Origin of the sequence: Ochrobactrum sp. Marseille-Q0166 (assembly GCF_014397025.1) — a bacterium.
Taxonomy (GTDB): domain Bacteria; phylum Pseudomonadota; class Alphaproteobacteria; order Rhizobiales; family Rhizobiaceae; genus Brucella.
On the sequence record NZ_JACJUO010000003.1, the window covers coordinates 57,672 to 115,342 of the forward strand.

Here is a 57,671-nt window from a genome sequence, read left to right on the forward strand (position 1 = left end):
GAACGCGCTCATAAACTGTGCGTGCGTCTTCGGTCTTAAACGTTACATTGTTCTTCTTACAGGTGCGTTCAATCGCATTATGCACGACTTCATTATAAGGCTTCCAGTCGCCGAGGATTTCATCAAGACGATAGGCAGCAAAATTCTTGATGAATTGGTGCATCTGTTCTTTATTAAGCTGTTCGCCATAAAGATCGCGTGCGGCTTCCGCCATCTGGAAATTGGTCAGTGTGCCGTAGCAATCGAAGGTGATGTATTTTGGTCTAAACTGGGCCATGATTTGATCCTTCCAAGCCTTGCGGGCACTGCTGTGCCGTTCTCATACATCATAATGAGCGGTGAATGGACTAATCACTGCTTTCATATCCGTGCAAAGCAGATTGTTTCGTATCTCGATCACGCTTTGGCAGAGAGTTTCGTCTGGGCGACGTTGATGTGGGCGAGAGTGATTGGTTTTAGCCGTTATTTGATATGGGGCACGGCATAAGATGCGGCGGCGCTATCAAAGGACAGTGAAAACCATCAGGATATCGATGCTGGTCAGGATGAACTGCTGCAAACCTCATTCTAATCTGAGTCTATGAAGAACCATGCTCGGAAACCGTCATGACCGCATCGCCAATCACTCTTGAAACAATGACACAGGATCATCTTGATGGCGCAGTTGTTTTGTCTCAACAGGCAGGCTGGCCGCATCGCCGCGAAGACTGGGCCTTCGTGCTAGCACTCAGCAATGGTGTTGTTGCACTTGAAGACGGAACCGTCGTTGGTACCGCAATGTCGACGCCGTTGGGCGCTGATGTTGCAACCGTCAATATGGTTATTGTCGATGAAGCGATGCGCGGACGTGGGCTTGGTCGCAAGCTGATGCAAGCGGCACTGGATGCTGCAAGCGGGCGCACTTGTTTGCTGGTCGCAACGCAGGATGGCTTGCCGCTTTATGAAAAGCTCGGTTTTGTGGCGATTGGCGAAATTATTCAGCATCAGGGTCTGGCTGCAAAGGTCGATGCGCCAGACAATGTTTTCTGGACTAAAAGCGATGACTTTGCGCGTCTGATCGAGATGGATCGTGTCGCAACCGGCCATAATCGCTCGAACATCATGCAATTGTTGAATGAAAGCGCGCAGTTCGCTGTCATCCGCAAGGGTGATGAGGTTGAGGCATTTGCTGGGATTCGCCCCTTTGGTCGAGGTCGTGTTATCGGCCCGGTTGTTGCGAAGAACGGCGACGATGCGCGTGCGTTGATCGATTTTCTACTTTCAAAACATATGGGTGAATTCGTCCGCGTGGATACGAATATTGCGACGGGCCTCGCCGATTGGCTGACTGAACGCGGGCTGGTTCATGTTGGCGGCGGAATACCGATGCGCCGCGCCGTTGGGCCAGTCGAAGAACAAAGCGGTACTGAATACCGCACATATGCGCTTGTAAATCAGGCACTAGGTTGATTTGGAGAATATTATGCTGAGCAATTCGCTGATCGAACTTGATCGCGCCCATCTGGTGCATCCGGTATCATCATTCCGCAGTCACGAAGCCGCTGGCGTCCGTGTTCTGAAGTCGGGCAAGGGTGCTACTGTGACCGATGCATCGGGCCATAAGCTGCTTGATGGTTTTGCCGGTCTTTGGTGCGTGAATCTTGGCTATGGTCAGGATAGCATCGTTGAAGCGGCGACAAAGCAGTTGCAAGAGCTTCCCTATGCAACTGGCTATTTCAGTCTTGGTTCAGAGCCTGCCATTCGTTTGGCTGCTGAACTGGCAGACCGCGCGCCGGGTGATCTCAACCACGTCTATTTTACGCTTGGCGGGTCGGACGCGATTGACAGCACAATCCGCTTTATTCGCTATTATTACCATGCGAAGGGTACGCCGCAGAAAGACCAATTCATTTCGGTTGAATATGGCTATCATGGCTCCTCAACGGCTGGTTCTGGCCTGACCGCACTTCCGGCATTTCATGCGGGCTTTGGTGTGCCATATGACTGGCAGCACAAAATTCCATCGCATTACGCTTATCGCAATCCGGTTGGCGCTGATCCGCAGGCAATCATCGACGCATCGGTTGGAGCGTTTCGTGCAAAAATTGAAGAGCTTGGTGCAGAGCGTGTTGCAGCATTTTATGTTGAGCCTATTCAGGGTTCGGGCGGTGTGCTGGTACCACCGACTGGCTGGCTCAAGGCAATGCATGCGCTTTGCAAGGAATATGATGTTCTGTTCATCGCCGATGAAGTGATCACCGGCTTTGGCCGTACGGGTCCGCTGTTTGCGTGTTCTGAAGATGATGTTGTGCCGGATTTCATCACCACGGCCAAGGGACTGACCTCGGGCTATGTGCCGATGGGGGCCGTGTTCATGTCCGAGCATGTTTACAATACGATAGCTGATGGTGCAGGCAAATCGGCAGTCGGTCACGGCTATACCTATTCGGCACACCCAGTCAGTGCGGCAGTCGGCCTAGAATGTCTGCGCCTTTATGAAGCTGGGTTGCTAGAAAATGGCCGTAAGGCTGGTGAGCGCCTCATGGCTGGTTTGCATGGTTTGGCAGATCATCCGCTGGTTGGTGATGTTCGTGGTCGCGGTATGCTGGCAGCAATCGAGCTTGTTACGGACAAGGAAAAAAAGACGCCACTTCCGGCTGCGGCTGATCCGGCACGCCGTATTTTTGATCGTGCATGGGATAATGGCCTCGTCATCCGTGCTTTTGCGAATGGTGTTCTTGGCTATGCGCCGCCGCTTTGTTGCACTGACGAAGATATCGACGCAATCATCGAACGCACGCGCATAACGCTTGATCAGACACTTGCTGATGAAGACGTGCGTGCAGCAATGAAGGGATGAGTTTGACGAGCAGCAGCTTAGTTGCGAGCAAGAATTTCGTAAGTCTATGAGATTCGCAATATTATGCTGTTGCTCTTCACCAATTCAGCGCAATTTACGCGCATCTCTGTAACACACTGTCAGAGCTGCCAAAGGTGAGGATAAAAGGCGAAGCCTTGGATTATACCGGCCAAATGCCGGGTCAACCCGATCCAAAAAGCCTCTCGAACTCACATTGCAACGAGGTGTAGTTAACGACCGTATTTCTGAAACCGCAATGAGCCCAAGGTGAAGCCGGTGACTATAAACCGGAGCACCGGATGCAACTTTAACAAGGGGAACTGCCATGAGCGAGAAGATAACCAACTGGACTTCTTCCGACGACCGGATGATTGAAAATGCAATTCGTCGCGGGGCAACCCGGCGTGAATTGTTGCAGATGATGCTTATGGGTGGCGTAGCAGTTGCAGCTGGGTCGACGATCCTTGGTCGTGCAACATCTGCATATGCTGCGACCCCGGTTAAGGGTGGCTTCATCAAGGCTGCTGGTTTTAGCGCCTCCACCGCCGATACGCTTGATCCCGCCAAGGCTTCCAATGCGACCGATTATGTTCGCTGCTGCGCGTTCTATAACCGCCTGACATTCCTCAATGGTCAGGGCGAAACTGAGATGGAACTGGCCGAAAGCGTTGAAAGTTCGGATGCGAAGGTCTGGACCGTCAAGCTGCGCAAGGGTGTTACGTTCCATGACGGCAAGTCACTGACTGCGGATGATGTCGTTTTCTCGATTACTCGCCACCTTGATCCCGCCGTGGGCTCCAAGGTCAATGCGATTGCCAAGCAGATCACGGGTGTAAAGAAGGTTGATGACACAACCGTTGAGATCACGCTTCAAGATGCGAATGCCGATTTGCCAACAATTCTGGCACTGCATCATTTCATGATCGTTGCTGACGGTACGACTGATTTCTCTAAGGGCAATGGCACCGGTCCATTTGTTTGTAAGGAATTCCAACCGGGCGTGCGCTCAATGGCTGCGCGTAATGAGAACTATTGGAAGAACAACGGTCCACATCTCGACTCGTTTGAGTTCTTTGCAATCTCCGACGAAAGCGCACGTATGAACGCCGTGCTTTCTGGCGATATTCACCTTGGCGCGAACCTCAATCCACGCTCGCTACGCGTGCTTGAAAATAACCCAGCTGCCAAGCTCTTTATCTCGAAGCTCGGCACTTATACCAACCTGAATGTCCGTCTTGATTTGACGCCGGGCGATAAGGCTGGCGTTGCTGAAGCACTGAAATATCTGACTAATCGCGAAGTTATTCAGAAATCCGTACTGCGCGGCCTTGCTGAAATCGCGAATGATCATCCGGTTCCCGCGACCAGTAAATATTACAATGCAGAGCTTAAGCAGCGCGAGTTTGATCCAGAACGCGCAAAGTCGCTCCTTGAAAAAGCTGGCATGCTTAATCAGGAAATGCGGATCTCTGCTGCGGAAGCTGCATCGTCATCGCTCGATTATGCAATGGTTCTCCAGCAGGCAGCTTCGACAATCGGTCAGAAGATCACCATTGATCGTGTGCCGTCGGATGGCTACTGGTCAAACCATTGGCTGAAAGATCCGGTACATTACGGCAATATCAATGCTCGTCCGACACCGGATATTCTGTTCTCACTGCTCTATAAGACCGATGCGCCATGGAATGAGAGCCAGTACAAGTCCGAGAAATTTGACTCCATGCTGCTTGAAGCCCGCGGCTCGCTTGATGAAGCGAAGCGCAAGGCAATCTATGGCGATATGCAGGCCATGGTCTCCAACGAAGCTGGAACGGTCATCCCGGTATTCATGTCCAATGTTGATGCGATTTCGCCGAAGTTGAATGGCCTTGAGCCAAATCCGCTTGGCGGCATGATGGGTTATACATTTGCCGAACATGCATGGCTGGAAGCCTGACATTTCGTTAGGTATCCTTGCTTCGGGTTCGGGCAAAACGCCGTCTTTGCCCGAACTGATCGTTTTCCCCAACTATTGGGCTGCGCATGACCATGAAGTCGCCTCTGCTGAATCTCATCGCCAAACGTCTTGTCGTTGCTTTTGTTACGCTTCTGATTGTTGCGTTTACGATTTTCTTTGCAACAGCGATGCTTCCTGGTGATGTGGCTGAAATTCTTCTGGGGCAGGCGGCGACACCTGAAGCCGTTGCCGGACTTCGTCATGCGATGAACCTCGATCAGCCCGCTTTCCTGCGCTTTCTTTATTGGCTGGTTAATTTGCTGCGCGGTGACCTTGGTGTTTCTTACGTCAACAATGTACCGATTTCTGACCTCATCGGCAACCGGCTAGTCAATTCGCTGAAGCTTGCCGGTGTGACGGCTGCAATCTCAGTACCAATTGCATTGTTTCTTGGCATTACCGCCGCAATTATGCGTGGCACGATCTATGACCGTGTTGTTTCGATCATCACGATTTCGGTTATCTCCGTGCCAGAATTCATGGTTGCTACCATCGCAGTGATTGTGTTTGCGGTTTATCTTGGCTGGTTGCCAGCGCTTTCGATGGCCAATGAAGTTACATCGTTCTGGGGGCTTCTCAAGGTTTTTGCGATGCCAGTCATTACGCTGAGCTTTGTGATATCAGCACAGATGATCCGCATGACACGTGCAGCAGTCCTTGAGACGCTCAACACGCCCTATGTGGAAATGGCATTGTTCAAAGGTGCTTCACGCAGCCGAATGGTAGTTGTTCATGCGCTCCCCAATGCGCTCGGCCCTATCGTTAACGCTGTTGCACTTTCACTGTCTTATCTGCTGGGTGGCGTCATCATCGTGGAAACTATCTTCAATTATCCCGGCATAGCCAAGCTGATGCTTGATGCGGTTGCAACGCGAGATCTGCCTCTGATTCAGACCTGCGCGATGATCTTCTGCTTTGGCTATCTTCTGCTCATCACGATAGCCGATTTGATTGCTATCGTTTCCAACCCGAGGCTGCGATAATCATGACTGCTTCCGTCTCAAATCAGCGAAAAGCAAAGTCCCCGCGTTTCGGCTATCGAGTTAATCTGGTCGGCGCAGTTTCCTTTCTGATTATCTTTGGCTGGGCAGTGGTAGCAATCTTCGCTCCTTGGATTGCGCCCCATCCAATTGGCGAGATTGTTGATTTCGACTTTTTCGGCCCGATGAGCGCGCAATTCCCCCTGGGGACAGATTATCTTGGCCGCGATATGCTTTCGCGCATTATCTATGGCGCGCGGTTCACTGTCGGTATCTCGCTTGCTGCCGTGTTTTTAGCCTGCTTTTTTGGCGTTACACTTGGCATGACTGCAGCCGTGATTGGCGGTTGGTTCGATTCAACACTCAGCCGTTTTCTTGATGCCTTAACATCCATCCCAAGCAAAATTCTGGCACTTGTGATCGTCGCAGGTGTTGGAACATCCATCGCGATCCTGATTATTACAATGGCCGTGATCTATACGCCGGGCAGCTATCGCTTTGCGCGCGCATTGGCGATTAACATCAATACGATGGATTATGTGACGGTAGCGCGTGCACGCGGTGAGAAGATTGGCTATCTCATTCGCTCGGAAATTCTGCCCGGTATTATCGGGCCGGTACTGGCTGATTTTGGTCTGCGCTTTGTGTTCATCGTTCTGCTGTTATCGAGTATGTCGTTTCTTGGTCTGGGCGTACAACCGCCCTATGCTGACTGGGGTGCACTGGTTAAGGAAAACATTGGCGGGCTGTCTTTTGCAGCGCCTGCGGTCGTATTCCCCTCGATTGCCATTGCGAGCCTCACCATCAGCGTTAACCTGCTGATCGATAATCTCCCGCAGAAGATCCGTGACAGGAGCGAATGAATGAGCAATCTTGTTGAGATCAAAAATCTTCGTGTCGATGCAAAGACCGATTCAGGTCGCAAAGTAGAGATTATTCGCGATGTCAGTTTCGAGATTGCTGAAGGCGAAATCGTAGCGCTCATTGGCGAAAGCGGTTCAGGCAAGACCACAATCGCATTGACATTGATGGGCTATACGCGTCCGGGCTGCCGTATTGTGGGGGGCAGTATCGCTGTTGCTAGGCAGGATATTGTCACACTCTCGGAGCGTAAACGATCAAAAAAACGCGGCACTGAAGTTTCCTATGTACCGCAAAGTGCGGCAGCGTCCTTTAATCCCGTGCATCGCATTATGGATCAGGTTATTGAAGTAACCAAAATCCATAAGCTGATGTCGAAGGAGGAAGCACGTAAAAAGTCCAAAGAATTGTTTAAGGCGCTGGCTTTGCCAAACCCTGAAACAATCGGTGACCGCTATCCGCATCAGGTTTCTGGCGGGCAGTTGCAGCGATTGTCAGCGGCTATGGCTCTCATTGGCGATCCAAAGCTTATGATCTTTGATGAGCCGACGACCGCACTTGATGTGACGACACAGATTGAAGTGCTGCGTGCATTCAAATCGGTGATGAAAAAGAAGCACATCGCTGGTGTTTATGTGTCGCATGATCTGGCCGTCGTGGCACAGATTGCAGATCGCATTGTTGTGCTTAAAGGCGGCGAGGTGCAGGAGGTGGGGCTTACGCAGGATATTCTGCATAACCCTCAGCATCCTTACACGCAGGAATTGCTTGCCGCCTTTGAACCAGCTTTGCATGCAAAGCCTGAAAAGGCCGCAGTTGAAAAAACTGCACCACTTCTTGTGGTTGATAATGTCCTTGCTGGTTATGGCATGGTTGGCAAATCCGCCGAACCAGCGATGATCGCAGTCAACAATGTCAGCCTTGAGCTGTCGCGTGGACAGAACCTTGGCATTATCGGGGAGTCAGGCTGCGGTAAGTCTACGCTTGCGCGCGTTATTGCGGGTATCTTGCCTGCGGCGCGCGGTAAAATATTGTTCGAAGGCAAGGAAATGCCAAGTGATCTGCGTTATCGCAGTCGCGAACAGCTGCGCGAATTGCAGATTGTTTTCCAGTTTGCGGATACAGCGCTCAATCCGGCCAAGTCGATTGCAGACATTCTGGCGCGTCCGTTAAGTTTTTATCATGGAATGAGCGGCAAAAGCCGGGAAGCCCGCATTGACGAGCTACTCGATATGGTACGGATACCGAGCAATCTGCGCTATCGCAGGCCGGGTGAATTATCGGGCGGGCAGAAGCAGCGTATCAATCTCGCGCGCGCTCTTGCCGCCGATCCGAAGATGATCATCTGCGATGAAATCACATCGGCGCTTGATACAGTGGTTGCTGCAGCCATTATTGATTTGCTCAAAGAACTGCAACACGAATTGTCATTGTCTTATCTCTTCATCAGCCATGATCTTTCTACGGTTCGTGCGATCTGTGATGAAGTCGTTGTGATGTATGCGGGTAAAAAGGTTGAGCAGCTAAGCCCCGATATGATGGGCGATGCGGCCAGCCATCCTTACTCGCGGCTTTTGTTCTCGTCAGTGCCGAAACTCGATACTGGCTGGCTCGATAGCCTGAAACAAGACCCACAACTCGTTCGTGAGTTTACGAAGAGCTAAGCTTTTTAGCTCTGTTCGGTGAACATCACATCAAGTGGAAGGTGTGCTTTTACAATCGGTGATTTAAGCACAACGAAGCTGAAATATTTGTCGATGCCGACATCCATATCGATCAAGCGTTCCATGATCGTCTGATATTCGACGATTCCGGCGGTAACGAATTTCACCAGATAGTCGTAACCGCCGGATACGAGATGGCATTCGATAACGGAATCGATTTTCTCAACCGTTGCCAAGAACCGTGCAAAGTCGATTTGCCGATGATTTTTAAGGGTGACTTCAGTGAATACCGTTAGTGTTTGCCCGAGCTTTGACACATTGATCTGTGCGGAATATCCTGTGATGTAACCTTCCGATTGAAGTTTCTTCACCCGCATCAGACAAGGGCTGGGTGACAGATTGACGAGTTCAGCAAGTTCGACATTGGTTATCCGCCCGTTTTTTTGCATTTCGGATAAAATTCTGATGTCAATTTTGTCGAGCTTCATAGTCAAAACCACTTATTCGGTACTCTGATTTTAGATTATTATCATTTTCGTACCAAGCTGCAATCGGACAGCTTGCGGTTTTCCAAATTCAGTCATCATGCGAAGCAGCTACGTTTTGCACGCAATAATCACCTGTCTAAACTATAGTAAACCATATGAAATTCTGTGTAAACGCGAACTGCGATGTACCTCGCGACGTTGGCTGGATTAGAATATGCGAAACACCGGAGTTCTGCACATGTCTGCACCGCTATTGCACATTGAAACCAGCCCAAACTTGCCTAAAGAAGCTGACGTTGTTGTTATCGGTGGTGGCGTCGTCGGTGTATTTACCGCCTATTATCTGGCACGCAGCGGTATGAAAGTTACACTCGTCGAAAAAGGTCGGATAGCCGCAGAACAGTCAAGCCGTAACTGGGGCTGGTGTCGCCAGCAGAACCGTGATGCCCGTGAACTCCCCATGGCAACCAAAAGCCTTGATCTGTGGGATAAAATTGCTGAAGAAACCGGAGAGTATCCTGGCTTCAGGCGTTGCGGATTGCTCTATCTCTCACAGGATGAAGCAGAAATTGCAGGCTGGGCCCGCTGGCGAGATTTCGCGAAGACGGTCGGTGTTACCACACATATGTTGAGCGCGGCTGAGGCGGCGGAGCGTGGTAAGGCGACTGGACGCGCATGGAAGGGTGGCGTTTTTTCGCCGACTGACGGTATAGCCGATCCTTCACGCGCAGTTCCGATTGTGGCACGTGGTATTATAGCTGCTGGCGGGACGGTGCATCAGAACTGTGCGGCGCGCGGCATTGAGTTAAGCGGCGGGCGCGTCAGTGGCGTTGTCACAGAAGCTGGAACAATACAGACGAAAACCGTGGTGATGGCGGGTGGAGCGTGGGCATCGTCCTTCTGCAATCAGCTTGGTATTCGCTTTCCACAGGCCGCGGTCCGTGCATCGATTTTGTCTGTTGCGCCGGGTGCTATTGGACTGCCGGACGCGTTGCATACATCGCAGGTATCGCTCACGCGGCGCATTGATGGCGGTTATACACTCGCAATCAGTGGCAAAGCACGGGTGGATGTGACGCCTCAGCAATTGCGCTTCAGCCGCGAATTCATACCTATGTTCACGCGTCGCTGGCGTAGTCTTGCGCCGGGTGGCATTCAGGGCTGGTGCTCAGGCCATGAAACGCTGAGCAAGTGGTCACTGGATAAGGTCACACCAATGGAAAGAAATCGTATTCTGAATCCAAAGCCGGATGAAGGTCAGATCACTCTTACCTATAATAGGGCACGTGATCTGTTGTCAGAGCTTGCTAGTATTCCGATTGCCAATCGCTGGGCAGGCTATATTGATAGTACGCCGGATGGTGTACCGGCGATCGGCGAGATTGAAACAGTTCCGGGCTTTATTCTGGCAGCAGGTTTTAGCGGTCATGGCTTCGGCATTGGTCCCGGCGCAGGCCATATGATTGCTGACGTTATATTGGGTCGAGTGCCCATCATTGACCCGACCCCTTACAAGCCAGAGCGTCTGAACCTCAGCGTATGGGGCAAAGTCGCTGAATTTTAGGTTTTGCAGTTATATGGAGAAGTATTTCTCAAATGCATCATGCCGTTGATGAGGACATCTGATTATGCAGCTTCCTGCAAAATGTAAGCAAAGACCTCAGCGGGTATCTTAAATCCACGACACTTGCGCGGCGTTGCATTGAGATTCTGGGTGAGGGCGGTTAACTGCGTTTGGCTAACCTGTGTCTGGTCCGTGTTGCTGGATAAATACGGTCGAATGCACGGTTTTGTTGCAAACTTTTCGTTCACGGATGGACTGATAGTATCTTGGCTTTTAATCAACTGAGTATTTTAGATGTTTAAAGGTCGCCATTTTGATAAATCTGTCATCCTGCTGTGTGTTCGATGGTACCCGGCTTAAAACTTGAGCCTGCGCAATCTGAAGGAAATGATGTCGGGGCGTGGGATTGATCTGGACCATTCAACCAAGCATTGCCAGCTCATCTGCTTCAGCCCAAAACTGCTTGAACGATTTTATTGGAAGAAGCGTCAGGTCAGACGCAAATAGAACCTCGATGAGACTTACTCAAGGTCAAAGGGACGAACGTACCCCGACCCGATGTCTGATTGTGCATGTGAAAATCGACCTTCCACTCGCGGGCAAAGGTGGCAACGCGACTGTATGATTCCTTATAGCCAAGAGCGACAAGGTCAGCGTGCATCTGCTTGACCATGCACTTTTGTTTGCGGGGTTTGCGATCTTCCGACTTTAACCACGTTGTCAGTCGGTCAGAAAATGGGTCGAGTTTGCTTGGTCTATCCGGAACCTGATACTTTGGCTCAACGCCATTGAGACGCAGATACTTGCGGATGGTGTTCCGCGATAGGCCTGTTAGTCGGGCAATCTCGCGGATCGATAGTTCGTCCCGGTAATGTCACCGTCGGATAACGCTCAATAATGCCATGTCGATCACTCAATAGCCCTCGCTGAAAAACAAATGAGGGAAGGTTCAAACATGGGTCAATTATAAATGGAAATATCACCCCCACGGGGTCAGTTCTCAGCAGCAATCAACAATGTTGCAGAGCTCACCGGAAAACGAGGTCTTTTATTCCAAGCTTTTGCACCTGGAAGATGGAGCGCCGATCCAGATCGAAGAGCGATACGTGAATAGCGCTGAGGCTCCCGATTATCTTCAGCAGGACTTCACCCTTATTACCCTAAGTTTCTGGTTTTTGCGCAACACGATTGTCACGACAGTGGATAATACGATCCGTGCTATACGCGCGGATGAAGACATTCGCAAAATCTTGCAGATTGAAGCCAACCAAGCCTGCCTACTTGTTGACAAGCAAACATGGCGTGACGGAATACCAGTTACACGCAGCCGGTTCACATATCCGGTAGATCACTACCGTTTGCGTTCTTCTCATGAGGCACGGGCTAAACGGGTGAATCCTGTAAGCGCGAGCCGATGGCCGCATGCTAGTTCCGTGCGGCCAGCTTCAAACAATTTGGCGATACCTTTCGCACAGCTGTATTAAATTGCAGAGTGAGTGAACTATATTTGATAGTTGTTGGTTTCGCCTTATTTTGAGTCAACCTTCTTCGAGTTAACCCAAACGAAGACGGAATTACATTGAGACTTAAAGCGTACATGTGCTGGGTCTGTTCGGCGTCAAACACAAAAATGGGTTAAATTCAGGCCGAGTTTAACAAAGGTATAATACGGCAGCCTGGCGCGCACACGAATTTTTTATAGATGGTGTGATTACTATGCATTAAAATAGATCTTTCAGTTGAAGATACATATGGCGCTCAAGCGCACTCGTTCAAACTCGAATCGATGTGGAAGTTCGAGATCGTGCCTAGTCGGTGCTTGAAAGTATGGTGCTTACTGTATCGGATGACAAACGAGGGGGTATTACCGTTCGAATTTATATAAGCAGCAAAACGCATGATCTTGGTTTCACAGCAAGGCCTTTGAAGTGCTGTGCGACATGCGGCCGGATGTTACGGATGATTAAGTCTCTCCTCACTTCAAAAAATGACAAGCGGCAATGGGTTCTGTTGCATCTGCAATTAGCCCACGTTTCACATCGTCATGAATATGAACAACATGATGCCGATCTGAAGATCGACACCCTTCATCTGAAGGGGTTGGATTTCCTCAAACTTCGAGAACAAGCTACGGACTGGAGCCGCACCCGCGTAAAGCTGTCGGGTTGAAGCGCAGCTGTTCTTGCCTCTTACTCTAGATTCTCAAAGCGCCAACAAATTTGCCCCGGTTACGACAGCTTTCGGAATATCCCGATTATCACTTGTTTAGACGCATAAATGGTTGGCCAGTGCGGAGATCGGTTTCAATGAGCATGACGGCTGATAAGGGTGCGCCAGATGTTGGAACGGTGGCTACGGGTCGACGCGCCCGTCTGAAATGTCCGGTCTGATCGAACTCATGCAGTGCCGACCACTGGTTTGTACCTGCATAATCGCTACAAAGCTCGAGATTATGTCCCGTGCCGCTATTCGCCTCATTGAAGAGATTAATCTGCTCGAAATGACTGAAAGGGGCCTTTAACTTCGCCATCTGGTGATGCTGCGAGGGCGCCGAATTCAAGGGCTCTGTCGTATTTTTTCGCTTCTTTTGCATTATTTTGCTTTAGGTGCCGATAATGAAGAGAAGATAACGGTGTGGTAGTCCATTCAAAGTCTCGCATTCTTCTAAAAGCGTGATCCTCTATGCTGGTTTCTTCTACGTCCGTTATTCGGTTTCCTATCGTGATCTCCGAGAAATCATGGATGAGCGGGGCGTACAGGTTGACCGTGCAACATTAAACCGTTGGGCTGTACGATACTCTCCCCAGATTACGGCTCGGGCACTAAGACGTAAACAGCCAACACTAGGCTCATGGCTTTTACGAGACCTATATAAAAGTCAAAGGGAAATGGACCTATCTTTATCGGGCCGTGGATCGTGATGCTCAAACTCTGAACTTTATGCTCTCTGAACGCCGAAATCTCAGCGCTGCACCGCGCATATTTAAAAAAAAATCGCAGGCAACGGCGTTCCAAAGAAAGTTGTCATCGAAAAAAGTGGCGCCAATCTGGCTGGGGCTTACGCTGTAAACAGTATCTTGAAAATCACGGGCAAAGGCGAGGTGATCGAAATTCTTCAGATCAAATATCTCGACAACATCCTCAGCAGGACCATCACTTTATCAAGCAGATCACGAAACCGATGATGCGCTTCAAAACGTTTCATTCAGCATTAGCGACAATTGGGTATTGAAGTCGCATATATGATTCGCAAGAAGCAATTCGTAAACGATAACTGCTCGCCATTAGAGGTCTTTGCGGTGCTGGCAGCGTAATTGCGCGCGGAGATAAGGTTGTTTTTAACCCGCTGGGAATTTACGGCTGAGCCTTTCCAATGGCTATTTAAAGCATTCGTAAAAGAAAGTCATAGAACCGCATGTCTTGGGCTCGCGATACGTTGATGCGTATGCCTCTTGCCAGGGGATTTTGTTTATCGATACAAAATACGCTGCCGGGGGCGATGAAGATGCTCTCTTGGGCACCGGCGCGGGCCAATTCGAGATCATTGACACCTGCTGGTAAAAGTAAATACTTGTAGTATCCCCCGACATCATTTGAAAAACATTGCCAACCGGCTTGATCGATTCTGTGTTGGAATTCGTCTGACGCTGTTTCAATTCTCTGCCAAAGGCGTTTCAAATGCCGGTCGTAATGGCCTTCCGCTATTAATCGGTGAAGCAACCGTTCGATATGACCGGAGCTGTTGACTGTTGTTAGCATCTTCAATTCAGCTAGCGCAGCGATGATATCTTCTCGTGCGACTATGAAACCTGAACGCAAGCTTGCTGATAACGTTTTTGAAAATGTCCCCACCGAGATCACACGATTGACCTGATCCAGCGTAGCTAAACGGTGCGCCGATGGCAGAGGAAGGTCGCAAAATGGATCATCTTCGACAATTATTATATCGTGAGTGCTCGCTGCCGCAAGTATGGCGTGGGCGACGGGTAGAGTAATCGAACTACCCATTGGATTATGCCCCAGCGATTGGGTGAAGAACATCTTTGGCCGCTCGGATTTTAGCTTCTCGCTAAAATCACTGATGTCCGGTCCTTCGGGTGTACGGCGTACGCCAACCATGCGTATCTGCGCCAAGGCAAGTTTAGCAAACAAGGGGTAGTAACCCGGATCATCAACAAGGACTGTATCGCCGGCTGAAAGCAAGCCGCGAATAATGAGATCCAACGCGTGGTTGGCGCCAAAACTCAATAAGATATTCGCTTCTTCCGCGTGAATATGCTGGCTCCTCAAGCGATGCGCAATCTTTTCCCTTAACAGGGGAAACCCCAGCGCCGACCCATAAGCATCGGAATCGGTTGTCAGCGACCGGTCGTGAATCATGAGATGACGTTTGATTTCCGACTGCTCGGTCCATGCAGGCGGCGGACGTCCGTCTCCCACCCGGATCTGGAAACTCTGATCGAGCTGTGCGCTGAGGAGAGAAGCAATATCCACCGCTTCTGCGACATGTTTCGGCCGCTGGTTCGTTGTTGTGTCGGGTTCGAAAACAACGGTAAACCCAGACCCCTTGCGGGCTGCAATGAACCCGCCTGCCACCAAACGGTCATAGGCTTCGACGACGGTATTTTTCGATACATTGAATTCACTTGCTGCCTTGCGAACGGAGAGCAGCCGGTTTCCATAAAGCAAGGCACCCGAAACGATCTGTTCCTTCAAGTGCGCAGTGATTGTTTCCACAAGCGTAACCGCAGTAGTGGTCAATCTATGGGTGGGCGCCATGTCGTCTCCGTACTGGTACAGTTGGGGACAATATTTAAAAACTGTACCTTTTCATGAGGGTAACAAATTGCCCATAAAACTTTCAAGAGGAACTTCTTCTGGGAGGCGGTATTGGCTGATTTGAACGTGAAAGCATCGCGACAGGACGTTAATTCTCGTTTGGAGAATATGCGGAATCTTTCACCCGCTGAACGGTTGGCCAAAGTCGCCGATGCGGTATCGCTTTCGCCTGAAGAGGTGGATGTCTTATCTCATGCCGGCTTGCCGATAGATCTCGCCAATGGAATGATTGAGAATGTCATCGGCCTATTCGAACTGCCGATAGGTATCGCTACAAATTTTACCGTAAATGGGCGGGATTATCTTATCCCGATGGCAGTGGAAGAACCATCGGTTGTCGCGGCCGCGTCCTATATGGCGCGGATAGCGCGTAAATGCGGTGGGTTTCAGACCTCGAGCACTGGCCCACTCATGCGGGCCCAGGTGCAGGTACTGAAGCTCGGCGATCCGCATGGTGCGCGAATTCGGGTGCTGCAGGAGCGTGAGGCGATCATTATGGCGGCCAACGCTAAGGATAAAGTGTTGATTTCGTTGGGTGGTGGCTGCAAAGATATTGAAGTCCATATCTTTGAAGATACGCAGGTTGGCCCTATGATTGCCGTTCATCTGATTGTGGATGTTCGGGACGCAATGGGTGCGAATACGGTCAATACGATGGCCGAAACAGTCGCGCCACTGATCGAGAAAATCACCGGTGGCGTCGTGCGTCTGCGTATTCTTTCCAATTATGCGGATTTGCGCCTTGCACGTGCAATGGTCTCGCTGACGCCGGAAGCATTGAAAACCGACGAGTACGATGGGGAGAGAATCGCGAACGGTATTGTCGAGGCTTGCGCCTTTGCAATTGTCGATCCCTACCGCGCTGCCACCCATAATAAGGGAATTATGAACGGTATCGATCCGATCGTTATCGCCACTGGCAACGACTGGCGCGCGATTGAAGCAGGTGCCCACGTATGGGCTTCGCGCTCGGGCCGGTACACTTCGCTTACGCGCTGGGAAATCGATGTCAAGGGGAACCTGATAGGTACACTGGAAATGCCAATGGCATTGGGCTTGGTAGGGGGTGCCACGAAAACACATCCCGCCGCGCGCGCGGCGTTGAAGGTATTGGGTGTGCAGACAGCACAGGAATTAGCCGAAGTTACGGTAGCAGTCGGGTTGGCACAGAACATGGCTGCGCTTCGTGCCCTGGCGACGGAAGGCATCCAGAAGGGACATATGGCATTGCATGCCCGCAACATTGCCATTGTCGCCGGAGCGACCGGCGAGGAAGTTGACAAGGTTGCGGCCGCTCTGACCGCTAACCACGATGTCCGCGTGGACCGGGCAAAAGAATTGCTGGAAGGCATGCGCAACGCTTGATGGTACGCGTACGCGAATCCCTGCAATTATTGCGCAATGCAATGAGCCAGGGACCGGATTGACAGTCCTGGCAGATATGGAGGCCCCAATGAGTACTGAACGAGAAATGCGCCCTGTCCTTTCAAGGAGATCTGGTCCGTTGTCAGGGGTAATCGTTCTCGACGTGACGCGGGTCGTCGCGGGGCCGTTTTGCGCAATGCTTCTGGCTGATATGGGCGCGACTGTTATCAAGGTCGAACATCCGAGAGAGCCGGATTATGCAAGGACGTTTCCACCATTTGTACCCTCAGGAGAAATACAGCTCAGCGCATTTTTCTCCCAGTTCAATCGCAACAAGCTGGGTTTATCGATCAATTTGAAGTCCGAAGACGGAAAACTCCTGCTTAAACAATTGGTCAAGCAGGCGGATATTCTGATCGAGAACTTCCGTCCGGGAACGATGGACAGGCTGGGTTTGGGTTACGATACTCTCAGCGCCATTAATCCAAAGCTTGTTTATACCGCCATAAGCGGATTTGGTCGATCAGGTCCCAATTCATCGAAGCCCGCATATGACAATACAGGACAGGCGGCAGGCGGCCTATGGTCAATGAATGGTTATCCAGACCGGCCGCCGGTGAGAGTTGGAACGATCATAGGCGATCTGGCTGCGTCGCTTTACGCAGCTATCGGGACTCTTGCGGCTCTGCGGGAGGCTGAAAAAACTGGCAAGGGTCAGGTCGTGGATGTATCTCAACAAGATTCGATCCTCACTCTCACTGAAAATGCTGTGGTGCGTTACACCACTCAAAAAGAAGTGGCTGAGCCTTTAGGGAACGATCATCCATTCGTCAGTCCTTATGGTCAGTATCCCTGCAAGGACGGTTACGTGTTCTTCGGAGGTTATACGGATAAATTCTGGTCCATCACGTGCAAGCTGTTCGGCCAGCCCGAAAAAGCCAAGGACCCGCAAATCGACACGATGGAGAAGCGTTTCGATCCAAAGATTTCGGAGACAGTTGTCAAGCCTCTCCTGAATGAATGGTTTAGTAAGTATACAAAAGCCGAACTTGAAGAAATGGCGGGAGACCAAGTTCCCTTAAGTGCAATCAAGACCATAGCAGAGGTTGTCGAAGATCCTCACATTGCAGCGCGCGAGATGATTGTCGATGTCCCTATGGGAGACCAGCTGGTCAAAATGTTCGGGCTGCCAATCAAGCTCTCCGGCATGGAGAGTATCCGGTATGAGAAGGCTCCGTCTCCCGGAGAGCACAGCGCCCGTATTCTGACAGAACTTCTGGGCGTTTCACCCGAAGAGGTGGCCCGATTGAAAGATCAAGGTGCAATTTGATGGGGACGATCGACTTCACGAAGGACGATCACGTTGCGATCATCCGGATTAACCGGCCCGAAAAACTCAACTCATTGACGCTGTCGATGTATGACGATCTAGGCGCCGCTTTTCAGAGCGCCAATACTGATTCAGAAATTCATTCGGTGGTTCTGTGTGGCGAGGGAACGCGCGCCTTTTGTGCGGGCGCGGATCTCAAGGAATCGATTCCCGCTCTTGCATCTGATCGGTTCGATATTTCGGCCTGGGACCCGGCACATATCAAATATGCCGGGTTTAATAAGCCGATAGTAAGCGCGGTCCAAGGTGTCTGCATGGGGGCTGGTTTCGAACTCATGCTGGCTACGGACATAAGGATTGCTTCGCAGGACGCTGTGTTTCAGCTTCCTGAGGTAGGGCACGGCTTTGTTCCGGCAGGCGGTACGTTGGTGCGCTTGGTACGCCAGATAGGATATGCCCATGCCATGGAGATAATGCTCACTGCCGAACGCTTCTCTGCATCGGATATGCTTGAACGGGGCATCGTCAATCGTATTGAACCTTCAGATAAGGTTGAGGCAACCGCTATAGATATGGCTCGTCGACTGGCCGGTTTCAGTCCAACGGCGGTACAGGCCATAAAGGAAGCGGCATTAACATTGCCGGACCTTCCTCTTGTCGATGCTTTCCGCGAGGAAGCCAGAATTGGCCAGCGTACCTTTACCAGTGACGAAGCCAAGAAGAGTCTGGCGGCTTTTGCAGCGCGGGGAAAGGATCGATGATGGCTGGCGTCACGATAGTTGAGGTCGGCCCCCGTGATGGTCTACAGAATGAAAAACGCGTCGTGGCGACTGAGGAAAAACTTGAGCTTATTTCCCTTCTGCGTGCGGCTAGGTTGACGCGACTGGAAGTTACGGCTTTCGTTTCCCCGAAATGGGTACCTCAGATGGCGGATCATCAAGCTGTATTGCGTGGGACCCCGCAAGCAGAAGGATTGATCCGCTCGGTGTTGGTGCCAAATGAGCGTGGTGCCCGTGCTGCGCTCGAAATAGGTGTCGAGGAGCTGGCGGTATTTACGAGCGCATCGGAAAGCTTTGCCAGAACGAACATTAACTGCTCGATAGATGAGAGTATCAATAGGTTTCAACCAATTGCTGACCTAGCGCGCAACAGTGGCGTGCGTTTGCGTGGATATGTGTCCTGCGCCGTTGAATGCCCATTTGAAGGCGCTGTTGAGCCGCACGTGGTCGCGGAAATTGTGGGCAAGCTTGCGGATTTGGGCTGCACCGAAATTTCCCTGGCGGATACGATTGGGCGAGCTTCGCCAGATAGCGTTCATAAGTTGCTATGTGTTGTCGGCCAGAAACTTCAGTCGCAGCAACTCGCTTGTCACTTTCACGATACTTATGGTCGGGCGCTTGAGAACATCAATGTAGGACTTGAACACGGTATCCGTGTTTTCGACAGCGCTATCGGGGGGCTTGGGGGATGTCCATACGCACCAGGAGCAGCTGGAAATCTAAGCACATTGCGGCTGGTCAACCATCTGGAGAATAAGGGCTATTCCACGGGCGTTGACATTGCCGCGTTGAAACGAGCTCAGGAGTTTGCAGCGAGAATTCGGACCAATTCGATGTGTGTTTCCGATTAATAAATAGAATAATATGGGAGGAACTGTATGCGCGTTGATAGACTTAAGCAGTTGGCAAGTGTCGCGGTTTTCCTGACGGGAATACTCGCGACGTCAAACGTCTTCGCTAAAGATGGAATCAGTGATCAGGTTGTCCGTATCGGGCTTATTGAGGACATGAGCGGCGTCTACGCCGATATCACCGGTATGGGTGCTGTCACGGCTGCAAAAATGGCAGTCGAAGAGTTTGGTGGGACCGTTCTGGGGATGCCAATCGAGATCGTCTCTGCAGATCACCAGAACAAGGCTGATATCGGCGGTGCAATCGCACGAAAGTGGTTCGACGAAGATGGTGTTGATGCAATTCTCGATGTAGCGTCATCGTCGCCAGCACTAGCGGCTTTGGAAGTCGCAAAGCAGAAGGAAAAGCTTATCGTCCTGAGTTCTCCCGGTTCGTTGCGTATCACGAATGACGCATGTGGCCCTTTTGTCGTTCATTGGGCATACGATACTTATGCAGTTGCGCATACTACGGGTCAGGCACTCGTCGATCAGGGGCTGAAGAGCTGGTATTTCATTACTGCGGATTATGCTTTTGGTCACGGTCTGGAAAAGGAGACCGGCGACCTCATCAAGGCGAGGGGTGGTGACGTTGTGGGCAGTATCCGCTTGCCTATCGGGACCGCCGACTTTGCATCGGCACTTCTTACGGCGCAAGGGTCAGGTGCAAGCGTGGTTGCTCTGGCGAATGCTGGTGCTGATACGATCAACTCGGTCAAGCAGGCCGCGCAATTCGGCCTTACTCAAACGGGCCAGAAGCTAGCCACACTTGGCGGTTTCATCAACGATATCCATGGAATGGGTCTTGAAGAAGCGCAAGGATTGACGATTGTCGAGGCCAGTTACTGGAACCTGAATGAACAAACACGCGCATGGTCACAACGTTTTTTCGATGAAAGAAAGGCAATGCCGAACATGTTGCAGACCGGAGTTTATTCATCCGTGCTCCACTATCTCAAGGCCGTCGAGGAAGCTGGTACGGATGATACTAAACAGGTGGTCGCCAAAATGAGGGAGCTGCCGGTCAACGACGTTTTCTATCAAAATGGTTCCATTCGCGCGGATGGTCGCATGATGCACGACATGTATCTGTTTGAGGTCAAGAAGCCTGGCGAATCCAAAGAACCGTGGGATTACTACAAGTTGCTGGCAACGGTTTCCGCTGACAAGGCATTCCAGCCCTTGGAGAGGTCGCAATGCCCGTTGGTGACAAAATAACACCTGTTGTGCAGAACATGATCGTTATCTGATTTGGCGCAACATCTCATAGCCGTTCAATAGGAGATATAAAATGACAGGGAACATGAACCGGCGAGAGTTTAATCTGTTTTTGGCTGCAACCATCGCTTGTGTAGCGACGGGTGGAGCGGCCTATGCTCAGGCGGACGGAGAAACGCTTATGTCCATTGTCTATCCTGAGCCACCAATTTTGAATCTGGGATTGAACCAGCAAACCCCCACCGGCTTGGTGGCAGGAAAGCTCTACGAGGGGTTGCTTTCTTATTCAAGGGATTTGACGCCACAGCCTTTGCTGGCAGATTCATGGGACGTTTCGCCGGATGGCTTAACCTACACTTTTCATCTCGTAAAAAATGCGAAATGGCACGATGGTCAGCCATTCACATCTGCGGATGTTGTTTTTTCCTGCAAGACGTTTCTGCCTGAAGTGCACCCGCGTGCGCGAGATGTTTTCAGCCGCTGCGTCAGTATTGAGGCACCTGACGATTACACGGTGATTTTCAAGCTCATGCGGGCGTTTCCGGCGTTCCTTATGGCATTTGAGACGGCATCAGCGCCTATGATGCCACGCCACCAACTCGAGGGAACGGATTATCGCAAAGTGGGGGCGGAGCAACCCCCTATAGGCACCGGCCCTTTCCGTTTCTCGGAATGGGTGCGCGGTTCGCATATCCGTCTGACGGCGACAGATGACTACTACCGTCAAGGCGAGCCGAAACTTCGCGAAATCTATTATCGTGTAATTCCCGATGCCGCTTCACGCGGCGTGTCCTTGGAGCAGGGGGATACGCAGTTAGCGCAATGGCAAGACATTGAACCTTTCGACGTGGCGCGTCTGGCGGCGCTGCCGCATCTTGAGATGACTACTGACGGCTACGAGTATTTTTCTCCGATGCTATGGATCGAGCTGAACTGTCGCCGTCCGCCCATGAACGACAAGCGCTTCAGGCAAGCACTGATGCATTTGATTGATCGCGAGTTCGTACGCGATCGAATCTTGTTCGGGCTAGCAAAAACGGCCACGGGGCCAATCTCATCTTCAATGCGGTTTTATAGCGCCGACGTGCGGACTTATGAACCTTCGGTCGAGAAGGCTACCAAGCTGCTGGATGAAATGGGCCTAAAGCCAGGTGCGGATGGCGTGAGAGCTTCCCTCAAGTTCACAATGGTACCTGCCGGAGAGACGTGGACTCGCATCGCAGAATATGTGCGACAGTCGTTTGTTAAGGCAGGTATCAAGGTCGAATTACAGAGCAACGATTTGGCAGGTTGGGTTGAGAGTGTCAGCAATGGTGACTTCGATATAACCGGCAACCAGCTTTATCAAAATGGTGATCCCGCTCTCGGGGTGGCCCGCACCTATATATCGTCAAATATCCGTAAAGGTGTCATGTTCTCCAATACGTCAGGCTACTCTGACCCCAAAGTCGATGAATTGTTCGAAGCTGCGGCAAGTGAACTGGATGCGGAAAAGCGCCAAGCTTATTACACCGAGGTTCAACAGTTTCTGGTTGAAGAAATGCCCGTCCTCTGGTTGGCAGAACAAAGATACCCAACAATATTTGATAACCGCCTGAAGGAAGTGGCGGCCTCAGCCACTGGCGTCAATTCCAATTTCGGCACAGTCAATTTCGCCCTGAGCTAGCCGTTACATTCGACCTGAGAGTCGAAGAGGAATGGACTGCTCTAGAGGCGGCTCTCGACATGATTCCAGATTGAAGGTGGTTGCTGACAACCACCACATGAAAGGCTGATGCTAATGCTAACTCCTATTGACGATAAAGAAATCGCTTTGCTGCGTGACTGGCGCCATAAGCTGCATCAGTTTCCAGAAGTTTCAGGTGAGGAAGTCGAAACGGCACGAGAGGTGGTATCCTTTCTGTCCGACACGCAACCAGATCACATAATAACTGAATTAGGTGGTCACGGTGTGGCGCTGATTTATGAGGGTGAGCAAAGCGGGCCGACGGTGTTACTGCGTTGCGAGCTTGACGCATTACAGATTCAGGAAATCTCCGATCTTCCCTACAAATCCCGTAACGATGGAAAGGCCCATATGTGCGGCCATGATGGCCATATGAGCATGATGGCAGCTGTCGCCCGGCAACTGCACCGGAAAAGGCCGACGCATGGCCGGGCCATTTTGCTGTTTCAGCCAGCAGAGGAAACCGCACATGGCGCGGAGGCCGTGATTGCTGATCCGAAATTTGCGTCAATCAAGCCGGACTATGCTTTTGCTATCCATAATATGCCGGGCCTGCCGCTGGGGCATATCGCAGTAGCTCCCGGACAGATTACCTGTGCTTCGATGGGGCTATGTATAAAGCTGACGGGCAAGGTTTCTCATGCCTCCGTGCCTGAAGCAGGCATTTCCCCTGCAATGGCGGTGTCGCGTATCATAGCGACTCTTGAACGGCTGCAGGCGGGGGAAATCGTCGAACCAGGTTTCCGGCGCCTTACAGTGACTGGCGTTGAAATGGGGAAGCGCGTTTTCGGTATAACGCCGGGTAATGCAGAGATACGCATCACGCTCCGCACCCCTGAAACCGACGCCATCATGGGTCTTCTCGGAGAAGCGCTGGACATGGCGCGCAAGATTGCCATTGAGGAGCGACTATCACTTGATTACTCCACGCACAATTTCTTTCGGGCCTGTGTCAACGATCAGGACGCTGCGGCGATTTTCGACAATGCGGTCGATCAGATGGCATTGTCCCGGGTGACGGGTTACTTGCCTATCCGGGGCGCAGAAGATTTTGGATTATTCGGCTCCTGCTCGAAATCGGCGCTGTTGTTTATCGGTTCGGGAATGGATCACCCCATGGTCCATAATCCGGATTATGATTTTCCAGATGAATTGATCCCGCTGGGCGCCGGAATATTTCTCGGTGTTCTTGAGCAATTGCTCGGCTCCAAGCCTCCACAACCAACAGAAATTTTAAAGACAAGCTAATGTTCGTTTTTTCCCGATTATTGGCGAAGCTGGCCGGGATTGTGTTTACGATCCTCGTCATCGCCATAATAAACTTCGCTGTCATTCATTCGGCACCGGGAGATCCCGCATCGGTGATCGCCGGCCAATCCGGCGCTGCGGACGCTAAATTCATCGAGCAGATCCGAGCCGATTATGGACTTGATCAGCCCTTTTTTCACCAGCTCGCCACCTATGTCGGTAAGGTTCTACAATTCGATCTGGGCTATTCCTATCGGCAGCGGGCAGCCGTCAGTCAGTTGATTGCCGAGCGTTTGGGACCAACTTTGCTGCTTACACTTTCCGCTTTCTTCCTTTCGTTGATTGGCGGCGTCTTGTTCGGTGCAATCGCCGGAAAGCGGAATGGTTCATGGGGCGATCTTGCGATCTTGCTGGTTTCGCTGCTTCTTTATGCGACGCCGGTCTTTTGGCTCGGGCTGATGCTGGTATTGGTCTTTTCGATTCAACTCGAATGGCTCCCGGCATTTGGCTATGTGGATATTCGCGCTTCGAGTTTCACCACGGGTCAATATATGTTTGACGTGGCGCGCCACGCCATTCTCCCGGTGGTTACATTGGCCGCAATCTATATGGCCGTATACATTCGACTGATGCGCTCTTCGTTGATTGAAGTTTCGCACGAAGATCATGTGCGGACCGCGCGGGCAAAAGGTCTGACTGAGGCTCAAGTCTTATCTCGCCATATGCTGCGTAACGCTGCCCTTCCGGTCGTGACTTTTGCGGGATTGCAAGCGGGCGCGCTCATCGGTGGGTCCGTGGTTGTGGAAACGGTATTCTCTTGGCCAGGTCTTGGGCGCTTGACTTACGATGCGGTGACCGCGCGCGATTATCCCGTTTTGCTCGGCTTGTTTCTTATCATGTCGATGCTGGTTATCGCGACCAATCTACTGACCGATTTTCTGCATCGAATTATCGATCCTCGTGTGAAAGGCCGATAGGAGAAGAGCTATGAGGGATTTCATACGAACATTCGTGAGCAGGCCGGCTGGCGTCGTTGGCCTCATACTTTTAGGTTTCATCTTTTTAGTTGCCGCCGTTGGACCGTGGTTCTATCCCGCTTCGCCATGGGACATGGCTGGTGTGCCTTTCAGCGCACCCGGAGAAAACGGCATGCTCCTCGGCTCCGACACATTGGGGCGGGATGTAGCGGCCGGTATCGTACATGGAGCACGCGTTTCAATTCTGATAGGCTTGGCATCGACACTAACCGCGCTTGGTATAGGAGTGCTACTTGGTTGTGTCGCGGGTTATGCTGGCGGTATACTTGATACTGCTATTGTGCGGTTCACGGAGATATTTCAGACCATACCGAGCTTCGTGCTTGCAATCTTGTTTGTCGCCATTTTAACTCCTTCGATCTCCACAATCATTTTTGCGATTGGCTTGGTGAGTTGGCCACCTTTGGCGCGACTGACGAGAGCGCAGGTGAAAACGATCTCACAACGTGAATTCGTTCAAGCCGCCCGGTGCCAGGGACAGTCCATTCAGTCCATCATCGTACGGCATATTCTTCCAAATGCTGTTTCGCCTATCATAGTCGCTTCGTCGCTAACTGTGGCGGCAGCTATCTTGATTGAGGCCGCATTATCTTTCATGGGGCTCGGTGACCCCAATCTGATGAGCTGGGGCTACATGATCGGTGCCGGACGAACCGTCATTCGACAGGCGTGGTGGATGAGCGTATTTCCCGGGATTGCAATCCTTATAACCGTAGTTGCAATCAATCTCGTCGGTGAAGCGTTGAACGATACACTCAATCCGAGGATATCCCGAGCATGAGCGAGCCGTTGCTTTCTATTCAAAACCTTGTGCTCGGGCTGCCCATGGGTGCCGACCGCAAGCATGCTGTCGATGGCGTCAGTTTTGACGTCAACAAAAACGAAATCGTTTGTCTGGTTGGTGAGAGCGGTTCCGGTAAATCGATGACCGCCCACGCGATCCTGCGGTTGCTTCCGTCCAAGGTTAAACCTCTGCAGGGCGAGATCAGGTTTGACGGCCGCAATTTGCTTGACCTTGCGCCGCGGGAGATTCGGACCTTGCGGGGCAATCGTATCGCCATGGTTTTTCAGGAGCCGCTCACTGCGCTCAATCCTCTACAACGCGTTGGAGCACAAGTCGCAGAAGCTATTCGTATTCATACGGGGATCGCCGACAGTAAAGCAAATACGCGGGTTTTGGAACTTTTTGAGCAGGTCGGCTTACCTGATCCACAGACGCTTCTATCCGCTTACCCATTCCAATTATCCGGTGGGCAGCGTCAACGCGTGATGATCGCGATGGCACTTGCTAATGACCCGGAGCTTTTGATTGCGGATGAGCCGACAACCGCATTGGATGTGACGACGCAGCGACAGATACTGGATTTGATCGTCGACCTGCAAAAAAAACGTGACATGGGAGTGTTATTTATAACGCACGACATTGGCGTGGTTGCGGATATTGCCAATCGTGTCGTGGTGCTCCGTCATGGCAAAGTCGTTGAACAGGGCGCGGCCACGACAATTCTGAACGTGCCCAACGAGCAATATACAAAAGATTTGCTGGATGCTGTCCCCGGTCGAGGATCGGTGCGTTCGGTGGCGGACAACAATCAGCCGCTATTGCAGGTCCGTGGGCTGCAAAAGATTTTCGTGACCAAACGGGATATGTTTGCACCGCCTCGGCGCGTCGTTGCGGCAGATAATCTCAACCTGGTTTTGAACAAAGGCGATACGCTGGCGGTCGTGGGCGAAAGCGGCTCGGGCAAGTCCACGCTCGCAAGAATGGTTTTGCGTTTGATCGAACCAGATGACGGCTCGATTGTCTTTGATGGCGTACCCGTACAAAAAATGCGCGGAGAGGAGCTACGCCAGTTCAGGCGCAAGGTACAAATTGTATTTCAGGACCCATATGCGTCACTGGATCCCAGATTGAAAGTCGGTGAAAGCATTATACGAGGGCCGATGGCATTTGGAGCCTCACGTTCTAAGGCGCTTTCTGTCACAACGCATTGGCTGGAGAAAGTTGGACTGGGAGTGCATGCGCTGGACCGGTATCCTCATGAGTTCTCCGGTGGGCAACGGCAGAGAATTTGTATTGCCCGCGCGCTGGCACTCGATCCTGTCTGTTTGATTGCAGACGAAGCGGTTTCCGCACTCGACGTTTCCGTTCAGGCTCAGGTGCTTAAGCTTCTGTCCGAACTGAAGGCTGAAATGGGGCTGACTATGCTGTTTATCACGCATGATCTGAGGGTTGCAAGGGAGATCGCTGATCGTATCGTAGTGATGAAAAAGGGGAGTGTAGTCGAAGAGGCACGTGCATCTGACCTCTTCGAAAGACCGCGTGCCGACTACACGCGTCGTCTGCTGAAGGCCGTTCCCGGACGAGATTTCTTCGAAAGTCGCAGAGTGGGCGAAGCAGTGCTTTAGCCCGCGCGAGATTGGCAACGGTTTCTCGAGCTGACAGGCTGCCGATTGAAGCCGCATGAAAAGGAGAACAAAAATATGAACGAATTTGAACGCTCCTTTATCGAGAAAGCCACCTTGCTTTTCATCGCCTCACGCAGCGACGAAGGTGCGATGGACGTCTCTCCTCGCGGTGGCCAGCCTTCCGTGGTCAGGATAAGTGCTGATGGCAGCCTTCTACTGCCCGATTATGTCGGAAATAAACGGCTCGATACCATCGGCAACATACTGAGCAATCCCAATGTAACGCTTGTTCTTCTCAACAAGCAAACGGATGCATATCTGCACATCGTCGCCCACGCGACTTTTTCGCAACGCGAGGAAGATATCGCAGCGTTTCCTGCTGACGAGAATCGACCGTTGAGCATCTTGGTTCTGAAGCCGTCTAGAATGGATATCATTCGAAGCGATGTATTTCGTAAGAGTGGTTTCTGGCTTGATCCTGCCGAAAGGAAGCGACCTCTAGATGTTCTGGATATCTATGCACGTGACAGAAAATGGCAGACGGAGAACGGGAACGAACCGGTAATTCGAGACGCGGAGTCCGAGCATCGTCTTGCCGAAGCCGGGTTGCGCGAGTTTTATGGCACGCCGAGCCCAATCGTTCAGACAAAAGCCTATAATGTAGCGGGCCCCGGCTTTATGTCCTTCATCGATCACGCAGGCTTTGTCGTCTTTGCTTACGAGACTGAAACCGGTGAAATTTTGATCGAATTGTTTGGCGGTAAGCCTCTGCGAGTCAACTACACCACCAATCGACAATCCTTCCTGCTCGATATGAATGGATGTCGTACCAATCAAGCAAAAACAATACCCCATTCAGGTAAGTATGCGCTCCTAGCAGCGGAGCCGGGCAGATGTGAGAATATAAGGCTGAATGGAGATTATCGAGGAACGACCAATAATGTCGATGAGCAGCGTGTGCTCAGCTTATCGACTGAGGAAATCTATTTCCATTGTTCCTCTGCCTTTACCAGATCGCGGATATGGACGGATGTACCACCCACTGCTTGGACGGGTAAGCGACGATTCCTGTGTGCTGAACGCAAGCGTGAAAGCCATGATGTGACATCGTTTATCTTGAAACCACGCGATAGCGCTCCAATTGGCGATGTGCTGCCAGGCCAGTATGTAACAGTATCGCTCCTCAAGGATGATCACAGGATCGCTCGGCAGCGTTGTTATTCGATTTCCGGCACACCTGAAACGTACTCGCTGCGTATTACTGTGCGCCGGATCGGTAATAATGGTGTCTCGGACTTACTTCACGATGAGATGCAAATTGGCGACGAATTGTTGCTGGGGCCACCGGCGGGGCATTTCGTTTTGGAGAGTTCGCTTTCGCGCCCGATCGTCTTTATTAGTGCAGGCGTGGGCATAACGCCGCTTATGCCGATGGTCGAAAAACTTTCAAAGGCGCAGCCAGGTCGTGAAGCATGGTTTTTGCATGCGGCCCGGAGCAGGGAACACCATTTATTCAAAGAGGATATAGAGCGTATAGCAGACATCAATCCATCGCTTCGTCTGTTCACAGCTTACTCTAAGCCAAATAAAGGCGACAATTGTGATCATTCAGGTCGTCTCAATGCAGGCATCATCGGGCAATTGCTACCCGTTGCAGAGGCAGATTTTTATATCTGCGGTCCGAATGCTTTCATGTCGGAAATAAGTGAAGGTTTGAAAGCGTTAGGCGCACGACCTGACGGTATCAAAACAGAGGCTTTTGAGCAAAAAAGTGGTTGTCCCACAATGCTAGCATCAAAAACGCTCGTCAATCGGGCCCCTTGTTCAGTGATGTTTGCCCGGTCGGGTCAGAAGCTCACATGGAAACAGGACAGCGGAACTCTGCTCGATCTCGCTCTGGCGCACGAAATCGATGTGCCATTTTCGTGTCGCACGGGGGAATGCCAATCCTGCGTACAACGTATCGTCGAAGGTAAAGTTGATTATCTGATAGGCGAGGAGCCTATCTTGGCACGAGGACGCGTTATGCTCTGTCAAGCGACACCGCTTGGAGATGTCGTTATCGATTGCTGACTGGAACGTCTCATGGCCGTGTCGGGAGACGATCTGGGCGAAACTCCAGACTTTCAAAGGTACAACAATATGGCGGTTGATACCGGGAGTATCCAATGATGTTCATAAATGCGATAGCTGATCATCCTGATTTGGTAGCCGAGTTGTCAGAATGGCGCCATCATCTGCACCGCAATCCAGAACTTATGTACGACCTTCCTTTAACGGCTGGCTTCGTAGAGGAAAAATTACGTAACTTTGGTTTTGATGAGATTGTGAGAGATCTCGCACCCAGCGGGGTTGTCGGTGTTTTGCACGGTTGCAAAGGGCAAGCGACATGCAAGGACAAGTCTATTTTACTTCGCGCAGATATGGATGCTCTTCCTCTTCTGGAGAAGACGAATGCACCGCATTGTTCTCAGTTAAATGGAAAGATGCACGCCTGTGGGCACGATGGCCATACCGTCATGCTTCTGGGAGCTGCAAAATTGCTCGCGGAAAAACGTGATTTTGACGGAACAGTTATATTCTGTTTTCAGCCGGCCGAGGAGGGCGGGGCGGGCGCGAAAGCTATGATCGACGCAGGCTTGTTGGAAAGGTATCCGGTTAAATCAGCATTCGGTTTGCATAACTGGCCTGGAATGCCGATTGGGTCGTTCGGTATCACGCCGCGAGCCATGATGGCGGGGGCTGACGCGCTTTTCATAACAATTGAAGGCAAAGCCGCCCATGCAGCGCAACCCCACCGTGGGCGGGATCCGATTACAGCGGCCGCTTACCTGATAACTTTATTGCAGACCATTGTTTCCCGAAAGCTCGATCCGCTTACACCTGCGGTTATTTCTATCACTTCCATAAATGGCGGCGAGGCGTGGAACATCATTCCTGACACTGTTGAGATGCGCTGCAATATCCGAACGTTTTCTGATGCTGTGGCTGAAGCTATTCATCGTGAAATCAACAGCATTTGTCTTCAAGTCGCCAACAGTTTCGATCTGCGGATTGAAGCGTTGCGTCCAGAGGGGTGTATTCCTTATCCCCCGACGATCAATCATCCAATCGAAACAGCAATCGCCATCAAAGCTGCACAGATGGTGTCGGCGAGAACGCATGTGACAGTCGATCACGAGCCCACAATGGCCGCGGAAGACTTTGGCTTCATATTGCGGGAAGTTCCGGGAGCGTTCATGTTTATTGGAAATGGCGATAGTGCACCGCTCCACAATGCAGAATATGATTTCAACGACGAGTCCATTCCGTTCGGTGTTAGTTATTGGCTTGAGGTAGTAAGGTATTCTCTGGGCTCTCAAATTTCAGTCGTTTGCGACGCGAATTGATTGTCTTTTTGGCCAACTCTCAGAACGTTGTGGGAAGATGGCGGGTAGGCTTGACCCGAGAGCGGATCGGAGTTCCAGCCGACAAACTGTCCAGCTATGATTTCCATGGGAGAGAATAGCCCGTCAGCGTTGCGCCGAGCCTTTACAGTATTCCGGCTTTCGCCGCATGACGCAAGGGGACCGCAGGAGGTGCTTTCTTACTGGATGATCGGCGAATTTTGCCCGTCCGGACAATCCGTCAGCGCCATGTTTGAAGCGGTGTTTCTTTGGTGCCGGGATCGCAATATCTATGGTCCATCTGCCAAGGAGCTTGAACGACTTGTTCGTTCGCAACGACAACAACAGTCTCGACTGCTGGCTTCATGAGGTGAGTGCAGCGCTTCCGCCTGAGACTGTGGTATCGATGGAAATATCCCTCGCTGACCCTGATGGCCCGACGGGCTTCAATGCTAAGAAGGCCGATGCAAGGCGAGTAACGCTCAACAACATTCTGGAGGTGACTGCTCGGCTGGCGTTCATCTGGAAACTGAACCTCGCACGAAATATGTTTTCAGACATCAACCCGGCGTGGATCGAGCATGTTGCCCGCCGGGTTTCAGGCGAAAAGGCATCGGAGATGCGCCGTCACACGCGGACTCGTCAGCTTGCGCTTACGGGGTGTATCTGATCATGCGGGAAACGGCGATGCCTGATGGAGCAGAGCCATGTCCAGATCGACCTTATAAAGTCCGGCGTTGGGATGCCAAAATCGCCAATGCGGACCGTATTGTGGTTGTCGAGAAAGGAAAGACCGCGAAAGAAGGGGCGCACAAAGAAGTGCTGGCCATCATAAATGGAAGATGCAAAATTTGTGGACTGCTCAGAATTATAATCAAGCCTGATGAAGGCAGTTCGTCAACAAAATATGCAAACTGCCCCTCAATGACTGGGATGGATATAACAATCTTGACTGGCAATTTGAATTAGCAGACGCTTGCTTCCCAAGCGATAAAACGCTGCTGTTATTAATCCGAATCTTAATTAAAAGCATAAAAGCTTATAGCCGTCACGCTGATCTTCTCGCCCGTTCTTTTGCTGAGTGTGGACATTGCAGGACGTCTGGTTCTTTCTCCCGGAGAACTTGAAGCAGGCATTGTCACAGCCTTCATAGGCGCGCCCGTGTTTATGCGCTGGCACGCCGTAGAAAGGTCAGCGGATTATGACCGATAAACACGGGTATACAGCCACGCTCCGCCTGTTATGCGATCAGTTCTCGTTGCACCTGCATCGGCGCAGCTTGTTGATTGGTGTGATCCTCAATTCGCTTGATGCCTTGCTTGGTCAGGGCGATGATATGGTACGGATGATTGTTGTCGAATGGCGATTGCAGCGCGTACTTCTCGCCATTCTGTCAGGTGCAGCTCTTGGTATGAGTGGTGCTATCTTCCAGTCGCTGACCCGCAATCCGCTTGGCAGCCCCGACATTATCGGCTTTGCAGCAGGATCCTATACAGGCGTAATGATCATCATGGTGCTTTTGTCAGGCGGCTATTACGAGATTGCCCCTGGCGCGCTGACAGGTGGCATCCTCACAGCTTTGGCAGTTTATGCACTTGCCTGGCGCAATGGCATGCAGGGTTTCAGGCTGATTATCGTGGGTATTGGCATTTCGGCGATGTTATCCACATTCGATGGCTGGATAATCAAGGCGGATCTCAATGTTGCGCTGACCGCCACCCTAACGGCTGCTGCTGGCCCCATCGCATTCATTGCCCTCACAGGCAGCGCCCTGCTCGCTGCAGCAGATTACGCAGCCCAGAACGCATTTGCAACACAGCTTCCCGTCGGCGTTATGACTGTCAGCATCGGTGGTATCTACTTCATATCACTGCTCGCAAAAGAGGTAAGAAGTTAAGGGGGGCTACGAAAAAACTCAAAGGAGTTTAACCTTTGAGGCACAAGCGTCGCGTTCTTGGCGGCAATCTGTAATGTGGCTATTCACCCTGATTGCGCCAGATCGATTTCGGATTTGATTGCATTCGTGAAATAACGACCCAGCCAGGCACGAGGCATTTTGCGCATAATGAAATTACGCATGTGAAATGCAAACGCACTTTGCGGAATGAAGACCGCAGCCATTTTGCGACTGCGTGCCTGTAGCCGCCCGATGATCGGCCGCAGTTTCTGTTCATGCAGAGCCAATGCCTTGTCGATGTTGGTTTCTGCCAACAATGCCTTTCCGAGCATTTCCGTAGAAGCCAGCGCCATTCCCGCACCTTGACCAGAAACCAGTGTCAGACAATGAGCGCTGTCGCCTAACAAAAGCACGCGGCCCTCAGACCATTTCGGAAGATCAATCATGGTGAGGCTGTCGATGAGAAAGTTTGATCCTTCCCGCTTTCCTTGATCAAGTAAGTGCCGCACTTCCGGATGGCTTTCACTACTGACATTTTTTAGAAGGCTATAGCGGTCTTCGCTTTGTTCCAGTCCCCCCCGATCGTCACGCCAGACATGCATTGCCGCTAGCCGTCCATCATGTAGAGAATAGTATTCTGCAAGATGGCCGGGTTCTGCATAGGATAGAAAATCCGTTTCAAAACTACGTGGGGCATCGACATCATAAACTGCAAAATAATAACCAAGCGGTTGCAGACAGCCATTCTTGGTACTGTCGGAGCCAAACAGCTTCTGCCGTATCGAAGACCGAAAGCCGTCCGCGCCAATCAGCAGATCAGCTTGAATAGTCTCACCGCTGGCAAGTCTTGCTTCAACATGATCACCTTTGTCTGTGAAGCCTTCGACCTGGTCGCGAAAACGAATTGATGCCGTGTCAGGAAGTGCATCTGCGAGAGCGCGAACAAGATCGTTACGACGCAGCGCGAGATAGGGAAGATCACGTATGAAATCGCGATATCGAAGTCGCAATAGCTCTTTGCCCTTGCTGTCCTTATAGACGTTTTCATTGATCGTGTAGGAAGCGGAGCGAAGCGTTTCCTGCAATCCCATACGATCAGCTGTCTCATAGCCAAGTCCCGATAGGCCCAGCATGTAGCCATTCTCACGCAGGCTTTCGGCACGTTCGATAATGACGGATTGCCATCCAGCTTTATCCAGCCACCAGGCAGCAGCAAGGCCCGCTACTCCAGCTCCATTTATCACAGCGAGTGGCTTGGTCATGAGCAGGTTCCCTTTATAAGACGGCGTTCCAGAAGAATAAGAAGTGGTGGTGTAATAGTTGCCAGTGCAGCCGACATGATAAAGCTTGCTGCGTAGCCTGCCTGATGAGCGAGAATGCCACCGGCTGTTCCGAACAATGCGGCCGCAACGGCGCTTGCGCTTTGAAACAGCGTGAAGTCCACGCCAGGTTGCGATGGAGACACAAGGCCCATCAGTCGCGAGTAAATGGCAACGAAGCCTGCAGCCATCACCGCACTTTCAAGGATGAATATGCTCACAAGAACGGAGATATCCCGCACTCCAAGCACAACGATTAGCATGACAATAGAAAGTGCGATCACATGTGCAGCGGCGATGTAAATAACGGCTTTGACCGATCCTGTCTTATGCACGATCAGGCCACCAAGTGCCGCGCCGCAAATGCCGGCTGCGACGCCACCCACACCGTTCAGGATTCCCAATAATGAAAGCGGAACGCCAGCATCAACGAGAAACGGGCCTGTCAGAGACTGGGTAAGGCGCCCTCCCATTTCAAACACAACCGCGATTACAAGGCCGGTTCGAATATCGAAGCGCTGGAATGCATGCAGCAGGCTAGGGCTTTTTGCGATTTCGACCGGCGCAACATGAGCCTCTCGCGTCAAAAGCATCGGCACGCTCATAAGGAGGACCAGACAGGCGAGCAGAATACAGGCAGCGAACCACCCATATATAGCCAAAGTTGTTAAAAAAAGACCACCGCCAAAAATGAGACCGAAATATCCACCGCCAACCTGCGCAACATTACCTGCTCCGCGCTCGTTTTGCGCCAGTTGCTCGAAGATAAAAGCATCGCAGGCAATATCAATGGTTGCCGAAGTGACTGCCATCAGCAGTAGAAAGACAATGACCATTGCAAAGTTTACGGCGCTCGTAAAGCCGAGAGCAATGAGCAGGCTTGCAGTTATCACTTCGCCGATGAGTATGATCCTTCGCGATCGGCGTTTGCCATTGGGTAGAATACGCAGGCGTTCGAGCGGTGGAGCCCATAGAAACTTGAACGCCCATACCAGCATGACCAGCGAAATCAGCCCGATCTTGTCAAGAGCGACATTGTGGGCGCGCAAGACCGCCGGAATCCCCATGAACGTGAGACCTCCTACGAGGCTTTGCGCAGTATAGATACCGCCGGCGGCAATCAAAATACGCGGCAGGCTGGAAACCCTGGCATCTTGCATGAGCTTAGAAATCCTTGCGCAAGGTCAGGCCAAAGGTACGGCCTTTGCCCAATGTTCCCAGCTCATATGGACCGTTTACAAAACCCGATGTTTTATAGCTCTTGTTGGCGATATTCTGCACATAAAGCTGTGCCTTGAATCCTGACGCATTGGCGAAATCCAGACTTGTATCAACAGTGGCAAATCCATCCTGACCAGTGCTATTTGATTCATCGAAATAGACTTTCGAGGTATAATTGACCCCGCCATTTACCGTGAGGGTGCCATTGAGGATGTCTTCACTCAGCAAGTAGGCAATATTCGCATGAGCGGTGACGTCGGGTGCATAAGGCACATGATTTCCGTCATAGTTTACGCCGGTGTAGGGGTCGGTAAAGTCGGTGAACTCGGACCGCCCGAAAGCTGCATTGCCGGTCAGTGTCAGACGATTTGTTGCCCGCCATGTTCCCTCCAGCTCTATGCCCGAACTGGTTGCCTCACCTGCATTGCGGATAAACTGCTGGCCAATCATGCCAACATAGATCTGCTTATCGGTTGAGCGGATATAATAGATCGAAGCCGATACATCGACAGCACCACCTAAAAGCGTGGACTTTACACCGGTCTCGAAATTCCATGCGGATTCAGCTTGATAAGGCGCTGCATCGACTATCGAAGAGATGCTGTGATTGAAGCCGCCGGGCTTATAACCACGTGAGATCACACCAAACAAGCGGATATCCGGTACGATCTCATAACCAATGGCGACCTTTGGCTGAAGGCTCGTGAAATGCGCTTTATTCTCGAAATCGAAGCCATAGCCGGTCGTATATTTGTCTTCGCGATAGGCATCAATATTCGAGCGATCATATGTGGCGCGCAGACCACCTGTCAGATCGAACTTGTCTGTCACATGCAATGTGACTTCGCCGAATGCCGCAAGGCTGTCGTTGATGACATTGTTGCTTGAGTCGCCATAATAGCCAAAATAGCCGTTTTTGGTGCCGGTGAAATCGTCGTGGCTGTACCAAAGACCCGCCACACCGCTGTACATATCGCTTTCATAGGCCAATCTTACTTCCTGCGTGAACAGCTTGTCGTTCTGTGGCCAGAAATATCGTGAGCCCGCGCCGGACGAGAAATTACGCATGACGTCGCTTTCCTGATAGGCGGATATGCTGGAAAGCGTGAAGTCACCGAAGCGGTAATTGAACTGACCGGATATATTTGTGACCTTGCGCTTGAGAAGAGGAAGTTCACCATAAAGACCGCTATCATAAATGCGATCATCTACATCCTGCTGGAAAGCATAGCCCTCTTCGTGCGAGCGCAGCCATTCTCGCGAATAGGTAATCGATGCATCGAAATCACCGCCGGTAGGCGCATAACGCAATGTCGCTCGGCCAAATCCATTATCGGATGTATTGATGTTATCATCGCCGGTAGTACGATCATCAATGTCGCCGAAGAAATGCGCAAATGTTCCGGCATAATCGAGATATAGCGTGTCGGTCGTTATGACAGTCGTTCCGCCAATCTGAATTGACGGCTCATGTGTAGAAATGGTCGATTGAACGAAGAAGCGGTTCTGGTTGCTCTTCTTGGTGATGATATTGATCACGCCGCCGTAAGCATTGGCACCATAGAGTGTCCCCTGTGGTCCGCGCAACAGTTCGACGCGATCAATATCAACAAGCATCTGTGAAAATGTTGAAGGCGTCTGCGGTGCGCCATCGACATAAATCTGCACGGTCGGATTGAAATAATCCGGTGATGACAGGCCGCGGATGGTGAAATTGGAGTATATGCGATTGCCCCGATTTGCGATGCTGAGCCCCGGAAACACTTTCTGGAGATCATCTACCGTCCGCACGCCGCGTTCTTCGAGTTGTTCTCCCGTCACGACTGAAACTGAACCGTCGATCGTATTCAAAGCCTGCTCGCGTTTGGATGCCGTGACGGTGATCGTATCGAGAACAATCCCGCTACTTTCCTGTGCGAAAGCTACATTGCCCATAATGCCCGGAAGGCATACCGAACATGCCAAAATAATCTTTCTCACGTCATGCATATTGATCCACCAGAACTGCCAAGTTAAACTTGAGGCCTATATTCCAGTTTGTGGATATTCGAGCTAACGTTTTTTGAACGCTGATTGACGGAAACGGGACTAATTTTCGGAAAGCCGAGCAACAGATGACATTTTCAGATCCTTCAACACTTCCGGTTTTTCCGTCTCATCATGAACAAGCGGAAGACCACTGGCGCGAAGCCGTTGATGGCAAGATAGATCAGCTGGGCTGGCGTGCCTTCACTAAGGTCGAACAACCGGACAGCGATATAACTATTTTCTTGATCGACGTTACACCTTCTGAAGATACTGTTTTCCATCCAGAAGGTCCTGCGACCTTCTCTCTCTCTATATTTGTGGATGGCGGTGGAACATTATCGGTTGATGGTGCTGCGCCATTTGTGTTGAAGCCCGGCGCCGCGGTACTTTTTGCTTGCAACAGGATGACACGCGGCGAAAACTTCGTGCAGGCTAACCAACGATTGCGGGTCGTTGATATTCGCTTTGAGCCGACTTTGCTGGAAAAACTTGGTGGTGTTTCACTTAGGAGGCTGGGCGGCTCAGTCATGACCGAACACAGCTTGCCGGAGCAAGATGTATTTTTGATAGGGTTCAAAGCACCGCCCGAATTGCTCGCGGTTGCAGGCAGCCTTTTCCAGTGTAGGTATGAGCCTGGGCTTGCGCGCCAGCTACATCTCTACAGCAAATCGATTGAAGCGCTGAGCATCGGTCTTGATGCGGTCTCCCGGAGCCCTACAGGCAAGCCCGTTAAGCCACTTACGCCGGAAGAAATGCAGAAACTGCACCGGGCAGTCGACATTATCGAGAAGCAATATAGCACCGACTGGACCATTCCGCGTCTTGCGCGCGAAGTTGGATTGAATGAGCGCCGCTTCAAGGAAGCTTTTCGTCTGGAAATTGGCAAGTCAGTCCATGCTTGTCTTCGTACAACGCGACTGGATGCAGCCGCAACTCTACTGGAAGCAGGTGTTAGCGTCACGGAGGCTGCATATGCGGTTGGATTCGACAATCTCAGTCATTTCAGCAAGGTTTTCCGTGAAGAGAAAGGTGTGCTTCCGAGCCGCTACCTGCCTTTAAGCTGAAGTTATGTTCCTGGCTTTGTCGCGAAATTCTCATTTCTCAATGGATGGACTTGGATCAACTGCATAATTGAGTATTTCGAAGGGACAAGTCGATTGACTTCAAAGGAGTTCATTTTCTTAAAAGTATGATCCTTTATACTGTTTTCTTTTACGTCCGTTATCCGGTTTTCTATCACGACGTTCAGGAAGTGATGGTTCAGCGTGGGTTGATGCTGGAGATAAAAGCGGAGCGAACATAACTGGCGGCCAAGCTGTAAACAATGTTCTAAAGATCACCGGTCATCAAGCATATGACCAAGCCAATGATGAGCTTCAAATCATTTCAAAGCGCATCTTTAACAATCGCTGGCATCGAATTGGCTCATATGATTCGCAACAAGCAGTTTGCAGATGACAACGTTCGCATTCAAAGTCTTTGCGGAGCTCGCAGCATAACGGTGTCTAGAAATAAGACCCTTCTTAAGCCATTGTAAAATTTGCGATATTCATAACTGGCATATTTGCTTCCCCTGTCCGAATGCTGGAACACCCCCGGCTTTGATTGCCGGATTGCAATCGCCGTCCTCAAAGCGCAGATAGCCAGATCATTTTTCATCCTATCCCGAGCTTCCCATCCGATAATACGACGAGAATAAAGATCGACAACCATTGCCAGATATAGCCAGCCTTCTGCGGTCCATATGTTACTGATATCGACACCCCGTTTCTGATCTGCTCTGTCACAAGTGAAGTCCTGATCCACAAGATTGGTCGCGACAGGAAGAACTGGTTACGGATATGCGCCAGCACGATCATGTCCTCGAACTGGCGATGACCGGGAGCCCGCCGCTTCCAGGCATGATAACCGCTGAGGCTGACGCCCGCAAAGATGCACAAACGCGACAGAGACATGTGGGCCTTCTCCGTATCAATGAAGGTGAATCTCATCGATTTGTCCCCCGTGCGAAGAAGGCCGTCGCTTTTCTAGCAGGTCACGTTCCTGTCGCAGAAGTTCATTCTCCTTGTGCAGCCGGGCAAGCTCCTGGATCATACCTCATGCGGACCAGAAAGCAGATCTTTCTCAGCAAAATCGCGCCGCCAACGGTCAAGCGTTGACTTACCAATCCCAAGGTCCGCCACAACCAACGATACCCCCGCGACCACTCGTCGTCAGAATGCGGACCGCCTTCCGTTTGAACTCGCTGTAAATTCGCGCTGCTTCAATTCTAAGTCTCCTGTCTGTTATCTCTAACAGAAGCTCTCCCCTTTCAAAGGGGAAGTCCAATGACAATAAGGGCTCCTCAGGAACAGGATCGGCTGGATCTCATTTCGTACCTGAGGTCACTCCAGTAAGAATGTGCTTTGTGGCATAGGGAAGCTAGTAATCGTCAGCACGTGGCGGTGTGCTGTGACAGGCTTGAACTCTACGGCTGGTGAGTGGCGATCGAAGATCGCGGCGTCGATTATTGCTGACCGGGCGGCGGTGCCCATATTGATTTCGTGCATGAAACATAGTCTTGGTTCGTTTCAGGTAAGTTCAAATGGGGCTGCAGGAGGGTTATAGTGAATGGCAACCAAATCCTCCGGATCGCAGATTTGCAGCAGACACGGCCTGGAGGGCGTCAAAGGTGCTGGATGAGTGATATGATGATGAGCCTGGATCCGTTGGCGACAGCGGAAACCTGGAAGAAGAAAGGCCGCGATGTGGCAATCGCCACCGTTATCGAGACATGGGGTTCTGCGCCGCGGCCACCCGGCAGCCATCTGGTGATCGATAGCGACGCTAATTTCGAAGGCTCTGTATCCGGCGGTTGCGTGGAAGGTGCGGTCATCACCGAAGCGCTGGAGGTTATTGCTACCGGGAGGGCAAAGATGCTGGAGTTCGGCGTTGCCGATGAAACGGCCTGGCGCGTCGGGCTTTCCTGCGGCGGTCGCATTCGCGTCTATGTAGAGAGGCTCGACTGATGGAGCTTGCAACGCTGGAGCGGCTGAATGCCTGCCGAAAAGCGCGGGTTGCGGCCGCGCTGGTATCGAATCTTGACAGTGGCCAGTCGCGCGTCATCGCGGAAGGGGACCAGATCGAAGGTGCGCTCCGCGAGGCGATGGCTGCGGCCTTCCGCTCCGGCCGTTCCAGCGTCTTTGATACCGATGACCGGCGCTATTTCCTGAATGTGTATCTGCCGCCGCCCGATATCGTTATCATCGGCGCCGTCCATATCAGCCAGATCCTTGCCCAAATGGCAGCGCTCGCCGGTTTCGACGTCCGCATCATCGATCCGCGAACGGCTTTTGCCACGCCGGAGCGTTTTGCCGGAAACGACCTGACCACTGACTGGCCCGTGGACGCGCTCAAGGATAGGCCGCTCGACACTTACACGGCGCTGGTCGCGGTGACCCATGATCCGAAAATTGACGATTTCCCGATTGCCGAGGCCCTGCGTCGCAATTGTTTCTATGTCGGAGCACTTGGAAGCCGAAAAACCCATGCGTCGCGTCTGGAACGGCTGAGGAGCGAGGGCTTTGCCGATGAGGTGCTTGCCCGTATCAACGGACCGATCGGGTTGCCTATTGGCGCTTCCAATCCGGCTGAGATTGCTGTCTCCATCCTCGCGCAGATCATCGAGGCGCTGCGAACGCGCGATGTGGCATCGCCGAAAGGCGGCATTTGATGAAATTCGGCGAATTTCCGGTGGCCGGTGCGGAGGGGCTGAGGCTGGCACACGCGGTGAAATTACCGGAGCGGACCTTTCGGAAGGGACATCGCGTTTCGCGTGAGGACATCGAGGCGCTCAAGCAGGCGGGTATCGCCAGTGTCACGGCTGTGCGGATCGAGGACGGGGATATCGACGAAGACGAAGCGGCGCGGCGGCTCGCCGCAGCGATCAGACCGGATCATCTGAGTTTTTCGGAGGCTACGACGGGGCGCGTGAATGTCTACGCGGCCACTGACGGGCTTTTCGTAGCGGATCGTGACGTTGTCGATCGTGTCAATCACATCGATCCTGCGATCACGCTTGCCTGTCTTGCCGATCATGTGCGTGTGCGGGCCGGGGACATGGTGGCGACGTTCAAGATCATTCCTCTTGCCGTTCCAGGCCATAAAATAAAGGCCGCCTGTGACGCGTTGACGACGGCGGCGGCATTCGGGGTCAAACCTTTTGCCGAACATGCTGTTTCGCTTGTCGCTACGGAGCTGCCGTCGCTAAAGCCCGCGGTCATGGACAAGACGACGCGCGTTCTTGAGCGACGGCTGGCGGCATCAGGGAATCGGCTGGCGCGTGAGCTACGCGTTGCTCACAGAAGCGACGCTGTGGCGGCTGCAATTTGTCAGGCGACGATAGCCCTGGATCGTTCTCCGAGACTCGTGATTATTTTCGGGGCATCGGCTGTGATCGATGAGGACGATGTCATCCCTGCGGCGATCCGTCAGGCTGGCGGTGAGATCCTGAGCGTGGGCATGCCCGTTGATCCCGGTAATCTGATGGTCCTTGGGCGGCTGGGCGATACTTATGTCGTCGGAGCGCCGGGTTGCGCGCGCAGCCCGAAGGAAAACGGTTTCGACTGGGTTCTCGATCGCATCCTGGCTGGCGAGAAACCGGATGCGCACGATCTGAGGGGGATGGGTGTCGGAGGCTTGCTGATGGAAATCGAGACACGGCCACAGCCGCGAGACAGCGCCCCGGAAAATGGCCGGCAGGTGACGGTTGCAGCAGTCATCCTCGCTGCCGGCAAATCCAGTCGAATGGGCGAGAGCGGGACGCACAAGCTATTGGCAGAGTTCGACGGCAAGCCGCTGGTTCGCCGGACGGCCGAAACAGCGCTCGCTGCCGATGTTGCATCCGTCACCGTCGTGACTGGTCATCGGCGGGGTGAGATTGAGGCTGCGCTTCTGGGATTGAAAGTCACGACCGTTGAGAACCCGGATTATGCGTCTGGAATGGCAAGCTCGCTGATATCAGGATTTTTGGCCGTACCGGCCCGCGGTGCCGATGGGGTTCTCGTCATGCTTGCCGATATGCCTGGCGTGACGGCTGTCGACCTCGACCTCCTGATCGCGGCCTTTCGCGCGGCATCCGGGCGAGCAGTCGTTCGTGCGGTATCGCGCGGCAAGCGAGGCAATCCGGTAATTCTCCCCCGGTCGCTTGGCGACGCCGTGATGCGACTTGAAGGCGATGTGGGCGCGCGACATATCATCGAAACATCCGGGCTGCCGGTCGTCGATGTCGATATTGGCGATGCGGCGCATCTGGACGTGGATACCCCTGAGGCCGTTACCGCGGCTGGTGGCATCTTGAGAACATAAGATCCGCGCTGGAATGAACCCGGTTGCCTTGCGGCGAGAAACCGCAAGGCTTGGCTCAGGGGCCCGCTGTCGCGCAGCGCTGTCTCAGCTTTGCGCCTTCAGCGCGGTGCGGATGGCCTGCGGCGTGATCGGCAGATGCCGCATGCGCAGACCCACGGCGTTGAAGATTGCGTTGGCGATGGCCGGGGCGACGACGGTCGTGCCCGGTTCGCCAAGGCCGGTCGGCGCTTCCGTGCTATCCACCAGTTCGATTACCGTTTCCGGCGCATCGATCATGCGCATCGGCGTATAGGTGTCGAGATTTGTGTCAACCACCCGGCCCTTGGCGAATTGCGTACCTTCGAGCAAAGCCATTGAAACGCCCCACATCGCACCGCCCTCGATTTGCGCATGCGCACCATTCGGATCAACAACAGTACCGCAATCAACGACGAGCCAGATTTTCTGGACATCGATAAATCCGGTGGTGCGATTGACATGAAGCTGGACGGCGCCGCCCACCCATGTCGGCATGGACCGAGATTGACCATAGGTCGTGGCGATGCCGATCGCGGTATCCGCAGGCAGGCCATCTTTGCCGTAGCCGGATATCTCCGCGACACGCCTCAGCACCGCCGCCTGGCGGCTTGCGCCACCGACAGCGCTTGGTGCGGATCCCGCATTGCGCCCTTGCGTGGTGAGGTGGTCTAGCCGGAACTGCAGCGGGTCGGCGCCGACGTGATGGGCCGCCTCGTCCATGAAGCTTTCGACGGCGAAATTGATCCAGCCGGGCGAAACTGAACGCAGCCAGCCGGGACGGAAGGTCGCCTCGGCGAGTTCATTGGAGATTGCGCGAGCACGTTGGGCTCCCGTCTCGTACCAATGGTCTGCCCCGTCCGATGCAAAGGGATCAAAAGGCTGGCCATTCACGCCCTTGGACATGAAGGCTGGCAACATGACCTTGGTCGGCCAGGCAGAAGCAACGGCGGTATCCATGGCGACGACCTTCTTCTCGGCGTCGAAGGCCATGCGAAGTCGCGACAAGGTGGGCGGTCGCACGGAATCGAACAGCGCATCATCCGCCCGAGACATCACCATCTTTACCGGTCTTCCGCCGAGCGCCTTGGAGGCGAGTGCAGCAGGAACTGTATAGTCGCCATTCAAGCGCCGACCAAAGCCGCCGCCGAGCATGTAGCTGCGCATGACGACCTGATCGTCCGCAACGCCGAGGGCCTTGGTGAGCCATGGCAGGCAGAGCGATTGCCATTGATTGCCGGTGTGGATTTCCCAAACGCCTTCCGGATTGCGGAAGGCCAGTGCATTGAGGGGTTCGAGCTGGAAGTGCAGGACGGTCTGGGTAGAGTAGCTTGCCTCAAACATATCCGCCGCTTTGGCGAATACAGGGTCGACATTCACGTCGCCGGTATCGAGGAGCGCGCCGGTGGAGGGGTCGTCGATCAGACGCTTGTTTTCGGCCTGGATCTCCGCCTCGCCGACGGTATTGGCGTTGCCCGCGACGTCGTACTCTATGCGTATCAAGCCAGCAGCCCGTTCGGCGGCCCAATGGGTATCGGCAATCACCATGGCCCAGCCTGGCACGGTGCCCGACGGATCGTCGAGGGTCAGGACCTGCTGATAGCCTTTCACGGCCTTGGCCGCGCTGTCGTCGATCGACTTGATCTTGCAGTCGTAGCGGGTTGGGGGAAGGATAGGAGTGGCGTGGACCATGCCATCCATCTTCGCGTCAATGCCGTAGATCGTCTGGCCCGTCGTCTTGCCGTAAATATCGAGCGCCGGCTTGTCCATACCGAGGAGCTTGAGTTCGGAATGCGGGCGCAGAGGCAGCGCCTTCAGCTCATCCTCGGTGAAGCTGCGGGTGATGCCGGAAGCCACCAGTTCGCCGAATGTGGCTGAATGCCCTCCACCCGAAACGACGCCGTTGTCGACGGTGATCTGATCTGCCGGGACGCCCCAGAGGCCCGAAGCCTTTTCAGTGAGCGCCAGCCGTCCGGCGGCGCCTGACTGACGATAGATCGGCCAGCTCATCCAGACGGACCAACTGCCACCGGTCACCATCAGGCCCCACTTCTTGTCGGTATCGACATGGGTGATGCGCACGTCATCCCAGTTGGCGCCAAGTTCTGCGGCAAGGATGCGGGCAATCGCCGACCCGACATGCTGGCCCATTTCGGCCCGGATGATGTTGACATTCACCTTGCCGGCGGCATCGATCCAGTACCAGATTGCCGGCTCGTATTTGTCACCTGCGGGTTCGATGGGCATGCCCCGTTGCGCGGCAGGGTCCATGGCCGCCTGCAGGCCGCCCTTGGGAAAGCCGAACACCGCTCCCGCGGCGCACATGGAGACGAGGAAGCCGCGGCGGGTCAGGTCGGGCAATCGCGATTTGGGCGCCGCCATCAGTCTGCGTTCAGCCATTGGTCACCTCCCCGCGCATCGTGGCGGCTGCCTCGCGCACGGCGGCGCGGATACGGTTATAGGTCATGCAGCGACAGACATTGCCGGTCATCACCGCATCGATGTCGTCGTCCGTCGGGTTGGGGATATCCTTGAGCATGGCTGCGGCGGTCATGATCTGGCCTGACTGGCAATAGCCGCATTGCGGCACCTGCAGCTTCTGCCAGGCGACCTGGACAGGATGTTCGCCCTTAGGATCGAGGCCTTCGATCGTCGTGATCTCGCCGCCATCGACATCCCGTATTGCGGTGATGCAGCTACGCGTCGGGCGTCCGCCGACATGCACGGTGCAGGCGCCGCAAAGGCCGATGCCACAGCCAAACTTAGTGCCGGTCAGGCCCACCTCATCTCGGATCGCCCACAGGAGCGGCATATCCGGATCGGCATCCAGGCGAACTTTACGCCCATTGATAGTGAACTCGGTCATGGTTTGATCCTTCAATGGGTTCCGACGTAAGCGCGCAAATCCTTCACCCGGGCTTCGAGGTCCGGCCAGGCAGGCAGGTGAGTGCGGCTTGCCCGAAGATAGGTAGCGATCACGGAAATCTGTTCGTCGTTGAGAGCATTACGGTAGGCGGGCATCACGATACCATGCGCGCCTTCGCGGGTTGGCACGCCATCGAGAATGACACGGATCAGATTTGCCGGATCATCGAGGCGCGTTGCGGAGTTGATCCCGAGGTCCGGACGCTCCGCCTTCAGGTTGCTGGCCGAATTGTTGTAGTGACAGGAGGCACAGGTAGAGGCATAGAGCCGTTCACCAAGGCTTTCGCGATAACTCGGATCTGGCTTGCCGGCGGCGATGCTCACATTGACGGCCTGCAGCGTTGCGGGGTCGACCTCTCCAGCGCCAGCGATGTCACCAAGATAGGTCGCGATCGCTGCGATATCGCTGTCGGGAAGCGCCCGGATACCCTCATGAACGACCGGCGACATGGGACCAGTGGCCACGCCATGGAAGCGGTCCGACCCTTCCTTCAGGTACTGAGCGAAATCAGCTGCAGTCCATGGCACGCCCGCTGGGCTTTCGGCGTTGATGGCCGGAGCGGTCCAGTTGTCGAGATTGGCACCCATGAACTTGGTATTGGACTTCTCTGCGCCGAGCAAGTTGCGCGGCGTATGGCAGGCGCCACAGTGGCTGATGCCGTCGACAAGATAGGCGCCACGGTTCCATTCCTCAGACTTGGCGGAATCAGGCACATAGCGGCCGCGATCAACGAAGAGGAGGCTCCAGCCAGCCTGCAAGAAGCGGATATTCAGCGGGAAGGGTATGTCTGTCGGCTTCGTTACCTCGCTGACGGGTGTTACCTGCGTCATGATGTAGGCATAGATGGCATCCACATCCTGATCCGATATCTTGGTGAAATGATCGTAGGGGAAGGCAGGGAAAAGATACCGTCCATCCGCATCGACGCCATCGTGCAGAGCGCGGCGAAAGGCTGCGGGAGACCATTTGCCGATGCCGGTATCGGGATCCGGCGTGATATTGGATCCGTAGATGGTGCCGAAGGCGGTGACGATCGGGAAATTGCCTGCGAAGGGCTGTCCGCCCTTCGCGGTGTGACATTCGGCACAATAGCCGGCCGCGACGAGTGTACGCCCGTGTTCGATCGTGGCGGCATCGAATGCCGGCCGCTCCGCAGGGGGCATTGGCGGTATCGAACCATGATAGGCATAGACACCAAACCCAGCCGCGACGACGATGATCAGGGCGGCAAATGTTTTGAGTATAGATTTCAGCATTCGGTATCGATTCCTGGCAGTGGGGCAGGATGCATGTTCGTTCTCGCGCACGGATGCAGCCGGGAGCGACTGAATACAATGTACTGCGGCAACAAACCGTTTTTTCCTTCAACAATATGCCTCGTAATCGAGACACTTTATCACAGATTTTCATATCAGTCCCCTTAACCCCTCACATGAGGGCGGTATTCCATATAAATTCCGCCCTGTTGTCTTAATGACCGCAGAAGGTGTAAATTCGACAGATAGTCCGACATACCCTCAGCCTGGGCAAAGGAAGTAAAACTTTGGAGTCCGCTCTTCGATCTCAAAGCTTGCATGATGAGATTATCCGAAACGCTGTCTCATCCTCAGCTGCAGGGCGTTCGACCCTAGCCGCATCCTGGCAACGCTCCCTGAAGCTTTACGCGCTCGATCCACAGAGCCGTCAGCGTCGTCCTCGACTTGATTCCAGCCGACTTTCCGAACGGCGAGAGCAATCGGAGAAGTTGCTGCGAAGCTCCGATGCTGCTGTGTCGCGTCTGGCGACCCTGACCATCGAACCTGGAACTGGGATATTTCTCTCCGACAACACCGGAATGATCGTGAACCGGCGGACACGGCAATCTGACAATACCGAGTTCGACCTATTGGGCCTAGCGGTCGGCGCAGACTGGTCAGAAGAATCTGAAGGAACGAATGCAATCGGCATCTGTCTTTTTGAGGGGCGAGCAAACACGATCTGGCAAGATCAGCACTTCTTTGCTCGTAACCTGCCACTCGTCTGTATTGGGGCACCGATCGAAGCGCCTGATGCTACACTGGCAGGGGTTCTCAATTTATCCGCATGTCGCGGTGATATCACTGAAATCCAGGCCCGCCTTACCGCTTTTGCTGTTCAAGCGGCAGCGCTTCAGATTTCGACAGCGCTCTTTCATGCTGAGTTCGAACGACACAAAATTATTACTTTGGCGAATCAGCATGGCGCTGGGGCTGCACTGGTTGCCGTGGACCAAAACGAACTTGTCGTCGGAGCAAACCGTTTAGCACGGCGAAGCCTTGCACTGTCTGCTTCCAAACTAAGGCGATGCCCTCCGCTATCTGACATTCTTCCCGAAGCGAACCGGGTCGGTGCCAACCTTGCCATTGCACTCCGTTCGGAAGTTATCCGAGCGTTGAAGCACGCGGACGGCAACGTTGCCCAGGCAGCACGTGATCTGGGGATCGGTCGCGCCACACTTTATCGCAAAATGACAGCGCTTGGTTTGGAATGGCGAAAACTGTGATTGTAGTTCGATCGACGAGAGGCAATTGCACTCTACTTACGTCATGACAGTCAACATCTGTACAATTTTAGCCGGTTCTGTCGCAAATTTTTCAATAGGTTAAATGCGGCTTTATTTCTGGATGCAATCAGGCTGGAAGCTCCGCAAAGCCCTCAAATTGCAAACAAGCGTCAATTGCGAACTGGTGCTTAGAGATCATATGTGCAAATTCAATACCCACCATCGTTGCTGAGGCTGAATGAAAAGCGTTGAAGCCCAGCAGGTGTTTGGTGATACGTTTGATAAAACGATGATCTTACTCAAGGGTATTCTTGAGGTGTTTGACCTGTAGAATTTCAATTAACGGACCCGTGCCCGTGATTTTCAGGATATTGGTTACACTGCGCACTGGCTAAACTGGCTGCGCTTTTATCAATGACAATATTGTGTAGAACGCCGTTGCTTGCGGTAGCCCTGTTAAAGAGACGCCGGGCAGCAGTCAGGTTTCGGTGCTTGAGAGCATGAAGCCAGAGTTTGACCATGATAATCAATAGTCCGATACAGATAAGTCCATGTGCCTTTGATCTTTATAAAGATCACGTTAACACGCCATACGCCTCGTTTCGGCTGTTCACGTCTTTGTGCTTGAGCCGTAATCTTTGATGAGCATCGACCAGCCCACCGGTTCAATGTCGCATGGTTAATCTCTATGCCATGTTCGGCCATGATTTCATGAAAGTCGCGATAAGAAACTGAATATCGGACATAGAAGAAAACAGCATACAGAATGACACTTTTTGCGAGATGAGCACCTTTGAAATCGGACGCCATCCCGTTCACCTGTTTCAATTATGCGCACCGAAGAGACAATAGCGAAGGTGAAGTGAAAGCTTCGCCACAGAAGAACTTTGCCCCACCATTGGAAGGGTGCTGCGTTTCTCTGAGGTCGCTCAGGCGTGGCCCACTCCGTAGCCATCTATTCTGAGCAGGATCGAATTTGAGAGACACACGATCCTGGCAATTCTTTCGGTTTCAAATGTGTGGCAATAGAGCCGGCTGCTAGCACACCGTGCTTTCGATAATCTTGCCGCTTGCTCTGAGACCGACCCGTTCAGGACAAACAACTGGGCAATGCTCATGGGCGGCATACATTTTTATTGTATTGTATGGCTAAATAGCATACATATAGAGTGGGGATGACGATGTATTTACGCTGACGGCTGGGTGCCTGCAGTCAAGGACATTCACATGGACTACGATACGACCTTCAAAAAGCTGCTCTCGGATATGAAAGATGATGGCAGGTATAGAACTTTCGCCCAGTTGGAGCGGATAGCGGGTGAATTCCCAACCGCGTTATGGCATCGGCCCGATGGTAAAGAGCAGCGCGTAACAGTTTGGTGCAGCAATGACTATCTTGGTATGGGACAGCATTCAGATGTACTAGCAGCAATGCGCGGTGCCATCGATTCATTTGGAGCTGGCACCGGGGGTACACGGAACATCTCTGGTACAAATCGCCAACATGTCGAGCTCGAAGCAGAAATAGCGGATCTGCACGGTAAACAGGCAGCTCTCCTCTTCACGTCAGGCTGGGTTTCCAATCTAGCCGCACTTGGCACCCTCGGGCGTATGCTTCCAAACTGCGCAATCTTCTCAGACGCCCAGAATCACAATTCTATGATTGAAGGTATTCGCCGATCGGGTGCGGATAAGTTCATATTTCGACACAACGATGTGGGTCACCTTGACGAGCTGCTGAGCAGCGTTGACCCCGAACGTCCCAAGATCATCGCGTTCGAAAGCGTCTATAGTATGGACGGCGATATTGCACCGATCAGGGCCATTTGCGACGTCGCAGACAAGCATGGAGCGCTGACCTATCTGGATGAGGTGCATGCCGTTGGCCTTTATGGCGAACGTGGTGGTGGTATTGCCGAACGAGAGGGGCTTGCGCATCGTATCACGGTAATTGAGGGGACGCTTGCTAAAGCTTTCGGTGTCATGGGCGGCTACGTTGCGGGATCGGCACTGCTGATCGATGTCATCCGCAGCATGGCAGACAGCTTTATCTTCACGACTTCTCTCTCTCCTCATGTTGCTGCGGGAGCCCTTGCGGCTATCCGGCACGTAAAAGCCAGTCCTCAAGACCGGCAGCTCCAGGCCGCCAACGTAGCCCGCTTCAAATCAATGCTCCTTGATGCTGGGATACCTGTTCTCGACACGCCGAGCCATATCCTGCCCGTAATCGTCGGAGATGCACATCTTTGTCGCGTCCTCAGTGAGCGGCTGCTGATGGAACATGCAATCTATGTCCAGCCCATAAATTACCCGACGGTCGCACGCGGACAAGAGCGGCTGCGTCTCACGCCAACACCGTTTCATACCGACGCTCATATGCGTTCATTTATCGAGGCCTTCTTGAAAGTGGCCAATCAACTGGGCTGGTTCGAGGCAAGTCAGGCGGCTTAATTCGTGAAATTTGAGGATAGTTTAATGCGAGAGGTATCTCTTAATATTGTGCCGTAGAGCCTCCAAAAGAGCGAATATCGCTACGAAAGCTTTCCGGTCATGTTCACAGCCCCTAACTAAAATCAGAAGCAATTAAGCCGAACTCTCACGAGACCATTGTCTCCCATTGTGAGAGTGAGGGTCTATTTGCGAATGTTACTAAACGATTATTGCAGCGCTATCCTTACACGCCTTCCAATGGCTTTCGTCTATTGGCTCCCAAAAATCTGGCGTCAGGATACTGCTCAATGAATAAAAGAAAGGAAAGATTAGAATGGAATGGTTCCCTATAATAGCCGGTGGGTTTAAGCTTGTCGTTCTAGGTGTTGCTATGTTTTTTGCGATCAAGTGGCATTATGATAAAGATAAAGAGGAGAAGGAGAGAAGGAGAGCAGAAGTGGAGAAGGACTTTTCAATTAATGAGTAGACGAGCCAACATAAAATTACTTGGGTTTTCTTATTTTGGGATTCCTTCATGAGAGTTCACATCGCCGCTTCTGCAGTCAGGCTCAGGACTCATTTGTTTAATGGAAATGGCACCTGAAATGTCCAGATATGCAAGGAAAGACGCGAATAACGGCCTCCCCATTTAGCGTCTTGACGTAGCAGACAGCCTGCTCACTTCGGTGTCCGAAGCGCGTGGCCGATCAGCCCGGCTGCTTTGGCAAAAAAGTCTCGAAAGTGACCGCATCTCCTTCGCCCTTTTTCCTCGTATCCAAACGGATGGTCTCACACCATTTCCGTCAAAGTAACGGGCCGCGAGCCTAAAGCCACGTAATAGAATCTTTGGTGTGCGAGGGGCCGATATAAAAATGTGCTCCCTCTTTATCAGAGCACTGCGCGCGAACTGTCTCCCACTTCCATAATAAATCCATACATGATATAAATCTGTATGTTTATAAACCATACAATGTGAGGGCGAGAGATGTGGAAACCACGACTAATCGAAAGCGCGAGGATGAAATACCTCGGTATCGTAGAGGCGTTGGAAGCCGATATTCGCTCTGGAAGGGTTGCGGGGGGAGACCGCTTGCCGGCACAACGTGTGATCGCGGAGGCGCTTAACGTCGATCTCACCACAGTCACGCGTGCTTTCAATGAAGCCCGTCGACGAGGGCTTGTCGAGGCACAAGCCGGTCGCGGGACGTTCATCAGTGAAACACTCGATAGCGAGTCTCATGATCAGGCGCCGTCGCTGATCGACCTGAGCATGAACATTCCTTCGCAGCCGTCTGATATCGATTTCAGGAAGGTCTTTCCCAGTGGAATCGCGGACGTTCTAGGGGGCACGCGAGGACTGCTTAACCTTCATTATCACGAAAGCACAGGGTCGGAACCGGACAGGCAAGCTGCAGCAAACTGGCTGCGTTCCCGGATTGAGGGTGTTACGCCTGATCGCATTGTCGTGTCAGGTGGTGCTCAGAGCGCATTGTTCGGTGTGTGTGAGCTGCTGCTTGATCGGGGTGACATATTGGCGACAGGTGCCATGACCTATCCCGGCCTCAAGGCAGTTGCTGCTCAAAAAGGGGTGGTGATCGAACCTCTGGCAATGGACGAGAAGGGGATCATTCCCGATGCCTTCGAAAAGGTGTGCCGCGAGCGTCTGCCAAAAGCGATTTATATCATTCCCAGCATCGACAACCCGACCACTGCGACGTTGCCGGAAGATCGCCGTCGCGCTTTGGCTTCTATAGCCATCAAGAATGGTGTCGCAGTCATCGAGGATGATCCCTATGCACCATTGAAACCGGACCATACAGTTTCGATGGTGGAATTGGCGCCTGAAATCAGCTGGCACATCGCAACGCTTTCCAAATGTGCAAGCCCAGCCCTGCGGATTGCCTATGTCATTGGGCCCAACAGTCCAAAGGTTCTTCGACTTGCGGGTGTGTTGCGCGCGACTAGTTTGATGGCTCCGCCACTTATGTCAGCTTTGGCAAACCGATGGATTTCGGACGGCACTATGAGCCAGATTACTCGGTCTATTCGCCACGAAAACGCAGCGCGTCAAGAATTAGCAAGATCAATCCTCGAAGGATACGATTATGCAGCCGATCCCCACGGTCACCATCTATGGTTGCATCTTCCCCATTATTGGCGCGCGGCTGACTTTGCGGCGTATGCTGATCGAGCCGGTGTCTCAATCGTGCCAGCTTCAGTCTTCGCAACCGATGCACATCCCATCGAAGCCGTGAGGATTTCCCTCGGTGTAGCTCCAGACCGCGGAGATCTGGAAGACGGTCTCAACCAACTTGCCAACCTCATCTCGCAGCCCTCACTCAGCACACGCGCCGTCGTGTAATTTCAGGATTGTTTGCCATGTCTCTCATCAAAGCCGCAGTCGTTCAAGCCGCTTCCGTCCTGTTCAACACATCCAAGACGGTAGCGAAGCTCGCTGAGTTAACTCGCGAAGCCGCAGGCAGAGGTGCCGAGCTCGTTGTCTTCCCGGAGGCTTTTGTCGGAGGCTATCCGAAGGGTTTGGATTTCGGTGCCCGGCTTGGGCTTAGAAGCCCGGAAGGCCGCGAAGAATTTCGCCGTTATTTCGAGAGTGCCATTGATATTCCGGGCCCGGAGGCATCGCGCATCGGTGAGATCGCGCGGGACAATGGCGTGCATTTGGTCGTGGGCATCATCGAGCGGGATGGCGGCACGCTCTACTGCTCGACCCTGACTTACTCTCCTGCAGGCAAGCTTCTCTACAAGCACCGCAAACTGATGCCGACGGCGCTGGAGAGACTGGTCTGGGGCTTTGGCGACGGCTCGACGATCGGTGTGGTCGACACACCAATCGGGCGCATCGGCAGTGTCATATGCTGGGAAAACTACATGCCGCTGCTTCGCGCGGCGATGTATGCGCAAGGTGTGGAACTCTATTGCGCGCCGACAGTTGATGACCGCGATGCCTGGCTTCCGACCATGCGCACGATCGCCCTTGAAGGGCGCTGTTTTGTAATCTCGGCGTGCCAATACCTCACGAGGAGCGATGGCCCTGCCGATTATGCGCCGATTCAGGGTGATGATCCGAGCACTGTCCTGATCCGAGGCGGCTCATGCATCATTGACCCGCTTGGAAATGTGCTGGTGGAACCCGATTTTACCGGTGAGACGATCAAGATTGCCGAAATCGACCGACGCATCATTGCGCGCGGAAAATATGACCTTGACGTTGCCGGGCATTATGCGCGCCCCGACGTCTTTCAACTTTCCGTTGATACACGAAAGAAAACTGCTGTTACGTTTGGGAGCGGACAGTTCTCTCTTTTTGGTGAGGATAACAGCGAAATTCCTCAGTCGCAGGAGGCTGCAAAATGCTCGGACTGACCGCTCTTGAGCTGGCTCGTATCCAGTTTGGCTTCACCATTTCGTTTCACATCGTGTTTCCCGCGATCACGATAGGGCTTGCGAGTTATCTTGCCGTTCTCGAAGGGCTTTGGCTTTGGAAAAAAGATACCGTCTATCGCGATCTTTATCATTTCTGGTCGCAGATTTTCGCGGTCAATTTCGCGATGGGCGTCGTATCCGGGCTCGTCATGGCTTACCAGTTCGGAACCAATTGGAGTTACTTTTCGGCCTTTGCCGGATCGATAACGGGGCCATTGCTCGCTTATGAAGTTTTGACGGCTTTTTTTCTTGAAGCCGGCTTTCTCGGGGTCATGCTGTTCGGCTGGAATAAGGTCGGGCCGGGTCTTCATTTCTTTGCGACAATTATGGTGGCGATCGGCACCTTGATCTCCGCAACATGGATTCTGGCTTCAAATAGCTGGATGCAGACGCCGCAAGGATTTGAGATCGTCAATAACGTTGTCGTGCCGGTAGACTGGTTCAAAGTTATTTTCAATCCGTCCTTCCCTTATCGGCTTGCCCACATGACTGTGGCCGCCTTTCTCGCAACGGCGCTTTTTGTCAGCGCTTCAGGTGCGTGGCATCTGCTACGCGGTCGTAAGGATGCGCGCGTGCGCAAGATGTTCTCCATGGCCATGTGGATGATTTTGGCGGTTACACCCGTACAGATATTCGTCGGCGACTTGCATGGCCTGAACACGCTCGAGCATCAACCCGCGAAGGTCGCAGCCATGGAAGGCCATTGGCGAAATGTGCCAGGGGCTGGCGTGCCGCTCATTCTGTTCGGCTGGCCGGACATGGAAAGCGAGGAAACTCTCTATAAAATTGAGATACCAAGGCTTGGAGGGCTCATTTTGACGCATAGCCTTGACGGGCAATATCCGGGGCTAAGTGAATTCGCCCCCGAAGATCGCCCGAATTCAACGGTGGTGTTCTGGTCCTTCCGCGTCATGGTCGGTCTTGGCATGCTCATGCTCCTGCTTGGCGTCTGGAGCGTCTGGTTACGGTTGCGCAGCGCGCTATATGCACAAAAATGGTTCCTGCGCTTCGCAATCTGGATGGGGCCATCGGGTCTGATCGCAATCCTGGCGGGATGGTATACGACCGAAATCGGTCGTCAACCCTGGCTGGTCTATGGCGTGATGCGCACTGCGGATGGTGTGTCGAACCATTCGGCGCTCGCGCTGTCGACCACCTTGATCATCTTCATGGTCATGTATTTTGCCGTCTTTGGTACTGGTGTCAGCTATATGCTGAAACTTGTCGCCAAGGGGCCTGCCAAGAGTGAAGACGACAATCCACCGCTTGATCCGGGCCAGTCGCAACGGCCATCGCGGCCCTTGTCCGCTGCTCCCGATAATATTGACCCAACGATTGTTTGAAGAGGAGAAAAAACATGGGCATTGATCTTCCTCTTATATGGGCGCTTATCATCGGCTTCGGCCTTATGATGTATGTCATCATGGATGGCTTCGACCTTGGGATCGGCATCCTGTTTCCCTTTGTGCGTAGCCGTGACGACCGCGACGCTATGGTCAATAGTGTTGCACCGGTCTGGGACGGAAACGAGACTTGGCTCGTGCTGGGCGGAGCTGCCTTGCTGGGTGCCTTCCCGTTGGCCTATGCCGTTATCCTTAGCGCCCTATATTTTCCCCTTCTTCTCATGTTGGCGGGTCTGATCTGGCGAGGCGTGGCGTTCGAGTTTCGCTTCAAGGCGGATGAGGGACACAAGGCATTCTGGGATAAAGCCTTCATGTGGGGTTCCTACATTGCAACGTTTTCCCAAGGCCTTGCGCTCGGCGCATTTATCGACGGTTTCGAAGTCCGGGACGGTACGTATGTTGGCGGGATGTTTGACTGGTTGACACCGTTTAGTCTGTTCACGGGTGTCGGCATGTTGCTCGCCTATGCGTTGCTCGGAGCGACTTGGCTGGTGATGAAAACGGAGGGCGATCTTCAGCAGCGTATGCGACAACTTGGCCGCCCAATCACCGTAGCAGTATTGGTGACGATTGTGATCGTCAGCCTCTGGACGCCATATGCCAACCCTGACATTGCTGCCCGATGGTTTGCATTGCCCAACCTGTTGTTCTTTATGCCCGTCCCCATACTGGTTGTCTTAGCCACATGGATGCTTCTGAAGAACTTGGCAGGCAAAAGCCATGCTGCACCATTCCTGCTTTCGCTTTTACTATTATTCTTAGGTTATTCGGGACTGGCAATCAGCTTGTGGCCGAATATCGTCCCACCGGCTATCTCAATATGGGATGCTGCTTCGCCGCCTCAAAGCCTGGGTTTCACACTCGTCGGAGCGTTGTTTATCATTCCGTTCATCCTCGCCTACACTGCATGGTCTTACTATGTGTTCCGAGGGAAGGTTAAGGTTGGGGAAGGATATCACTAATGGCCGACGCTCCTCACCATCAGAAACTATGGCTGAGACGTTTTGGTTGGATGGTTCTAATCTGGACTGGCAGTGTAATGGCACTGGCGATCGTGGCACTTCTCTTTCGCTTCCTGATGAACCTGGCCGGTCTCACCGTTTGAAAAAGCTGCTGCCTGAGTGATGTGATGGTCAGCCGGTAAACGGCTCACCATCGGGCCAATCGCTTTGGCAGCCATTTTTCTAATTGTATTCATAGAAACTAGCCAAAGCGAAAGATAAGTGTTCGGTCGAACGACACAGGAACCTTTCACCTCAGGAAGATGGTTTGCTGCGTGGATGGGCTTTGCGCTGCTATGCGAGAAGACGCTTTCCGCTATCATGGGATGCGTACATCTCGCTTGTTCTATGGGACGATCTTTCATGTAGCTCGATAAGGTGAGAGCAGATGGTTGTAGATTTCAAAGGGCTCATTTCCCCAAAAGTATGATCCTATACGCAGTTTCTTTTATGTGCGCTAATCAGTTTCCTATCGGGATCTGTATGGCATCATACCGGAGCGTGAAGTAGATATTCGCCATGCAACATTGAACTGCCGGGTTTTTCGTTACTCATCGCAGATCGCCGCACGGCGTTTCTTTAAGAAAGCCATAGGAACAACGGTGTTCCGCGCATGATTGCCATTGATAAAATCAGGGCCAACCTGGCTGGAGCCGAAGCTGTGCTTCAAGGCGTCCATTCCGCCTCAGCCGCTTGCCATTCGAAGCCTTTTCGAAATTCGCAGCATAATTGCGTTCGAAAATCAGGCCGCGTTTAACCCAATTAGAATTTGCGACATAACTGGAGAAGAATTGGTCTGAGCCATTGACTGCAATTGGATGGTTCCAAACAAACTCCAGAATGATAACAACTCACGCATTGTTTGGCTGAAAATATCCGAAACTTGCGGATAAACCTCGAAAAGAGCATACCTTGAAGAAACTGTTTTGTGTGGCATTGGTTGGCTTTTTCTGTTCGTCTGCACCTGTTGCAGCGCTTGCCCAGAACTTAGGCCTTGCCGAGCGTCGCGCCATTGCGGCCTATGCAACGGATATCTGGCCGAAATACGAGTTAGAAATTCAGGAACTTGCCGGATTTCCGGTTACGATCAATCTCGATACAAAAAGCTTAGCCTTACCCGGCCTTGCAGATTCATATGCAAGTGATGACTATCTGCGTAAGCCAATCATCGACCCAATACTTCAGGCAATCGGAACAATCACAGCAACTGAAATCGGGAGAAATGCGCTTAGAGACGGACTTAAATCAATCGTCATCCACTATGATGAAATGAGCGCACCATCCAGCAATTACAAAGATGGCGTCGACATGGAGGGTGGTGTTTTGACTATAAATTGGAAGCCTTATACCAATGTCGATGATGTTGAAGCTCGCGCCTTGGCAATATTAAGTGTAATTGAACCGGCAATATAAAATATAATTAAGCTTAGGTGATCCGAATTGGCGCGTACAACCCTATCTCTGGTAATTCCCACGTTAACAATTTTATTGTTATCCACCATAG

At 52.6% G+C, this 57,671-nt stretch carries 48 protein-coding genes and 8 pseudogenes (2 of these 56 cut by a window edge); 43 read left to right on the forward strand and 13 right to left on the reverse strand.

Annotated features, from left to right (window positions below; translation table 11 throughout):
• Positions 1 to 277, reverse strand: partial view of a haloacid dehalogenase type II gene (locus H5024_RS18830; protein ID WP_187548761.1) — the beginning only. Its footprint begins 392 nt before the window's first position; 277 of the gene's 669 nt are visible here — the first part of the coding sequence; its start codon is at positions 275 to 277; its stop codon lies off the left edge, out of view.
• A 329-nt stretch (positions 278 to 606) separates the two neighbouring features.
• Between H5024_RS18830 and H5024_RS18835 the strand changes: the two genes are divergently transcribed.
• The 6 genes from H5024_RS18835 to H5024_RS18860 all read left to right on the forward strand — a co-directional run bounded on the left by H5024_RS18835 (position 607) and on the right by H5024_RS18860 (position 8,340).
• On the forward strand, positions 607 to 1,449 hold the full coding sequence (locus tag H5024_RS18835) for a GNAT family N-acetyltransferase (RefSeq protein ID WP_187548762.1): 843 nt from the start codon (positions 607 to 609) through the stop codon (positions 1,447 to 1,449).
• Positions 1,450 to 1,462: 13 nt separating this feature from the next.
• On the forward strand, positions 1,463 to 2,839 hold the full coding sequence (locus H5024_RS18840; RefSeq protein ID WP_187548763.1) for an aspartate aminotransferase family protein: 1,377 nt from the start codon (positions 1,463 to 1,465) through the stop codon (positions 2,837 to 2,839).
• Positions 2,840 to 3,164: 325 nt separating this feature from the next.
• On the forward strand, positions 3,165 to 4,775 hold the full coding sequence (locus tag H5024_RS18845) for an ABC transporter substrate-binding protein (RefSeq protein ID WP_187548764.1): 1,611 nt from the start codon (positions 3,165 to 3,167) through the stop codon (positions 4,773 to 4,775).
• Between the two features lie 92 nt (positions 4,776 to 4,867).
• Entirely contained in the window at positions 4,868 to 5,818 is a 951-nt protein-coding gene (locus H5024_RS18850) for an ABC transporter permease (protein WP_187548765.1), read from the forward strand.
• Positions 5,819 to 5,820: 2 nt separating this feature from the next.
• A complete protein-coding gene (locus H5024_RS18855) occupies positions 5,821 to 6,678 on the forward strand; it encodes an ABC transporter permease (RefSeq protein ID WP_187548766.1) in 858 nt (285 codons plus the stop codon).
• Positions 6,679 to 8,340 (forward strand): ABC transporter ATP-binding protein, encoded by a 1,662-nt coding sequence (locus H5024_RS18860; RefSeq protein ID WP_187548767.1) that lies wholly within the window; start codon positions 6,679 to 6,681, stop codon positions 8,338 to 8,340.
• A gap of 5 nt (positions 8,341 to 8,345) precedes the next feature.
• Here the strand turns inward: H5024_RS18860 and H5024_RS18865 are convergent, their stop codons facing one another.
• The gene (locus H5024_RS18865; RefSeq protein WP_187548768.1) at positions 8,346 to 8,828 is read right to left on the reverse strand and encodes an Lrp/AsnC family transcriptional regulator; all 483 of its coding nucleotides are present in this window, start codon (positions 8,826 to 8,828) and stop codon (positions 8,346 to 8,348) included.
• A gap of 238 nt (positions 8,829 to 9,066) precedes the next feature.
• On the opposite strand from H5024_RS18865, the gene H5024_RS18870 reads away from it, so the two are divergent.
• Positions 9,067 to 10,392: an FAD-binding oxidoreductase gene (locus H5024_RS18870; protein WP_187549108.1), complete on the forward strand. Its 1,326-nt coding sequence runs from the start codon at positions 9,067 to 9,069 to the stop codon at positions 10,390 to 10,392.
• Positions 10,393 to 10,686: 294 nt separating this feature from the next.
• Positions 10,687 to 10,896, forward strand: a pseudogene (locus H5024_RS18875) (IS6 family transposase); the annotation flags it as partial.
• 28 nt (positions 10,897 to 10,924) lie between these two features.
• On the opposite strand, the pseudogene H5024_RS21380 reads toward H5024_RS18875, so the two are convergent.
• A pseudogene (locus H5024_RS21380) lies at positions 10,925 to 11,245 on the reverse strand (IS21 family transposase); the annotation flags it as partial.
• A gap of 154 nt (positions 11,246 to 11,399) precedes the next feature.
• On the opposite strand from H5024_RS21380, the pseudogene H5024_RS18880 reads away from it, so the two are divergent.
• Positions 11,400 to 11,876 (forward strand): annotated as a pseudogene (locus H5024_RS18880) (UTRA domain-containing protein); the annotation flags it as partial.
• 475 nt (positions 11,877 to 12,351) lie between these two features.
• Positions 12,352 to 12,561, forward strand: a complete 210-nt coding sequence (locus H5024_RS18885; protein ID WP_187548769.1) for a hypothetical protein — start codon at positions 12,352 to 12,354, stop codon at positions 12,559 to 12,561.
• A gap of 88 nt (positions 12,562 to 12,649) precedes the next feature.
• On the opposite strand, the gene H5024_RS21385 is transcribed toward H5024_RS18885, so the two are convergent.
• Entirely contained in the window at positions 12,650 to 12,922 is a 273-nt protein-coding gene (locus H5024_RS21385; protein ID WP_247875388.1) for a hypothetical protein, read from the reverse strand.
• A gap of 142 nt (positions 12,923 to 13,064) precedes the next feature.
• Here H5024_RS21385 and H5024_RS18895 point away from each other — a divergent pair.
• A pseudogene (locus H5024_RS18895) lies at positions 13,065 to 13,706 on the forward strand (IS6 family transposase).
• A 67-nt stretch (positions 13,707 to 13,773) separates the two neighbouring features.
• On the opposite strand, the gene H5024_RS18900 reads toward H5024_RS18895, so the two are convergent.
• Positions 13,774 to 15,171, reverse strand: coding sequence for a PLP-dependent aminotransferase family protein (locus H5024_RS18900; protein WP_187548771.1), 1,398 nt, complete (start codon positions 15,169 to 15,171; stop codon positions 13,774 to 13,776).
• 111 nt (positions 15,172 to 15,282) lie between these two features.
• Here H5024_RS18900 and H5024_RS18905 point away from each other — a divergent pair, with 111 nt between their 5' ends.
• From H5024_RS18905 to H5024_RS18980, 16 genes are all read left to right on the forward strand, one after another.
• Positions 15,283 to 16,596 (forward strand): hydroxymethylglutaryl-CoA reductase, degradative, encoded by a 1,314-nt coding sequence (locus H5024_RS18905; RefSeq protein WP_187548772.1) that lies wholly within the window; start codon positions 15,283 to 15,285, stop codon positions 16,594 to 16,596.
• 88 nt (positions 16,597 to 16,684) lie between these two features.
• Positions 16,685 to 17,926, forward strand: coding sequence for a CoA transferase (locus tag H5024_RS18910; RefSeq protein ID WP_187548773.1), 1,242 nt, complete (start codon positions 16,685 to 16,687; stop codon positions 17,924 to 17,926).
• A complete protein-coding gene (locus H5024_RS18915) occupies positions 17,926 to 18,687 on the forward strand; it encodes an enoyl-CoA hydratase/isomerase family protein (RefSeq protein WP_187548774.1) in 762 nt (253 codons plus the stop codon). Before H5024_RS18910 ends, H5024_RS18915 begins: the two co-directional genes overlap by 1 nt.
• On the forward strand, positions 18,687 to 19,556 hold the full coding sequence (locus tag H5024_RS18920; RefSeq protein WP_187549109.1) for a hydroxymethylglutaryl-CoA lyase: 870 nt from the start codon (positions 18,687 to 18,689) through the stop codon (positions 19,554 to 19,556). Before H5024_RS18915 ends, H5024_RS18920 begins: the two co-directional genes overlap by 1 nt.
• 27 nt (positions 19,557 to 19,583) lie before the next feature.
• Entirely contained in the window at positions 19,584 to 20,813 is a 1,230-nt protein-coding gene (locus tag H5024_RS18925) for an ABC transporter substrate-binding protein (RefSeq protein ID WP_187548775.1), read from the forward strand.
• A 73-nt stretch (positions 20,814 to 20,886) separates the two neighbouring features.
• Entirely contained in the window at positions 20,887 to 22,479 is a 1,593-nt protein-coding gene (locus H5024_RS18930; RefSeq protein WP_247875389.1) for an ABC transporter substrate-binding protein, read from the forward strand.
• Positions 22,480 to 22,593: 114 nt separating this feature from the next.
• A complete protein-coding gene (locus H5024_RS18935; RefSeq protein WP_187548776.1) occupies positions 22,594 to 23,787 on the forward strand; it encodes an amidohydrolase in 1,194 nt (397 codons plus the stop codon).
• A complete protein-coding gene (locus H5024_RS18940; RefSeq protein WP_187548777.1) occupies positions 23,787 to 24,764 on the forward strand; it encodes an ABC transporter permease in 978 nt (325 codons plus the stop codon). Before H5024_RS18935 ends, H5024_RS18940 begins: the two co-directional genes overlap by 1 nt.
• 10 nt (positions 24,765 to 24,774) lie before the next feature.
• On the forward strand, positions 24,775 to 25,605 hold the full coding sequence (locus H5024_RS18945) for an ABC transporter permease (protein ID WP_187548778.1): 831 nt from the start codon (positions 24,775 to 24,777) through the stop codon (positions 25,603 to 25,605).
• Positions 25,602 to 27,233, forward strand: a complete 1,632-nt coding sequence (locus H5024_RS18950; RefSeq protein WP_187548779.1) for an ABC transporter ATP-binding protein — start codon at positions 25,602 to 25,604, stop codon at positions 27,231 to 27,233. The genes H5024_RS18945 and H5024_RS18950 overlap by 4 nt, the downstream gene beginning before the upstream one ends.
• A 75-nt stretch (positions 27,234 to 27,308) precedes the next feature.
• Positions 27,309 to 29,306, forward strand: a complete 1,998-nt coding sequence (locus tag H5024_RS18955; RefSeq protein WP_187548780.1) for a pyridoxamine 5'-phosphate oxidase family protein — start codon at positions 27,309 to 27,311, stop codon at positions 29,304 to 29,306.
• A 95-nt stretch (positions 29,307 to 29,401) separates the two neighbouring features.
• Complete coding sequence (locus H5024_RS18960) at positions 29,402 to 30,622, forward strand: amidohydrolase (protein ID WP_187548781.1); 1,221 nt, start codon at positions 29,402 to 29,404, stop codon at positions 30,620 to 30,622.
• A 310-nt stretch (positions 30,623 to 30,932) separates the two neighbouring features.
• On the forward strand, positions 30,933 to 31,289 hold the full coding sequence (locus tag H5024_RS18965) for a hypothetical protein (RefSeq protein ID WP_187548782.1): 357 nt from the start codon (positions 30,933 to 30,935) through the stop codon (positions 31,287 to 31,289).
• 17 nt (positions 31,290 to 31,306) lie between these two features.
• The gene (locus H5024_RS18970; RefSeq protein WP_187548783.1) at positions 31,307 to 31,588 is read left to right on the forward strand and encodes a hypothetical protein; all 282 of its coding nucleotides are present in this window, start codon (positions 31,307 to 31,309) and stop codon (positions 31,586 to 31,588) included.
• Between the two features lie 114 nt (positions 31,589 to 31,702).
• The gene (locus H5024_RS18975; RefSeq protein ID WP_348770722.1) at positions 31,703 to 31,831 is read left to right on the forward strand and encodes an iron chelate uptake ABC transporter family permease subunit; all 129 of its coding nucleotides are present in this window, start codon (positions 31,703 to 31,705) and stop codon (positions 31,829 to 31,831) included.
• Positions 31,821 to 32,516, forward strand: coding sequence for an iron chelate uptake ABC transporter family permease subunit (locus H5024_RS18980; protein ID WP_187548784.1), 696 nt, complete (start codon positions 31,821 to 31,823; stop codon positions 32,514 to 32,516). Before H5024_RS18975 ends, H5024_RS18980 begins: the two co-directional genes overlap by 11 nt.
• 83 nt (positions 32,517 to 32,599) lie before the next feature.
• Here H5024_RS18980 and H5024_RS18985 read toward each other — a convergent pair whose 3' ends face one another.
• Genes H5024_RS18985 through H5024_RS18995 form a run of 3 tightly spaced genes read right to left on the reverse strand, consistent with a single transcriptional unit; the run spans position 32,600 to position 37,045 of the window.
• Positions 32,600 to 33,778 (reverse strand): FAD-dependent monooxygenase, encoded by a 1,179-nt coding sequence (locus H5024_RS18985; RefSeq protein ID WP_187548785.1) that lies wholly within the window; start codon positions 33,776 to 33,778, stop codon positions 32,600 to 32,602.
• The gene (locus H5024_RS18990; protein WP_187548786.1) at positions 33,775 to 34,995 is read right to left on the reverse strand and encodes an MFS transporter; all 1,221 of its coding nucleotides are present in this window, start codon (positions 34,993 to 34,995) and stop codon (positions 33,775 to 33,777) included. The genes H5024_RS18985 and H5024_RS18990 overlap by 4 nt, the downstream gene beginning before the upstream one ends.
• A gap of 4 nt (positions 34,996 to 34,999) precedes the next feature.
• Entirely contained in the window at positions 35,000 to 37,045 is a 2,046-nt protein-coding gene (locus H5024_RS18995) for a TonB-dependent receptor (protein ID WP_247875391.1), read from the reverse strand.
• A 125-nt stretch (positions 37,046 to 37,170) separates the two neighbouring features.
• On the opposite strand from H5024_RS18995, the gene H5024_RS19000 reads away from it, so the two are divergent.
• On the forward strand, positions 37,171 to 38,148 hold the full coding sequence (locus tag H5024_RS19000; protein ID WP_187548787.1) for an AraC family transcriptional regulator: 978 nt from the start codon (positions 37,171 to 37,173) through the stop codon (positions 38,146 to 38,148).
• 125 nt (positions 38,149 to 38,273) lie between these two features.
• Positions 38,274 to 38,583, forward strand: a pseudogene (locus H5024_RS19005) (hypothetical protein).
• A gap of 40 nt (positions 38,584 to 38,623) precedes the next feature.
• Here the strand turns inward: H5024_RS19005 and H5024_RS19010 are convergent.
• Positions 38,624 to 39,352: pseudogene (locus H5024_RS19010) on the reverse strand (DDE-type integrase/transposase/recombinase); the annotation flags it as partial.
• 410 nt (positions 39,353 to 39,762) lie between these two features.
• On the opposite strand from H5024_RS19010, the gene H5024_RS19015 reads away from it, so the two are divergent.
• From H5024_RS19015 to H5024_RS19025, 3 genes are read left to right on the forward strand one after another with little or no spacing between them, the layout of a single operon-like run.
• Positions 39,763 to 40,092, forward strand: coding sequence for an XdhC family protein (locus H5024_RS19015; protein ID WP_187548788.1), 330 nt, complete (start codon positions 39,763 to 39,765; stop codon positions 40,090 to 40,092).
• Entirely contained in the window at positions 40,092 to 40,796 is a 705-nt protein-coding gene (locus H5024_RS19020; RefSeq protein WP_187548789.1) for an XdhC family protein, read from the forward strand. The genes H5024_RS19015 and H5024_RS19020 overlap by 1 nt, the downstream gene beginning before the upstream one ends.
• Positions 40,796 to 42,430 carry a molybdopterin-binding/glycosyltransferase family 2 protein gene (locus tag H5024_RS19025; protein WP_187548790.1) on the forward strand — a complete coding sequence of 545 codons (1,635 nt, stop codon included), beginning with the start codon at positions 40,796 to 40,798 and terminating at the stop codon, positions 42,428 to 42,430. The genes H5024_RS19020 and H5024_RS19025 overlap by 1 nt, the downstream gene beginning before the upstream one ends.
• An 84-nt stretch (positions 42,431 to 42,514) precedes the next feature.
• Here H5024_RS19025 and H5024_RS19030 read toward each other — a convergent pair whose 3' ends face one another.
• From H5024_RS19030 to H5024_RS19040, 3 genes are read right to left on the reverse strand one after another with little or no spacing between them, the layout of a single operon-like run.
• Complete coding sequence (locus H5024_RS19030) at positions 42,515 to 44,845, reverse strand: molybdopterin cofactor-binding domain-containing protein (protein ID WP_247875392.1); 2,331 nt, start codon at positions 44,843 to 44,845, stop codon at positions 42,515 to 42,517.
• Positions 44,838 to 45,311 (reverse strand): (2Fe-2S)-binding protein, encoded by a 474-nt coding sequence (locus H5024_RS19035; RefSeq protein WP_187548791.1) that lies wholly within the window; start codon positions 45,309 to 45,311, stop codon positions 44,838 to 44,840. The genes H5024_RS19030 and H5024_RS19035 overlap by 8 nt, the downstream gene beginning before the upstream one ends.
• A gap of 11 nt (positions 45,312 to 45,322) precedes the next feature.
• Positions 45,323 to 46,627, reverse strand: a complete 1,305-nt coding sequence (locus tag H5024_RS19040) for a cytochrome c (protein WP_187548792.1) — start codon at positions 46,625 to 46,627, stop codon at positions 45,323 to 45,325.
• Between the two features lie 287 nt (positions 46,628 to 46,914).
• On the opposite strand from H5024_RS19040, the gene H5024_RS19045 reads away from it, so the two are divergent.
• Entirely contained in the window at positions 46,915 to 47,892 is a 978-nt protein-coding gene (locus H5024_RS19045; RefSeq protein ID WP_187548793.1) for a helix-turn-helix domain-containing protein, read from the forward strand.
• A 127-nt stretch (positions 47,893 to 48,019) separates the two neighbouring features.
• On the opposite strand, the pseudogene H5024_RS19050 reads toward H5024_RS19045, so the two are convergent.
• Positions 48,020 to 48,702: pseudogene (locus tag H5024_RS19050) on the reverse strand (IS6 family transposase).
• 417 nt (positions 48,703 to 49,119) lie between these two features.
• Here H5024_RS19050 and hemA point away from each other — a divergent pair.
• The 10 genes and pseudogenes from hemA to H5024_RS19095 form a co-directional block, all read left to right on the forward strand.
• Positions 49,120 to 50,343, forward strand: coding sequence for a 5-aminolevulinate synthase (hemA, locus tag H5024_RS19055; protein WP_187548794.1), 1,224 nt, complete (start codon positions 49,120 to 49,122; stop codon positions 50,341 to 50,343).
• Positions 50,344 to 50,656: 313 nt separating this feature from the next.
• On the forward strand, positions 50,657 to 50,809 hold the full coding sequence (locus H5024_RS19060; protein WP_187548795.1) for a hypothetical protein: 153 nt from the start codon (positions 50,657 to 50,659) through the stop codon (positions 50,807 to 50,809).
• Between the two features lie 531 nt (positions 50,810 to 51,340).
• Complete coding sequence (locus tag H5024_RS19065) at positions 51,341 to 52,684, forward strand: PLP-dependent aminotransferase family protein (RefSeq protein WP_210309769.1); 1,344 nt, start codon at positions 51,341 to 51,343, stop codon at positions 52,682 to 52,684.
• A gap of 17 nt (positions 52,685 to 52,701) precedes the next feature.
• On the forward strand, positions 52,702 to 53,703 hold the full coding sequence (locus H5024_RS19070; protein WP_187548797.1) for a carbon-nitrogen hydrolase family protein: 1,002 nt from the start codon (positions 52,702 to 52,704) through the stop codon (positions 53,701 to 53,703).
• Positions 53,691 to 55,106, forward strand: a complete 1,416-nt coding sequence (locus H5024_RS19075) for a cytochrome ubiquinol oxidase subunit I (RefSeq protein WP_187548798.1) — start codon at positions 53,691 to 53,693, stop codon at positions 55,104 to 55,106. Before H5024_RS19070 ends, H5024_RS19075 begins: the two co-directional genes overlap by 13 nt.
• A gap of 14 nt (positions 55,107 to 55,120) precedes the next feature.
• Entirely contained in the window at positions 55,121 to 56,128 is a 1,008-nt protein-coding gene (gene cydB, locus H5024_RS19080; RefSeq protein WP_187548799.1) for a cytochrome d ubiquinol oxidase subunit II, read from the forward strand.
• The gene (locus tag H5024_RS19085; protein WP_187548800.1) at positions 56,128 to 56,271 is read left to right on the forward strand and encodes a DUF2474 domain-containing protein; all 144 of its coding nucleotides are present in this window, start codon (positions 56,128 to 56,130) and stop codon (positions 56,269 to 56,271) included. Before cydB ends, H5024_RS19085 begins: the two co-directional genes overlap by 1 nt.
• Before the next feature lie 322 nt (positions 56,272 to 56,593).
• Positions 56,594 to 56,831: pseudogene (locus H5024_RS21390) on the forward strand (IS6 family transposase); the annotation flags it as partial.
• A gap of 248 nt (positions 56,832 to 57,079) precedes the next feature.
• On the forward strand, positions 57,080 to 57,580 hold the full coding sequence (locus H5024_RS19090) for a hypothetical protein (RefSeq protein WP_247875393.1): 501 nt from the start codon (positions 57,080 to 57,082) through the stop codon (positions 57,578 to 57,580).
• A 27-nt stretch (positions 57,581 to 57,607) separates the two neighbouring features.
• Positions 57,608 to 57,671, forward strand: the 5' end (the start) of a protein-coding gene (locus tag H5024_RS19095; RefSeq protein ID WP_247875394.1) for a hypothetical protein. It continues 338 nt past the right edge of the window; only the first 64 of its 402 coding nucleotides appear in the window; it begins with the start codon at positions 57,608 to 57,610; the stop codon falls past the right edge of the window.

Excerpts from the sequence above, each read along its gene's own strand:
- H5024_RS19000 (WP_187548787.1), top strand. The coding sequence starts at position 37,171 with ATGACATTTTCAGATCCTTCAACACTTCCGGTTTTTCCGTCTCATCAT.
- H5024_RS18985 (WP_187548785.1), bottom strand. The coding sequence starts at position 33,778 with ATGACCAAGCCACTCGCTGTGATAAATGGAGCTGGAGTAGCGGGCCTT.
- H5024_RS19085 (WP_187548800.1), top strand. The coding sequence starts at position 56,128 with ATGGCCGACGCTCCTCACCATCAGAAACTATGGCTGAGACGTTTTGGT.
- H5024_RS19035 (WP_187548791.1), bottom strand. The coding sequence starts at position 45,311 with ATGACCGAGTTCACTATCAATGGGCGTAAAGTTCGCCTGGATGCCGAT.
- H5024_RS18855 (WP_187548766.1), top strand. The coding sequence starts at position 5,821 with ATGACTGCTTCCGTCTCAAATCAGCGAAAAGCAAAGTCCCCGCGTTTC.
- H5024_RS18955 (WP_187548780.1), top strand. The coding sequence starts at position 27,309 with ATGAACGAATTTGAACGCTCCTTTATCGAGAAAGCCACCTTGCTTTTC.
- H5024_RS18980 (WP_187548784.1), top strand. The coding sequence starts at position 31,821 with ATGACCGATAAACACGGGTATACAGCCACGCTCCGCCTGTTATGCGAT.
- H5024_RS18995 (WP_247875391.1), bottom strand. The coding sequence starts at position 37,045 with ATGCATGACGTGAGAAAGATTATTTTGGCATGTTCGGTATGCCTTCCG.
- H5024_RS18885 (WP_187548769.1), top strand. The coding sequence starts at position 12,352 with ATGATTAAGTCTCTCCTCACTTCAAAAAATGACAAGCGGCAATGGGTT.
- H5024_RS18945 (WP_187548778.1), top strand. The coding sequence starts at position 24,775 with ATGAGGGATTTCATACGAACATTCGTGAGCAGGCCGGCTGGCGTCGTT.
- cydB (WP_187548799.1), top strand. The coding sequence starts at position 55,121 with ATGGGCATTGATCTTCCTCTTATATGGGCGCTTATCATCGGCTTCGGC.
- hemA (WP_187548794.1), top strand. The coding sequence starts at position 49,120 with ATGGACTACGATACGACCTTCAAAAAGCTGCTCTCGGATATGAAAGAT.
- H5024_RS19030 (WP_247875392.1), bottom strand. The coding sequence starts at position 44,845 with ATGGCTGAACGCAGACTGATGGCGGCGCCCAAATCGCGATTGCCCGAC.
- H5024_RS18920 (WP_187549109.1), top strand. The coding sequence starts at position 18,687 with ATGGCTGGCGTCACGATAGTTGAGGTCGGCCCCCGTGATGGTCTACAG.
- H5024_RS18865 (WP_187548768.1), bottom strand. The coding sequence starts at position 8,828 with ATGAAGCTCGACAAAATTGACATCAGAATTTTATCCGAAATGCAAAAA.
- H5024_RS18950 (WP_187548779.1), top strand. The coding sequence starts at position 25,602 with ATGAGCGAGCCGTTGCTTTCTATTCAAAACCTTGTGCTCGGGCTGCCC.
- H5024_RS18870 (WP_187549108.1), top strand. The coding sequence starts at position 9,067 with ATGTCTGCACCGCTATTGCACATTGAAACCAGCCCAAACTTGCCTAAA.
- H5024_RS18940 (WP_187548777.1), top strand. The coding sequence starts at position 23,787 with ATGTTCGTTTTTTCCCGATTATTGGCGAAGCTGGCCGGGATTGTGTTT.
- H5024_RS18910 (WP_187548773.1), top strand. The coding sequence starts at position 16,685 with ATGAGTACTGAACGAGAAATGCGCCCTGTCCTTTCAAGGAGATCTGGT.
- H5024_RS18860 (WP_187548767.1), top strand. The coding sequence starts at position 6,679 with ATGAGCAATCTTGTTGAGATCAAAAATCTTCGTGTCGATGCAAAGACC.
- H5024_RS18850 (WP_187548765.1), top strand. The coding sequence starts at position 4,868 with ATGAAGTCGCCTCTGCTGAATCTCATCGCCAAACGTCTTGTCGTTGCT.
- H5024_RS18900 (WP_187548771.1), bottom strand. The coding sequence starts at position 15,171 with ATGGCGCCCACCCATAGATTGACCACTACTGCGGTTACGCTTGTGGAA.
- H5024_RS19025 (WP_187548790.1), top strand. The coding sequence starts at position 40,796 with ATGAAATTCGGCGAATTTCCGGTGGCCGGTGCGGAGGGGCTGAGGCTG.
- H5024_RS18990 (WP_187548786.1), bottom strand. The coding sequence starts at position 34,995 with ATGCAAGATGCCAGGGTTTCCAGCCTGCCGCGTATTTTGATTGCCGCC.
- H5024_RS18835 (WP_187548762.1), top strand. The coding sequence starts at position 607 with ATGACCGCATCGCCAATCACTCTTGAAACAATGACACAGGATCATCTT.
- H5024_RS19020 (WP_187548789.1), top strand. The coding sequence starts at position 40,092 with ATGGAGCTTGCAACGCTGGAGCGGCTGAATGCCTGCCGAAAAGCGCGG.
- H5024_RS19015 (WP_187548788.1), top strand. The coding sequence starts at position 39,763 with ATGAGTGATATGATGATGAGCCTGGATCCGTTGGCGACAGCGGAAACC.
- H5024_RS18840 (WP_187548763.1), top strand. The coding sequence starts at position 1,463 with ATGCTGAGCAATTCGCTGATCGAACTTGATCGCGCCCATCTGGTGCAT.
- H5024_RS18930 (WP_247875389.1), top strand. The coding sequence starts at position 20,887 with ATGACAGGGAACATGAACCGGCGAGAGTTTAATCTGTTTTTGGCTGCA.
- H5024_RS19065 (WP_210309769.1), top strand. The coding sequence starts at position 51,341 with ATGAAATACCTCGGTATCGTAGAGGCGTTGGAAGCCGATATTCGCTCT.
- H5024_RS18915 (WP_187548774.1), top strand. The coding sequence starts at position 17,926 with ATGGGGACGATCGACTTCACGAAGGACGATCACGTTGCGATCATCCGG.
- H5024_RS21385 (WP_247875388.1), bottom strand. The coding sequence starts at position 12,922 with ATGGCGAAGTTAAAGGCCCCTTTCAGTCATTTCGAGCAGATTAATCTC.
- H5024_RS18960 (WP_187548781.1), top strand. The coding sequence starts at position 29,402 with ATGATGTTCATAAATGCGATAGCTGATCATCCTGATTTGGTAGCCGAG.
- H5024_RS18845 (WP_187548764.1), top strand. The coding sequence starts at position 3,165 with ATGAGCGAGAAGATAACCAACTGGACTTCTTCCGACGACCGGATGATT.
- H5024_RS19075 (WP_187548798.1), top strand. The coding sequence starts at position 53,691 with ATGCTCGGACTGACCGCTCTTGAGCTGGCTCGTATCCAGTTTGGCTTC.
- H5024_RS18925 (WP_187548775.1), top strand. The coding sequence starts at position 19,584 with ATGCGCGTTGATAGACTTAAGCAGTTGGCAAGTGTCGCGGTTTTCCTG.
- H5024_RS18935 (WP_187548776.1), top strand. The coding sequence starts at position 22,594 with ATGCTAACTCCTATTGACGATAAAGAAATCGCTTTGCTGCGTGACTGG.
- H5024_RS19040 (WP_187548792.1), bottom strand. The coding sequence starts at position 46,627 with ATGCTGAAATCTATACTCAAAACATTTGCCGCCCTGATCATCGTCGTC.
- H5024_RS19070 (WP_187548797.1), top strand. The coding sequence starts at position 52,702 with ATGTCTCTCATCAAAGCCGCAGTCGTTCAAGCCGCTTCCGTCCTGTTC.
- H5024_RS18970 (WP_187548783.1), top strand. The coding sequence starts at position 31,307 with ATGCCTGATGGAGCAGAGCCATGTCCAGATCGACCTTATAAAGTCCGG.
- H5024_RS19060 (WP_187548795.1), top strand. The coding sequence starts at position 50,657 with ATGGAATGGTTCCCTATAATAGCCGGTGGGTTTAAGCTTGTCGTTCTA.